At 48.3% G+C, this 55,757-nt stretch carries 58 protein-coding genes, 10 tRNA genes, 1 rRNA gene and 1 riboswitch (1 of these 70 running past the window's edge); of the genes, 39 read left to right on the top strand and 30 right to left on the bottom strand.

The features are described 5' to 3' along the window. The 3 genes from AYO36_RS13040 to AYO36_RS13030 all read right to left on the bottom strand — a co-directional run. A protein-coding gene (locus AYO36_RS13040; protein ID WP_064300673.1) for a metallophosphoesterase family protein crosses the window boundary here: on the bottom strand, positions 1-262 show its 5' portion. It extends 332 nt beyond the left edge of the window; 262 of the gene's 594 nt are visible here — the first part of the coding sequence; its start codon is at positions 260-262; its stop codon lies off the left edge, out of view. 76 nt (positions 263-338) lie between these two features. Further along, positions 339-752, bottom strand: coding sequence for a carboxymuconolactone decarboxylase family protein (locus AYO36_RS13035; protein ID WP_023469674.1), 414 nt, complete (start codon positions 750-752; stop codon positions 339-341). Positions 753-843: 91 nt separating this feature from the next. Continuing rightward, positions 844-1,722 (bottom strand): LysR family transcriptional regulator, encoded by an 879-nt coding sequence (locus tag AYO36_RS13030; RefSeq protein WP_064300672.1) that lies wholly within the window; start codon positions 1,720-1,722, stop codon positions 844-846. Positions 1,723-1,843: 121 nt separating this feature from the next. Between AYO36_RS13030 and AYO36_RS13025 the strand changes: the two genes are divergently transcribed. After that, positions 1,844-2,629: a 3-hydroxybutyrate dehydrogenase gene (locus AYO36_RS13025; protein ID WP_029342884.1), complete on the top strand. Its 786-nt coding sequence runs from the start codon at positions 1,844-1,846 to the stop codon at positions 2,627-2,629. 107 nt (positions 2,630-2,736) lie between these two features. Here AYO36_RS13025 and AYO36_RS13020 read toward each other — a convergent pair whose 3' ends face one another. Then, on the bottom strand, positions 2,737-3,231 hold the full coding sequence (locus AYO36_RS13020; protein ID WP_023469671.1) for a YajQ family cyclic di-GMP-binding protein: 495 nt from the start codon (positions 3,229-3,231) through the stop codon (positions 2,737-2,739). Between the two features lie 111 nt (positions 3,232-3,342). Here AYO36_RS13020 and pulA point away from each other — a divergent pair, with 111 nt between their 5' ends. Both pulA and AYO36_RS13010 read left to right on the top strand, forming a co-directional pair. After that, positions 3,343-5,349 carry a type I pullulanase gene (gene pulA, locus AYO36_RS13015; RefSeq protein ID WP_231884718.1) on the top strand — a complete coding sequence of 669 codons (2,007 nt, stop codon included), beginning with the start codon at positions 3,343-3,345 and terminating at the stop codon, positions 5,347-5,349. 180 nt (positions 5,350-5,529) lie between these two features. After that, positions 5,530-6,012, top strand: coding sequence for a site-2 protease family protein (locus AYO36_RS13010; protein ID WP_058265683.1), 483 nt, complete (start codon positions 5,530-5,532; stop codon positions 6,010-6,012). Between the two features lie 46 nt (positions 6,013-6,058). Here AYO36_RS13010 and AYO36_RS16590 read toward each other — a convergent pair whose 3' ends face one another. Further along, complete coding sequence (locus AYO36_RS16590) at positions 6,059-6,232, bottom strand: YycC family protein (protein WP_023469668.1); 174 nt, start codon at positions 6,230-6,232, stop codon at positions 6,059-6,061. 115 nt (positions 6,233-6,347) lie between these two features. Between AYO36_RS16590 and AYO36_RS13005 the strand changes: the two genes are divergently transcribed. From AYO36_RS13005 to AYO36_RS12995, 3 genes are all read left to right on the top strand, one after another. Next, positions 6,348-7,142 carry a hypothetical protein gene (locus AYO36_RS13005; RefSeq protein ID WP_082627447.1) on the top strand — a complete coding sequence of 265 codons (795 nt, stop codon included), beginning with the start codon at positions 6,348-6,350 and terminating at the stop codon, positions 7,140-7,142. A 69-nt stretch (positions 7,143-7,211) separates the two neighbouring features. Next, positions 7,212-9,302 (top strand): MMPL family transporter, encoded by a 2,091-nt coding sequence (locus AYO36_RS13000; protein WP_064300671.1) that lies wholly within the window; start codon positions 7,212-7,214, stop codon positions 9,300-9,302. A gap of 92 nt (positions 9,303-9,394) precedes the next feature. Further along, positions 9,395-10,510: an NADH-dependent flavin oxidoreductase gene (locus AYO36_RS12995; RefSeq protein ID WP_023469665.1), complete on the top strand. Its 1,116-nt coding sequence runs from the start codon at positions 9,395-9,397 to the stop codon at positions 10,508-10,510. 411 nt (positions 10,511-10,921) lie between these two features. Here the strand turns inward: AYO36_RS12995 and AYO36_RS12990 are convergent, their stop codons facing one another. From AYO36_RS12990 to AYO36_RS12955, 8 genes are all read right to left on the bottom strand, one after another. Further along, entirely contained in the window at positions 10,922-11,488 is a 567-nt protein-coding gene (locus tag AYO36_RS12990) for a 3'-5' exonuclease (RefSeq protein ID WP_053452136.1), read from the bottom strand. A 108-nt stretch (positions 11,489-11,596) separates the two neighbouring features. After that, entirely contained in the window at positions 11,597-12,985 is a 1,389-nt protein-coding gene (locus AYO36_RS12985) for an MATE family efflux transporter (RefSeq protein WP_064300670.1), read from the bottom strand. Positions 12,986-13,135: 150 nt separating this feature from the next. Beyond that, positions 13,136-14,209, bottom strand: a complete 1,074-nt coding sequence (locus AYO36_RS12980; RefSeq protein WP_064300669.1) for a site-2 protease family protein — start codon at positions 14,207-14,209, stop codon at positions 13,136-13,138. 67 nt (positions 14,210-14,276) lie between these two features. Next, positions 14,277-15,548: a sensor histidine kinase gene (locus AYO36_RS12975; protein ID WP_064300668.1), complete on the bottom strand. Its 1,272-nt coding sequence runs from the start codon at positions 15,546-15,548 to the stop codon at positions 14,277-14,279. Continuing rightward, positions 15,545-16,228, bottom strand: a complete 684-nt coding sequence (locus tag AYO36_RS12970; protein ID WP_064300667.1) for a response regulator transcription factor — start codon at positions 16,226-16,228, stop codon at positions 15,545-15,547. Before AYO36_RS12970 ends, AYO36_RS12975 begins: the two co-directional genes overlap by 4 nt. A gap of 19 nt (positions 16,229-16,247) precedes the next feature. Continuing rightward, positions 16,248-17,132 (bottom strand): hypothetical protein, encoded by an 885-nt coding sequence (locus tag AYO36_RS12965; protein ID WP_064300666.1) that lies wholly within the window; start codon positions 17,130-17,132, stop codon positions 16,248-16,250. A 97-nt stretch (positions 17,133-17,229) separates the two neighbouring features. Beyond that, complete coding sequence (locus AYO36_RS12960; RefSeq protein ID WP_035395634.1) at positions 17,230-17,781, bottom strand: maltose acetyltransferase domain-containing protein; 552 nt, start codon at positions 17,779-17,781, stop codon at positions 17,230-17,232. 339 nt (positions 17,782-18,120) lie between these two features. Then, on the bottom strand, positions 18,121-19,005 hold the full coding sequence (locus AYO36_RS12955) for an SDR family oxidoreductase (protein ID WP_064300665.1): 885 nt from the start codon (positions 19,003-19,005) through the stop codon (positions 18,121-18,123). A 131-nt stretch (positions 19,006-19,136) separates the two neighbouring features. Here AYO36_RS12955 and AYO36_RS12950 point away from each other — a divergent pair, with 131 nt between their 5' ends. Continuing rightward, positions 19,137-19,619, top strand: coding sequence for a VOC family protein (locus tag AYO36_RS12950; protein ID WP_064300664.1), 483 nt, complete (start codon positions 19,137-19,139; stop codon positions 19,617-19,619). 135 nt (positions 19,620-19,754) lie between these two features. On the opposite strand, the gene AYO36_RS12945 is transcribed toward AYO36_RS12950, so the two are convergent. Beyond that, complete coding sequence (locus AYO36_RS12945; protein WP_064300663.1) at positions 19,755-21,104, bottom strand: FAD-dependent oxidoreductase; 1,350 nt, start codon at positions 21,102-21,104, stop codon at positions 19,755-19,757. A 410-nt stretch (positions 21,105-21,514) separates the two neighbouring features. On the opposite strand from AYO36_RS12945, the gene AYO36_RS12940 reads away from it, so the two are divergent. Both AYO36_RS12940 and AYO36_RS12935 read left to right on the top strand, forming a co-directional pair. Then, the gene (locus tag AYO36_RS12940) at positions 21,515-22,132 is read left to right on the top strand and encodes a YitT family protein (protein ID WP_064300662.1); all 618 of its coding nucleotides are present in this window, start codon (positions 21,515-21,517) and stop codon (positions 22,130-22,132) included. 98 nt (positions 22,133-22,230) lie between these two features. Further along, entirely contained in the window at positions 22,231-22,797 is a 567-nt protein-coding gene (locus tag AYO36_RS12935; protein ID WP_064300661.1) for a GNAT family N-acetyltransferase, read from the top strand. 72 nt (positions 22,798-22,869) lie between these two features. Here the strand turns inward: AYO36_RS12935 and AYO36_RS12930 are convergent, their stop codons facing one another. From AYO36_RS12930 to AYO36_RS12890, 9 genes are all read right to left on the bottom strand, one after another. Continuing rightward, positions 22,870-24,246 carry a hypothetical protein gene (locus AYO36_RS12930; RefSeq protein WP_064300660.1) on the bottom strand — a complete coding sequence of 459 codons (1,377 nt, stop codon included), beginning with the start codon at positions 24,244-24,246 and terminating at the stop codon, positions 22,870-22,872. After that, on the bottom strand, positions 24,243-25,160 hold the full coding sequence (locus AYO36_RS12925) for an FTR1 family iron permease (protein WP_029342865.1): 918 nt from the start codon (positions 25,158-25,160) through the stop codon (positions 24,243-24,245). The genes AYO36_RS12930 and AYO36_RS12925 overlap by 4 nt, the downstream gene beginning before the upstream one ends. A 12-nt stretch (positions 25,161-25,172) precedes the next feature. Next, positions 25,173-25,907, bottom strand: a complete 735-nt coding sequence (locus tag AYO36_RS12920) for a hypothetical protein (RefSeq protein ID WP_231884717.1) — start codon at positions 25,905-25,907, stop codon at positions 25,173-25,175. Then, on the bottom strand, positions 25,904-26,632 hold the full coding sequence (locus AYO36_RS12915) for a glycosyltransferase family 2 protein (protein ID WP_050678465.1): 729 nt from the start codon (positions 26,630-26,632) through the stop codon (positions 25,904-25,906). The genes AYO36_RS12920 and AYO36_RS12915 overlap by 4 nt, the downstream gene beginning before the upstream one ends. Continuing rightward, on the bottom strand, positions 26,629-28,065 hold the full coding sequence (locus AYO36_RS12910; RefSeq protein WP_064300659.1) for an alkaline phosphatase family protein: 1,437 nt from the start codon (positions 28,063-28,065) through the stop codon (positions 26,629-26,631). The genes AYO36_RS12915 and AYO36_RS12910 overlap by 4 nt, the downstream gene beginning before the upstream one ends. Next, positions 28,062-28,916 (bottom strand): lysylphosphatidylglycerol synthase transmembrane domain-containing protein, encoded by an 855-nt coding sequence (locus tag AYO36_RS12905; RefSeq protein WP_064300658.1) that lies wholly within the window; start codon positions 28,914-28,916, stop codon positions 28,062-28,064. The genes AYO36_RS12910 and AYO36_RS12905 overlap by 4 nt, the downstream gene beginning before the upstream one ends. Then, positions 28,898-29,809: an NAD-dependent epimerase/dehydratase family protein gene (locus AYO36_RS12900; protein ID WP_064300657.1), complete on the bottom strand. Its 912-nt coding sequence runs from the start codon at positions 29,807-29,809 to the stop codon at positions 28,898-28,900. The genes AYO36_RS12905 and AYO36_RS12900 overlap by 19 nt, the downstream gene beginning before the upstream one ends. A 26-nt stretch (positions 29,810-29,835) precedes the next feature. Next, positions 29,836-31,020 carry a hypothetical protein gene (locus tag AYO36_RS12895; protein ID WP_064300656.1) on the bottom strand — a complete coding sequence of 395 codons (1,185 nt, stop codon included), beginning with the start codon at positions 31,018-31,020 and terminating at the stop codon, positions 29,836-29,838. Between the two features lie 156 nt (positions 31,021-31,176). Next, positions 31,177-31,704, bottom strand: a complete 528-nt coding sequence (locus AYO36_RS12890) for a type III secretion system chaperone family protein (protein ID WP_023469644.1) — start codon at positions 31,702-31,704, stop codon at positions 31,177-31,179. A gap of 200 nt (positions 31,705-31,904) precedes the next feature. On the opposite strand from AYO36_RS12890, the gene AYO36_RS12885 reads away from it, so the two are divergent. The 3 genes from AYO36_RS12885 (at position 31,905) to AYO36_RS12875 (ending at position 36,534) form a co-directional block, all read left to right on the top strand. Then, positions 31,905-34,358 (top strand): CoA-disulfide reductase, encoded by a 2,454-nt coding sequence (locus tag AYO36_RS12885; protein WP_064300655.1) that lies wholly within the window; start codon positions 31,905-31,907, stop codon positions 34,356-34,358. Between the two features lie 182 nt (positions 34,359-34,540). Further along, positions 34,541-35,986 carry an alanine/glycine:cation symporter family protein gene (locus AYO36_RS12880; protein ID WP_064300654.1) on the top strand — a complete coding sequence of 482 codons (1,446 nt, stop codon included), beginning with the start codon at positions 34,541-34,543 and terminating at the stop codon, positions 35,984-35,986. 86 nt (positions 35,987-36,072) lie between these two features. After that, positions 36,073-36,534 carry a hypothetical protein gene (locus tag AYO36_RS12875; RefSeq protein ID WP_029342856.1) on the top strand — a complete coding sequence of 154 codons (462 nt, stop codon included), beginning with the start codon at positions 36,073-36,075 and terminating at the stop codon, positions 36,532-36,534. Between the two features lie 342 nt (positions 36,535-36,876). Here AYO36_RS12875 and AYO36_RS12870 read toward each other — a convergent pair whose 3' ends face one another. Next, positions 36,877-37,689: an aldo/keto reductase gene (locus AYO36_RS12870; protein WP_064300653.1), complete on the bottom strand. Its 813-nt coding sequence runs from the start codon at positions 37,687-37,689 to the stop codon at positions 36,877-36,879. 157 nt (positions 37,690-37,846) lie between these two features. On the opposite strand from AYO36_RS12870, the gene AYO36_RS12865 reads away from it, so the two are divergent. Next, positions 37,847-38,050, top strand: a complete 204-nt coding sequence (locus tag AYO36_RS12865) for a hypothetical protein (RefSeq protein ID WP_064300652.1) — start codon at positions 37,847-37,849, stop codon at positions 38,048-38,050. 43 nt (positions 38,051-38,093) lie between these two features. On the opposite strand, the gene AYO36_RS12860 is transcribed toward AYO36_RS12865, so the two are convergent. Continuing rightward, positions 38,094-39,404, bottom strand: a complete 1,311-nt coding sequence (locus AYO36_RS12860) for a Na+/H+ antiporter NhaC family protein (RefSeq protein ID WP_064300651.1) — start codon at positions 39,402-39,404, stop codon at positions 38,094-38,096. Between the two features lie 81 nt (positions 39,405-39,485). Next, positions 39,486-39,590: riboswitch (SAM riboswitch) on the bottom strand. Positions 39,591-39,659: 69 nt separating this feature from the next. Further along, positions 39,660-40,673, bottom strand: coding sequence for a metal ABC transporter solute-binding protein, Zn/Mn family (locus AYO36_RS12855; protein WP_064300650.1), 1,014 nt, complete (start codon positions 40,671-40,673; stop codon positions 39,660-39,662). Positions 40,674-40,842: 169 nt separating this feature from the next. On the opposite strand from AYO36_RS12855, the gene AYO36_RS12850 reads away from it, so the two are divergent. Together AYO36_RS12850 and AYO36_RS12845 are read left to right on the top strand one after the other, a co-directional pair. Continuing rightward, entirely contained in the window at positions 40,843-41,832 is a 990-nt protein-coding gene (locus AYO36_RS12850; protein ID WP_064300649.1) for an alpha/beta hydrolase, read from the top strand. Between the two features lie 17 nt (positions 41,833-41,849). Next, positions 41,850-42,440 (top strand): histidine phosphatase family protein, encoded by a 591-nt coding sequence (locus AYO36_RS12845; protein ID WP_064300648.1) that lies wholly within the window; start codon positions 41,850-41,852, stop codon positions 42,438-42,440. Here the strand turns inward: AYO36_RS12845 and AYO36_RS12840 are convergent. Continuing rightward, positions 42,437-42,928 carry a YwpF family protein gene (locus tag AYO36_RS12840; RefSeq protein ID WP_050678476.1) on the bottom strand — a complete coding sequence of 164 codons (492 nt, stop codon included), beginning with the start codon at positions 42,926-42,928 and terminating at the stop codon, positions 42,437-42,439. The genes AYO36_RS12845 and AYO36_RS12840 overlap by 4 nt on opposite strands. A 142-nt stretch (positions 42,929-43,070) precedes the next feature. Here AYO36_RS12840 and AYO36_RS12835 point away from each other — a divergent pair, with 142 nt between their 5' ends. Further along, positions 43,071-43,397, top strand: coding sequence for a hypothetical protein (locus AYO36_RS12835; RefSeq protein WP_029342848.1), 327 nt, complete (start codon positions 43,071-43,073; stop codon positions 43,395-43,397). A gap of 50 nt (positions 43,398-43,447) precedes the next feature. Here AYO36_RS12835 and AYO36_RS12830 read toward each other — a convergent pair whose 3' ends face one another. Continuing rightward, positions 43,448-44,899: a nicotinate phosphoribosyltransferase gene (locus AYO36_RS12830; RefSeq protein ID WP_029342847.1), complete on the bottom strand. Its 1,452-nt coding sequence runs from the start codon at positions 44,897-44,899 to the stop codon at positions 43,448-43,450. A 17-nt stretch (positions 44,900-44,916) separates the two neighbouring features. Beyond that, on the bottom strand, positions 44,917-45,450 hold the full coding sequence (locus AYO36_RS12825; protein ID WP_064300647.1) for a cysteine hydrolase family protein: 534 nt from the start codon (positions 45,448-45,450) through the stop codon (positions 44,917-44,919). Positions 45,451-45,613: 163 nt separating this feature from the next. Between AYO36_RS12825 and AYO36_RS12820 the strand changes: the two genes are divergently transcribed. The 3 genes from AYO36_RS12820 to AYO36_RS12810 are packed head-to-tail and all read left to right on the top strand — an operon-like array spanning position 45,614 to position 46,662. Then, on the top strand, positions 45,614-45,889 hold the full coding sequence (locus AYO36_RS12820) for a 4a-hydroxytetrahydrobiopterin dehydratase (protein ID WP_023469630.1): 276 nt from the start codon (positions 45,614-45,616) through the stop codon (positions 45,887-45,889). Then, complete coding sequence (locus tag AYO36_RS12815) at positions 45,879-46,379, top strand: hypothetical protein (protein ID WP_023469629.1); 501 nt, start codon at positions 45,879-45,881, stop codon at positions 46,377-46,379. The genes AYO36_RS12820 and AYO36_RS12815 overlap by 11 nt, the downstream gene beginning before the upstream one ends. A gap of 19 nt (positions 46,380-46,398) precedes the next feature. Next, positions 46,399-46,662 carry a hypothetical protein gene (locus AYO36_RS12810; RefSeq protein ID WP_023469628.1) on the top strand — a complete coding sequence of 88 codons (264 nt, stop codon included), beginning with the start codon at positions 46,399-46,401 and terminating at the stop codon, positions 46,660-46,662. A gap of 432 nt (positions 46,663-47,094) precedes the next feature. Here AYO36_RS12810 and AYO36_RS12805 read toward each other — a convergent pair whose 3' ends face one another. Next, positions 47,095-47,835, bottom strand: coding sequence for a rhomboid family intramembrane serine protease (locus tag AYO36_RS12805; RefSeq protein ID WP_064300646.1), 741 nt, complete (start codon positions 47,833-47,835; stop codon positions 47,095-47,097). Positions 47,836-47,903: 68 nt separating this feature from the next. On the opposite strand from AYO36_RS12805, the gene acpS reads away from it, so the two are divergent. The 20 genes from acpS to AYO36_RS12705 all read left to right on the top strand — a co-directional run. After that, positions 47,904-48,284, top strand: a complete 381-nt coding sequence (gene acpS / locus AYO36_RS12800; RefSeq protein WP_050679019.1) for a holo-ACP synthase — start codon at positions 47,904-47,906, stop codon at positions 48,282-48,284. After that, positions 48,262-49,335, top strand: coding sequence for an alanine racemase (alr, locus tag AYO36_RS12795; protein ID WP_050679020.1), 1,074 nt, complete (start codon positions 48,262-48,264; stop codon positions 49,333-49,335). The genes acpS and alr overlap by 23 nt, the downstream gene beginning before the upstream one ends. 139 nt (positions 49,336-49,474) lie before the next feature. Further along, the gene (locus tag AYO36_RS12790; RefSeq protein ID WP_023469624.1) at positions 49,475-49,699 is read left to right on the top strand and encodes a hypothetical protein; all 225 of its coding nucleotides are present in this window, start codon (positions 49,475-49,477) and stop codon (positions 49,697-49,699) included. Positions 49,700-49,702: 3 nt separating this feature from the next. After that, a complete protein-coding gene (locus AYO36_RS12785; protein ID WP_023469623.1) occupies positions 49,703-50,053 on the top strand; it encodes a type II toxin-antitoxin system PemK/MazF family toxin in 351 nt (116 codons plus the stop codon). Positions 50,054-50,247: 194 nt separating this feature from the next. Then, positions 50,248-50,574 carry an STAS domain-containing protein gene (locus tag AYO36_RS12780; protein WP_023469622.1) on the top strand — a complete coding sequence of 109 codons (327 nt, stop codon included), beginning with the start codon at positions 50,248-50,250 and terminating at the stop codon, positions 50,572-50,574. Continuing rightward, a complete protein-coding gene (gene rsbW / locus AYO36_RS12775) occupies positions 50,571-51,053 on the top strand; it encodes an anti-sigma B factor RsbW (protein ID WP_023469621.1) in 483 nt (160 codons plus the stop codon). The genes AYO36_RS12780 and rsbW overlap by 4 nt, the downstream gene beginning before the upstream one ends. After that, complete coding sequence (sigB, locus tag AYO36_RS12770) at positions 51,019-51,816, top strand: RNA polymerase sigma factor SigB (RefSeq protein ID WP_023469620.1); 798 nt, start codon at positions 51,019-51,021, stop codon at positions 51,814-51,816. The genes rsbW and sigB overlap by 35 nt, the downstream gene beginning before the upstream one ends. Before the next feature lie 63 nt (positions 51,817-51,879). Beyond that, the gene (locus AYO36_RS12765; RefSeq protein ID WP_064300645.1) at positions 51,880-54,000 is read left to right on the top strand and encodes a Tex family protein; all 2,121 of its coding nucleotides are present in this window, start codon (positions 51,880-51,882) and stop codon (positions 53,998-54,000) included. After that, a complete protein-coding gene (locus AYO36_RS12760; protein WP_064300644.1) occupies positions 53,997-54,437 on the top strand; it encodes a SprT family protein in 441 nt (146 codons plus the stop codon). The genes AYO36_RS12765 and AYO36_RS12760 overlap by 4 nt, the downstream gene beginning before the upstream one ends. Before the next feature lie 149 nt (positions 54,438-54,586). Then, a tRNA-Asn gene (locus AYO36_RS12755) sits at positions 54,587-54,661 on the top strand. A gap of 7 nt (positions 54,662-54,668) precedes the next feature. After that, positions 54,669-54,760, top strand: a tRNA-Ser gene (locus AYO36_RS12750). 49 nt (positions 54,761-54,809) lie between these two features. After that, positions 54,810-54,884, top strand: a tRNA-Glu gene (locus AYO36_RS12745). 3 nt (positions 54,885-54,887) lie between these two features. Further along, positions 54,888-54,963: transfer RNA gene (locus tag AYO36_RS12740), tRNA-Val, on the top strand. 36 nt (positions 54,964-54,999) lie between these two features. Continuing rightward, a tRNA-Asp gene (locus AYO36_RS12735) sits at positions 55,000-55,075 on the top strand. A 4-nt stretch (positions 55,076-55,079) separates the two neighbouring features. Then, positions 55,080-55,151: transfer RNA gene (locus AYO36_RS12730), tRNA-Gln, on the top strand. 7 nt (positions 55,152-55,158) lie between these two features. Continuing rightward, positions 55,159-55,234 (top strand) — tRNA-Lys (locus AYO36_RS12725). Between the two features lie 17 nt (positions 55,235-55,251). Next, positions 55,252-55,338, top strand: a tRNA-Leu gene (locus AYO36_RS12720). 4 nt (positions 55,339-55,342) lie between these two features. After that, positions 55,343-55,419, top strand: a tRNA-Arg gene (locus AYO36_RS12715). Between the two features lie 18 nt (positions 55,420-55,437). Further along, a tRNA-Ile gene (locus AYO36_RS12710) sits at positions 55,438-55,514 on the top strand. 134 nt (positions 55,515-55,648) lie between these two features. Further along, positions 55,649-55,757: ribosomal RNA gene (locus AYO36_RS12705) — 16S ribosomal RNA — on the top strand; the annotation flags it as partial.

Raw genomic sequence — 55,757 nt, 5'->3', positions numbered from 1 at the left:
GAACGAGCGACAGGATACGTTCTTCTTGATTACCAAGTAACGTCTTAAAATCAATCAGCTTTAAAAAATCATCATCGAGCGTCACGACGAGGGAGAGCGATTCAAAGGAATAGCGCTTCGCTCGCTTTTTACCGACATGGCATTCATGAATATCACCGAGACAAAACAAATGCGCATCGGGAGCGAGCCGCCGTATGTCAGCTAGGACAGTCGCTGTGTCGGCTAATGAGCTGTGAAGATCCGCAAAAAGGGCATAACGCATGATCGACCACTCCTTTGTTAAGGAGATACCCGAAAATGCGTCATGCCCATCTTTTTTCAATTAAGTCGTGCCTATCTTATTCTGTTTCGACTGTGACGCCACGTTCTGCGAAGACGACTTTTGCGACTTCGAGTGCGTTCAAGACACGTGGGAATCCAGTGTAAGGAACAAGATGCATGATAGCTTCGACGATTTCGTTTCCTGTTAAACCAGCTGTCAATCCAGTATTGATGTGGAGAGCAAGCTGTGGTTCTGTACCTTGTGTGACGAGAGAAGCAATCGTAACGATTGCGCGGTCACGGTTGACGAGACCATCGCGGCTGTAAACTTCACCGTATGCGAAATCCGTGATCCACTCACCGACTGCTGGAGCGATATCTTTCAGGGATTCAGAGATTTTGTCATGCGTAGATTGTGCAGCGTTTGCGTCTGTGAATTCGCTGAGTTTTTTAACGCCTGTTTCGTGACGTGATTCAAAATGAGTTGCCATGGTAAAGGACTTCCTTTCTTTTTTAACGATGTTCTTATCGTAAAGGAAGAAATACCATGCTACAAATACATGGTTTTTATGAAAGGTATGCTTATTTGGAATACATGTCGCTAACGAATTGAATCCATTTCCGCGTCACGTACGATTGATAGCGACCGGTCGGGACGGCGATTCCTAAGTGCCACGGAACACGTGTTTCAAGCGGAATCGTTTTGACGCCACGAATCGAAAAGCGATCCGCGATCGAACGCGGCAGGACGGTCACGGCATTTCCTTCTGCAACCAGTAAACATAAGAAGTCCCATTGCGAGCTCACCCGCGACACGTTAGGCGTAAACCCGGCATCTTGGCAGGCGTTCAAGACGACATCGTGGAGTGAGAATGTTTCATTGAACAAGACGAACGGCATGTCGGCGACTTCTTCTAATGCAATCATCGACCGATCAGCGAGTGGATGATCATTTGGTAAGAACAAATGGAGTTCTTCTTCAATGAAGGGGTGCGTCGTTAAATGCTCATCCGAAGGCAGCACCGTTGCGATCAAATCGACTTCACCGGCGACGACCGCTTTTTCTAACGCATGTCCACCGGCTTCGATTAATTCGATTTGAATCATCGGATACATCTCTTCGAAATGACGTAGTAGACCCGGGAAAAACAGCGAACCGATCAGTGGGGGCACACCGAGCCGAATCGTTCCCTTCGTCAGATGCATGACATCATAGAGGTGGGAAGGCAGGTCAGATAACTGCCGCAGAATCTTTTCACCTTCAATCAATAAGGTCTCACCGGCATCCGTCAGGACGATTTGTCGTTTGCTCCGATCGAACAATTCCATCTCAAGTTCTTCTTCTAAGTGACGGACCATTTTACTGAGTGTCGGTTGCGTGACGTGGAGATGTTCAGCGGCACGAGTGAAGCTTTTGAAGCGTGCCACTTCCGTAAAGTATTCCAGTTGGCGGAAATCCATCAGTATTCTCCTATTCTTTTGAGTTATAGATGTCATAACAAGTATTCATTTTTATTATTCTTTCAATCAGCGTACAGTAAAGAGACCGAACACGTAAAGATAAAGAAAGAAGGAATCCATCATGATGAAACAACTCGAAGGAAAAGTTGCATTAATTACAGGAGCAGCAAGCGGAATCGGTCTTGAGATCGCTGAAGAATTCGCCCAAGAAGGTGCGAAGGTCGTCATCGTCGATCTTCAGGAAGAAGCTGCAAAACGCTCTGCTGAAACACTTCGTGAAAAAGGCTTCGATGCGTTTGCCGTCGCAGGTGACGTGACGAATGAAGAGGCAATCAAATCAAGTATCGAACAGACTGTCGCACACTACGGAACGATCGATATCGTCATCAACAATGCGGGTATGCAACACGTCTCACCAATCGAAGAGTTCTCGACTGAGAAATTCGACTTGCTTCAAAGCATCATGCTTCGTGCACCATTCCTTTATACGAAATATGTCTTCCCGATCATGAAAAAACAAGGCTCTGGACGAATCTTGAACATGTCATCGATCAACGGATTGATTGGTTTTGCAGGGAAAGCTGCTTATAACAGTGCGAAACACGGCGTCATCGGTTTAACGAAAGTCGCAGCATTAGAAGGCGCGACTTCAGGTATCACGGTCAACGCGATTTGCCCAGGATATGTCGATACACCACTCGTCCAAAACCAATTGTCTTCGCTCGCTGAAACACGTAATGTACCACTCGAACGTGTATTAGAAGAAGTCATCTATCCACTTGTCCCGCAACAACGGTTACTCCAAGTCAAAGAAATCGCGGATTACGCTATTTTCCTTGCAAGTGACAAAGCAGCAGGTGTCACGGGTCAAGCTGTCGTTCTCGATGGTGGTTACACAGCGCAATAAGCAACACTATAAATGAAGGGAGGTGCTTCTTGGATGATCCAGAAAGCACCTCCCTTTTTTGTTTGATGGACTGAACAAGAACGTTCAGCCGATTTGACGCGAGTAGATTAACGGAAGTTAATGAATTGAACGTCGACCGATAACGGAAGCTCACGAACGATTTGCATGACTTGTTGCAAGTCGTCACGTGATTTACCTGTAACGCGAATTTGATCATCTTGGATCTGTGTCTTCACTTTTAATTTCGATTCCTTGACGGCATTGTTGATCTTTTTCGCATCATCACGATCAATCCCGCTCTTCAGGATGACGCGTTGGCGAACCGTATTGCCAGCAGCCTGTTCGACTTTTTCGTACTGCAGGTTTTTGGTCGGAACTTCGCGCTTGATCAATTTTGCTGTTAAGACATCTTTGACTTGATCGAGTTTGAAATCGTCATCTGAGATTAGAATCAAATCCTCTTTTTCGAGCTTCATGTCGCTCTTTGAACCTTTGAAGTCGAAGCGGTTCGTGATTTCCTTCAGTGCGATCTGGACGGCGTTCTTGACTTCCTCGATGTTGATTTGTGACACGATATCAAATGAATTATCTTTTGCTGCCATGTTAATCTCCCCTTTCATTCCACTCTCTATTTTAGAGAGGAATACCGGAAGCGTCCACTGCTTTGAAATTTTGTTATAATAAAAACCATGAAATGAAAGGGGTGCTTAGCTTTGAAACAAACAGCAGACATGTTGACGCTCACACCGCAAGAACTGGATGAGCGATTTGCCTATAGTGGAAATGATTTAGGAGCGACCTTCTCAGAGACAGCGATTCGCGTGCGCTTGTGGGCGCCGACGGCAGAACGTGTCGTGATTCGTCTCTACAAGACACTACGCGCACGAAAAGTCGAAGAGGTCGAGATGGTGGCAGGCGAACGGGGAACGTACGTCGTTGAACTCGATCGAGCGGCATATGAAGGTTATTTCTATACGTTTCAAGCGAGCATCAACGGACAAAAGGTCGAGGCGGTCGATCCGTATGCGAAAGCCGTCGGAACGAATGGAAAACGCGGTGCGTTGATTGACCCGACAAGTGTGACACCAGAACGATGGATCGAAGAACGCCCACTGTTCCATTCTTCGCAAGATGCAGTTGTGTATGAATTACATGTACGCGATGCAACGAGTCATCCGGCTAGTGGTGTCGTCGCACGTGGTACGTTCACTGGATTGACGGAAGCAGGGACTCGGACACCAAATGGCGGATTGACGGGACTTGATTATTTAGCGGATCTCGGTGTGACACATGTCCAGTTACTGCCAATCTATGATTTTGGCTCAGTCAATGAGACAGCGCCGAACGACCCGGATAACTATAACTGGGGATATGATCCGGTGAACTACTTTGCGCCGGAAGGGTCGTACTCATCGAATCCGGATGATCCACGAACGCGGATCCTTGAATTAAAGCAATTGGTACAAGCGTTACATGACCGCGGGATCCGTGTCATCATGGACGTCGTCTTCAATCATACGTATGATGCAGCAACGGTTCCGCTCGGTCAATTCGTTCCTGGATACTTCTATCGTCAAGAGGCGGATGGTAGCTTGTCGAACGGTAGTTTCTGTGGAAATGATACGGCATCTGAACGTTTGATGATGCGGAAGTTCATTCTTGATTGTGTGACGTACTGGGCGAAAGAGTACCATCTGGATGGTTTCCGATTCGATTTGATGGGACTGCATGATGTCGAGACGATGAATCAGGTGCGCCATGCACTTGACCGGATCGATCCGTCGATTCTAATCATTGGTGAAGGCTGGGATCTCGATACGCCACTCGATCCAGAAGAAAAAGCGAACTATTTCAACGCACCGAAGATGCCAGGAATCGCTCATTTCAATAACGGTTTACGGGACGGGGTCAAAGGCGACGTCCAAACGCCGGAAGACCGCGGTTTCATCAGTGGCGCGTTTGACCGGACGAGTGAAGTCAAACGGGGAATCGCCGGCAACGTCTCTTCGCAAGGATTTGCCGATGAACCAAATCAAGTCGTCTCGTACGTCGAAGCGCACGATGATTTGACGATTTGGGATAAATTAACGGTGTCTCGCCCTGAGGATACGGAAGAGATTCGTCGGAAACGGCAAATGCTCGCGAATGCCATCATCTTGACGGGACAAGGGATTCCGTTCCTCCATGCCGGACAAGAGTTCTTCCGGACGAAGGACGGAATTCGTGACAGCTTCAATGCGGGTGAGGTCGTCAATCGTCTTGACTATGAACGGGCGGAAACAGAGCGTCCGGCAGTCGAGTACGTCAAAGGATTGATTGCCCTCCGTCGTCAGTATCCGATGTTCCGTCTCGCAAACGCAGCGATGATCAAAAAACATCTGCGCTTCCTTGAAGAAGGGGAAGGTGTCATTGCCTTTGAACTGAAGAGAACCTATGAAGGATACGTCGAACGGCAGCGTGTCTATCATAATGCGACGGAAGAGGATATCACGATTGAATTGCCAAACGGTGAATTCGAGGTGTTAGTGGAGTCGGGTGCCGTTAAGTTGCACGCACCACGACTGCATGAAGAGAAACAGTTGGTCGTCCAAGCATTGACGACGACGGTCATCGCCGAACGAAAAGCGGATTACAAGAAATATGCGGTAGCAGGCGGTGCAGCACTGACGATCATCGGATTGTTGTACGCAGCGAACAAACGTCGTAAGAAAACCGATTAAATCAAAAAGGACGAAGCGCTATAAGGCTTCGTCCTTTTTTGCGTGGATGACAGTCCGATGTCAGTCTGTCATGCAATTGACTTGCGAAAATCATCGAAACATTGTTTGAAGATACATCTTTCGGGAAAAATTATATGTAGTATTTAAGATATTGTTTTGAAGTGAGAGGGTGTACGGTGTATGTTCGGTTTCGGTGATTTATGGAAATTCTTTTTATCGTTCTTTTTGCTGCTGCCTATCGTGACATTGATTCATGAGATGGGTCATTACTTTTTCGCTCGATTATTCGGTGGAAACATGGAAATCAATATTGGTTCAGGCAAATCATTGCTTCGTGTTGGTCCGATTCGACTGAATCGTGTTTATTTTTGGGATGGATGGTGTCAGTATGAGGCACTACGTCATGAAACGAAGTTTGCTAATATCATGGTCTATGCTGGTGGATCGATCGCGAACTTGGTGAGTATCTTAGTCGTAAATGGTCTTATTTATGCCGGCGTGTTCGAGGCGTCGATTTTTACGTACCAATTTGCGTATTTCTCGTTTTATTTCGTCTTTTTCTCCCTCTTCCCGATCGATCACCCGAATGGTTATCCGAGTGACGGAAAAGCGATCATCAATGTCTTCCGTTATGGTAAATCAGACTATCATCCACAATCTTAAACGAAGATTAAAGCCTCCTTCCGTCATTGGAATAGAGGCTTTTTACTCAAGATTCCGATTCGCTAGACGAATCAGATTCTGTTTTCGCTTGTTCCTGCTCGAGTTCGACGAGCTTTTGAATCAAGATATGGCGCGGCATATGCATCAGTTGTTCAAGTGGTACGTTCAGACGTTTTGCGAGTTCGACAGCCGTCTCTGCTGATAATTGTAAAGGTTTCATCGTGTTCGTCCTCCTTTTTCCATGAAGTTAGTATAACAGGAGGTGCAAGCCGAGCGCATCAATAGTAGCGAGAAACTGAGAAGGTTGATACCGTATGAAGTAGGAAGTGATGCATATGTATAAACCTGCTGCAGAGCTGTTACTCCATGAATCCGTCTCACTGTTTGATCGAATCGGGGAGGATTTGCTTCTTTTTCGAGATCGCCACGGATTTATGAAATGTGATGCGGATTTAAGACCACTATGGGAAACAGCATGTGCGTATGTTCCATTCTCCTGGTACATTGAGCCAGGCGGTGGACGATTGTTCATCGTATTTGAAGAGTCAGCTTATTTTGGTTTACTAGATTTAGAGCAAGGGCATTTAGATTATATCAAGCGACCCGTTGCTTTTTCCGAAGCATGGTTCAGTAATTTATTCTTGTGGCAAGATGATGAGATCTTCCTGTACACGGCAGAAACAGACGTTGTCTGTGTGAACGTTCAAACAGGGGACTGGCGGTACTCAAATTATGAAGAGGCGCCACTGTTCGGACGCTTAGTGGAGCGAGGATATGATACACGTTTGACGTTCGAACGATTCATCGCACCTACGACGATCATTTCTTATGATGATCTAAAAGAACGGTATGTGATTTGGGACGCTGCGACGAATCAGGAATCGATCATTCCTTTTTCAGATTACGCGGAGTACTCGCTCGTTGATCACCGGCACCAATTGTTTTCGATCACCGATTCATCTCGTTTTTACTTGTATGAGAAGAGTCAGCTGAAATATAAGTTCGAGGGATGTCATTCCTCCGTTTTACTCAAAAGTGTGTTACTCGATGAAGAGGCGCGACGTCTTGCGATCGTATCGACATCGGCGACATTCGGCAACACATGGGTTCAAATTTTTCAAAAGACGTAATGAAACATCCTTTTCGCTTTTCAGCAAGAAGGATGTTTTTTGTACGTTTATACAGAAAGGGGACGCATCATGCAACGGCTTGGTCATCTGATGAGTACGTATTTTCGAGGAGTGTTGATTGTTTGGGCAATCCTGCTCGTCGTGCTTGGATATTTCGCTTATCAACTACCCGATCGGCTAGAAGGAAACGGATTTACGCGTGACGGTGATTTTCAACGCGTCGAGACAGTACTCGATCAAGACTTCGGTCAGGATCCGCATACGATCATCGTACTATTTGAAAATCAAGTGAATCTACAACAAACGATGGTGGAACATGTCGAGCGCTTCCGTGATATCAAAGGTGTCGGGAACGTCACTGGTCCTGTTGAAAATCCGCGAGCGATTCGGGACGATAAGGGATACGTGACGGTCGGGGTACCGACACTTGATGCGAAATGGGCAGCTGCGGTCACACGTCAACTGGATGAAACCGAAACGATTCGACTAACGGGTGAACCAGTCGTCGTCGATGATTTGAATACAGCGTCGAAAAATGATCTCATCCGGGCTGAGTTGATTGGAATTCCAGCAGCGTTGATCGTCTTGCTACTCGTTTTCGGTACTCCGGTTGCCGCCATCCTACCGTTGATCATGGGACTCGTTACTTTTGTCTTTGGTGCCGGTGTTCTTTATTTCGTCGCCGGGCAACAAGAGTTATCAATCTTCGTCTTGAATGCGGTCGCGATGATTTCGCTGGCGCTCGGAATTGATTTTTCGCTGTTATACGTCAATCGATTTCGCGAAGAACGGCAGGACGGACAAGATATTCGGAAGGCGGCGATCCGTTCGGTCGAGACGGCAGGGCGTTCGATTTTATTTTCCGGAATCTGTGTATTCGTCGGACTTGCCGGGCTATTGCTGATTGATGTGGATGTCTTCCGCGCTGTTGCGATCGGGACGCTCGTTTCGGTCCTCGGGGCAGTCGTCAGTGCATTAACGTTACTACCGGCACTATTGATCGTTTTCGGGAAGGTGTTAGAGAAAGGACGACTCTTCCGGCAGCGAGCAGGTCGTAGTGAAGATCGTTGGCGTCGCCTCGCTCGTTTCGTCATGAAGCGCCCGGTCGCAGTCACGATTTTGTCCTTATTGCTGTTGTTACCTTGTTTATTGCCGTTACGTGATTTGACGTTGAACATTCCGCAAGCGACCGCTTTACCGGAATCGTATCCGTCGCGTCTCGCCTTTGAGTCGTGGGAAAAAACATTCGGAAACGATGGAACGGACGCCGTCCTCATCTTATCTGCTGATGCTTCCTCAGAGGTGGGACGAGAAAAAATCGAAGACGTGACGATTCGACTCGAGTCGGATCCCGATGTACGCTCCGTCGTATCCGCCGCAACGATTGCCGAACAGCAACAAGTACCGCTCGAGCAGTTAGTCGCTGTTCCCGCCGGGCGCGAAGCTTTGACGGCATTTCTATCAGAGAACGACCAAGCACGGATTGATGTTAACTTAAAAGGAGATCCCGGGGATGCTGCTTCGCAAGACTGGGTGCGAAAGATGCAAGCGGACGGTTATCTTGTCGGGGGACCGGCAGCCTTCAATCAGGAAATTTATGATGCCATTGAATCGAAACTCCCACTAGCAGTCGGTGTCGTCGTTTTGGCGACATTCATCATCCTGCTGATTGCGTTCCGGTCCATCTTGATCCCAATCAAGGCGATTCTGATGAATTTGCTCAGTCTAGGGGCAACATTCGGGTTACTCGTCATCTTGTTCGAGTCCGGCGCAGTTCTTCCGCAGGAGACGATCGGCATTTTGACACCGGTCTTCATCTTCTCACTCGTCTTTGGTTTATCGATGGATTATGAAGTGTTCCTCGTCTCGCGAATGGAAGAATATTATGACGAGACGGGCGATAACGATTACGCGACCGAGATGGGGCTTGCGAAGACGAGTAAAATCATTACGTCTGCTGCCTTGATCATGATCGTCGTCACAGGGGCGTTTGCCTTCACGGGCGTCAGTCCAATTAAACAACTTGGCGTCGGTATCGCGCTTGCGATATTTATTGATGCTACGATCGTCCGGATGTTACTCGTCCCCGCACTGATGAAACTATTTGGTCACTGGAACTGGTGGTGGCCGGGTGGTCGTCGTAAAGCGATCCGCAAGTGACACATCACGTAAGCACATCAGTAGCTATTCAGAGGAAGACGAGCGTATACTGTCGATATTCAATTCAAGAAATTAGAGGAGGCACTTCACTCATGGCAACTCAAGCAATGTTTGAACCATTTACATTACCAAACGGTGTGACGCTGAAAAACCGCGTCTTGATGGCACCGATGACGAACTATGCGGCACAAGAGAACGGCGAAGTATCGGATGCGGAACTCGCGTACTATGCAGAACGTTCAGGTGGCGTCAGTGCGGTCATTACAGCATGTGCGAACGTCACAGCAGACGGTCAAGGATTCCCGAATGAGTTCGGTGCGCATCGTGACGATCTCGTTCCAAGTCTGAAGCGACTCGCAAAAACGATTCAAGATAAAGGCGCAAAAGCGATCTTACAAATCTTCCACGCTGGTCGTATGGCACCACCAGAACTCGTCGGTGGGCAAACAGTCAGTGCAAGTGCTGTCGCACCCGTACGTGAAGGGGCAATGACACCTCGTGCGCTAGAGGCGGAAGAAGTTGAAGCAATCATTGAAGCATTCGGTCAGGCGACACGTCGTGCGATGGAAGCTGGATTTGACGGTGTTGAGATTCATGGCGCGAACACGTACTTGATCCAACAATTCTTCTCACCACACTCAAACCGTCGTGAAGATAAATGGGGCGGCAGTTTAGAAAAACGTCTCGCCTTCCCATTAGCAGTCGTAGATGCAGTCGAAGCCGTCGCGAAACAGGATCCTTCGTTCATCGTCGGATACCGTTTCTCTCCAGAAGAGATCGAAAATCCAGGAATCACACTTGATGATACGATGCGCCTCGTCGATGAGCTGGCGAAAAAAGACCTCGATTACTTGCACGTTTCCGTGATGGACTTCTTCGCAGGTTCAATTCGTGACGAAAATGCAACGACATCACCAATCACGCTCGTCCAAGAACGTGTTGGCGAACAAGTACCTGTCATCGGTGTCGGATCGCTTCACACAGCGGACGAAGTTGAACAAGGTTTGGCTGTCGTTCCAATGATCGCCCTCGGTCGTGAACTGATCATGGAACCGAAATGGGTTGAGAAAGTCGAAGCGGGTGACCTTGCGTCAATCCGGACAGAACTTGATCCAGAAGCACAAGCAGAACTCGTCGTTCCAGATGCATTATGGGCAGGCATCACAAGTCGTCCAGGCTGGTTCCCGATCAAACAAACAAGCAAATAATAGAACCTCATCAAAAAGCACTCTAGATTTCGTGTCTAGAGTGCTTTGAGACTGAAGGTAAAGTGCAATTTTTCTCTAACGAGAAGGATTGCGCTTTTTTGTTCGTCTCGCATCGTTTTCCTGGGACAAGCATCGCGCCGCTTCGCTTCGCTGCAGGGTCGCTCTTGCTTGTTTTCCCTAGGAAGCGATGTCGAGTGAACAAAACGCTTCTCTGATCCTTCTTCCGGATATAAAAAATGACGCGTTACACGTCACTCCTACAGGGAAAAGCGCATTATGTGCTGTCAGAGACAAACGGGCTTGTATCTCGCCTGAGGAAAGGGCGTGAAAAGACGCGTCATTTTTTGGAGTCAGCCCTGTTGTCTACAATCTGAAAGCACTCTAGATTTTGTGTCTAGAGTGCTTTTTTGTTTAATAGGCAACCTGTCCCATCCGAACGCCACAAAACGTATGCAAGGTGACCGGATCCTGTAGATTCGTTCGTTCCAACATATCGTTTAAGAGCAAGGCACAGACGTAGGCATCCTCTTTCGCATCATGGTGCTGGAAAGAGACGTTGAGGAATTCTGCCATCGTATTCAATCGATGGTTCGGCAACCACGGATACAGTTTGCGGGATAATTTGACCGTGCAACCGTACGTGAAAGCGGGCATCTGGTACATATCATATTTTTGAATCGCTTTTTGGAGCGCCCCCATATCAAATGATGCATTATGGGCGACGACCAGTTGAGCACCTGCGATTAAATCGTATAAGCCATGTGCTTCCATCGCTTCAGGTAACGTCGGTGCATCGAAGACATCACTCGGACGAATTCCATGAACCCGGATGTTTCCGGCATCGAAGTTCTCTTCTGGATTGATTAAGACCTGTTTACTCTCCGTGACGCGACCGTTAGAGAGAACGGACCAACCAAACGCACAAATGCTTCGGCTATTCCGATTTGCCGTTTCAAAGTCAATCGCTAATGTATACATGCAGCAGACTCCTTTCTGTCATTCACTAGTAACAGAATACATGTTCGTATTATAGAAGTCCATTAAAAAAGACCATCTGCAAGGCAGACGATCTTAGATCCATTCCAGTCACTTCGCGGTGGCGACTTTTTGTTCCTCTGCGACGTACTCCTCCGGTTTAAATAATAGAACGCGATCTTTATAGGCGAAGACGAGGGCCGTCAAGACAGCCATCGCATCAGCGATCGGGAAAGCGAACCAGACACCATTGACACCGAAGAACAGGGGCAAGATCAGAACGAGTGGAATCGTGTATAACGTTTGGCGTGACAAGGACAAGAATAAGGCGACTTTTGCTTTGGCGAGCGATTGATACATCCCGTTGACAATCATTTGAATCCCATAGACGAACGATAGAGCGAATAAGATGCGCATCGCACTCGAGCCTTCCTGCAGCAGTGCTGCTTCTTCCGTGAACAAGCCGACCCAGAAACGAGGGAACAATTGAATCAGTAACCACAAGCTGATCGATAACGATAAGCCATAACGGATTGCGAGCTTAATGGCAAGCGACATCCGGCTAAATTGCCGGGAACCGAAATTATACCCGACGATCGGTTGCATCCCTTGCACGATCCCCATGATCGGCATACCGACGAGCGCCATGAACTTATTGATGACCGCAAACGTCGCTAGTTCCGTCGTACCACCGTACCGGACGAGCATGTGGTTGACGGTGATGAACAAAATCGATTGGGAGACTTGCATGATGAACGACGATGATCCGATTTGCATCATCCGAAACGTTAAACGGAAATCGGGTTTGAAAGCATTCCGATCGAGTGTTAACCCCGTTTGCCGACGTTTCGTAAAGAAGAATCGGAAAACAAGTGCAGCACCGACGATTTGCGCAACGACTGTCCCGAGTGCAGCACCTTGGATGCCCCAATCAAGACCAAAGATGAACAGAGGTGTCAGGACGATGTTGATGGCAACCGTCGTCAGCATGACGCGCATCTGATAGTTCGCGCGTCCTTCTGCGCGTAACATGGCACTCGACGCCATCGTCAACATGAAGAAAGGAGATCCGATCAAGAGGACGCGTAAGAAATCGATGCTATACGGCATGATTTCATCTGTCGCTCCAAAGAGACGAAGTAACGGTTCGACGAAGATGAAAGCACTGATGATGGCGAGCATACTGATGAAGAAAACTGCTATCAAGACGTTCGCATAAGCACGACTGGCACCATCCGTCTGTTTTTGACCAAGCCGTTGTGACGCAATCGCAGCCCCCCCGATCCCAATCGAGTTGGCGATTGCCATCAACACGAGCTGGACGGGGAAAGCGATTCCGACAGCGGCGACGGCAGCCGTACCGATACCTTGAGCGACGAAAATCGTATCGACGATATTGTAGAGTGCCGTGACGAGCATCCCGACCATCGCCGGTAAAGAGAGACTAAGTAAGAGCTGATTGACAGGTGCTTCACCCAGGCGGGCAGTATTTTTATTCATGGAAGGAGAGCCTCCTTTTTTAGACAAGTGGTAAGTAGGGTTTTACTCAGAGTAGTCGCTTCTTTGATGAGATGCAAGAAATCACTCTAGTCAATGTGTTTGCTCCATGAAAAAAGGATGCGCTATGAAGCGCATCCGATGGAACTAGATTCAAGATGGTGTAGGGAGATAACCTTTCGAGTACTCGAAAGCAATGAATAAAATGGCACCGAGCGCCAAGTAAGCAAGGAGCGTGATCGTTTGTTGTTTTTTCGGCATCTGGTGATACTGGACGGACTCTTCAGCGAGTCGGAGCGGCTCGATTCGCTGATCGATTCGTCGCAACAACGCATCGTAGTCGTTCGCAGCATCATATTGATACCGTAACAGATCGTCCGCTTCCTGACGTGCCTCTTCCGGACTCGCTTGTCGCAAATCTTGTAAATCGAGACGAAGTGACCAAGCAATCGGGTCGTACGTACTTTCGACCGTTTGTTCTTCCTCCACTTCCGGTGCAAGAGCGACTTCCGCGTTTGCACGTTCTTGTTCCGCCTTTGCGAGTAAGACACGTTCGCGTGCAGCACGGTATAACATCAAGGTCGATCGGTTCGCTTCATATTGTTTTGCGAACTTATACCGTTTCCAGACAGCACTACCGCCGAAGAAAGCGATCAAGAGCAAAATCAAGCTGAAGTTCGTGAGGCCGTAAGCAATCAAGGCAGCAAGACCTGCAACCCAAACGATGATCGGAAGTCCCGCAAGAATCCGTCCGCCGTCAAGCGGACTGACGGGAAGTAGGTTGAAGAGATTCAATAGAGCTCCGAGATGGAAGATGACGAGCCAAAAGTCATTTCCGGTCACAGCGTATCCAATCGCAAGCGGAATCAGGGACACGAGACCCGCGAGTGGTCCACCGTACGCAAGAATCGCTTCTTGTTTTGGTGTCCGGAACGTATCTTTGATCCCGATGACGGCTCCCATGAACGGTACGAAAATCGCAGGACCCGTTTTAAAACCGAGTCGTTTCGCAGCGAGTAGATGTCCCATCTCATGAATGAATAGGAGATAGAGCAATCCGACTCCGAACCAGACACCGAATACTTGAGCGTAAAAGAGAAGCGAAACTCCGAACGAAATCAGAGTGCCTCCAAACTTAGAAAATTTCAATAAGGCAAGGATGACCTTTCCTTTCGTTAAGAGAAAGGCACCGGCAACAGCAAGTCCACCCCAACGTTTTTTAGCCATCGTGAAATTCCTTCTTTCATCATGTGACGTTCTTCCTTAAGTGTACGACACAAATGTAGAAAAAGTTTCATTTAGACTGCTCGGGAATCAGATAGAAACAACTGCCATCTGGCTGACGCGCTTCACTACCGACCTGAAAATGGTGTGTCGTCGCAAGTGCAGCGGCAATCGACAATCCGAGTCCACTTCCTGAACGATCGCGTGCTGCATCAAGTCGGTAAAATCGGTCAAATAACCGTGCACGTTCTTCGTTCGTTAGAGATGTCCCGCGGTCAAGGACAGCAAGTCGCTCCTTGCGCAGATGTAATTCAGGAGAAGTGGCATATTTCAGGGCGTTATCGATATAAATCGTCAAGATGCGTAGCACCGCTTCGCGATTCGCCCGGATCGTTCCAGAGGCATCAACAGGGATGATTGTCCCTGTCGCGTGATACATCCGATCGGCGAGTTCGCTCCCAAGCTCGGCTAAATCGATCTCTTCAACAGATGTTTCTTCATACCCGAGACGAGACAGTTCGAGCATGGGCTCGATCAAGGTCGTCCGCATCGCGTGCGTCTCCTGCAAGATGTGTTCAATCGATTCATCGAGGACGTCCGGCTTCGTTTTCCCCCATCGTTTCAACAATTGTGTATAGCCTTCGATGACGGTCAATGGTGTCTTCATCTCATGCGAGACATCAGCGACGAATTGCCGTTGTTGTTCCATTGTCTGATCGACACGCCCAATCATCTGATTGAAGACATGACCGAGGCGACCGATTTCATCATCGCGTTCGGTCTGCACAGTCTCAAGCGTTCCAGAAGACGAGATCCGTTGCATCGTATCATTCAGTTGCCTGAGCGGGCGAAGCGTCTGATACGCAATCCAGAAGCTACTGATGAACGCGATGACGATTCCGACGACCAACACGATGGTGAAGGTCAAGATGAGTGTCGAGACCGTATCATCGACGCTTTCATCTTCGAATAAATAGGCTTGATCCTGATAGACGATACCGAACCAATCGCCAGACTTGAAAGGTTCGTTCGAGCGCGGGATACCGGGGAGGTCACTTGCTCGTACGTCTCCGTTAACGGTAGAAGAGTCGTCATCCTCTTCATCGTTTGAAATGACCCATCGTCCATCTTCGTTCGATAAGACGACGGAATCCTCATGAAGCGTCAGTAATGCCCGGACCGATGAATCATCCTCCATCAATTCCTCTGCCTGTTCAAGCTGCGTATAACGGGATTCAATCAAATGATTGCGGACGACGAAGGTCACGACGATGAACGAAAGTAACAATAAGAGTGTCGTGAAGGCGGTGACGGATAAAGCGAGTTTCGTTCGAAGCTTCATGGCGTCGCCTCCCGTAGCACATACCCCACTCCACGAACGGTCTGAATCAAAGCAGGAGGGTGGGCATCGACTTTTTTCCGAAGATAACGAATGTAGACGTCGACGATATTCGTCTCGCCGAAGTAATCGTACCCCCAGACGCGATTTAGGATTTGTTCGCGTGTCAGGACATGTTCCTTGTTTTCGAGTAAATACGTCAGGAGTTCGAACTCACGTGGTGTCAAATCGAGTCGCAATTCATCGCGAAATGCTTCGTGTCGATCAAGGTCGAGTACAAGATCAGCGAACTGTAACGTGCGCGATGCGTTATTCGTTGAAGTCGGAGTGCGTAGTAACGCCCGGATCCGGGCAAGGAGTTCCTCCATCTCGAACGGTTTCGTCACATAATCATTCGCACCAAGATCGAGTCCTGCGACTTTATCGTAAACTTCTCCACGTGCCGTTAGCATAATGACGGGGACATGGATGCCTTTTCCGCGGAGCCTGCGCAACACCTCGAAGCCGCTCAGCTCCGGCATCATCACGTCGAGTAAGACGAGATCAACCGAATGCTCAGCGGCAGCGAGACCATCTTTTCCGTTAGAGGCGACACGTGTCGCGTACCCGGCATATTGGAGTTCGAGTTCAAGGAGGCGTGCGATTTTCGCATCGTCCTCAACGATTAAGATGGTGGTTGGCATAAACATCCTCCTTTAATGATCATTCATCGATTTCTGTTACTTCGTCTGACGCGTTCAACTCAAGTTTGACGGAACCACCGACTCGGACGTCATCATCTTGTTCCATGTTTGATGCACGAGAGTATGACTTTTGTGCACCGTTTTGTTCGATGATGATCTCTTGATTCGTTATTTTAGCGAGCGTGCCGCGGACTTCTTGCTCCCGTGCATCGTCACGGTCTTCGTCACGTGTAGCATTACGATCCTCGTCGTCGTCTTCCCGATCAAGCTCACGGACTTGACTGTCTGCATTCAATTCGATTTTTACGATATCCCCAGATTTCGCAGCATCACGATCCGCACGATCCGCAATCGCGTAGACCGTCTCTTGTCCATCTTGTTCGAGTGTCAATTCACTTTGTGATAGGGCACGAAGGATGCCGTATCGTTCATTCGTATCATCTGATGAATCATCTGAGCGATTGCCATCGTCCTCTCGGTCATTCCGATCATCTTGATCTTCTCGCTCAAGTTCCGTGATTTGCTGATTTGCATTCAGATCGATTTTGACCCAATCGCCTTCTTGTACGGCTTCGCGTTCGACTGACGAAGCAAAGTCATACGTCTGAGCGTCACCATTGACGTCGATCGTCATCGAACGATCCGATAGTTTTTGTAATGTGCCTTCGAGTTCCTGATCGTCACGCATCGAAGCAGGAAGCTTTTGTTCGACTTGGCGCGAAGCAGCTTCGACTTTTTGCTCTGCCTGCTGTGAAGTGGTGACCGTCGAGTTGACGAGAGAGTGTCCTGGACCTGTGAAGAGGAGAAACGCGCCGGCTCCTGTTAAGACTGTACCCGTTACGGCAAGTGTAGCGATTCCTTTTTTGAAGCGTTTATTCCCTTTATCTGTTCGTTTTGCAGTCATGATGATGTCCTCCTTTAGTAGTGGCTGTTGTTCTTATACATAGAATAACCAGACCACGTGAAAGGAAGCTGAGGAACAGATTAGAATTTGATGAGAATTAGATCGTCTTGATGACTCGGGCTGGATTTCCACCGACGACGCTGTTTGCCGGTACATCCTTGACGACAACACTACCTGAGGCGATGACAGCATTATCTCCGATCGTCACACCGGGATTGATGACCGCGCGCCCACCAATCCACACGTTATTCCCGATGACGACCGGTTTTCCAAATTCATAACCGCTGTTGCGCTCGACAGGATCGAGTGGATGGGTCGCAGTATAGATATGTACTCCTGGAGCAAGCATGCAGTTATCACCAATCGTAATCGGACAAATATCGAGCAAGACACAGTCATAATTGGCATAAAAGCGAGCCCCTAATGTGATGTTATAGCCATAATCACATTTAAAGGTCGGTTCAATGTAAAAGTCGGCTTGCTCCGTCTGGAATAATTGTTGAAGAAGTGCCTTCCGTTTAGTCCCATCATGGACACTCAATTGATTGAACTCATAACAGAGCGATTGTGCTCGGATGCGGTCAGCCACGAGTTCCGGATCTTGTGCTAAGTAGAGTTCCCCTTGAATCATCTTTTCTTTTTCAGTCATCTGATTCACTCCTTCATCGTTAATACTTTCATTAGACTAAATGGTACCCGGTGATGCAACTGATATCCCGTTAAGATATACGTAAATGGGGCTGACTCAAAAAAGAGTGACTTGTCTTTTCACGCCCTTTCCTCAGGCGAGACACAACAGCTTTCCTGCTTTCTTCAGCAGGAAAGCGGGTCTTGTTTGTCTCTGACAGCGCAAAAATGCGCTTTTTCCTGTAGGAGTCGCGTGTAACGAGCACTTCTTTTTTTACGAGAAAAGGGTGGCAGATTATCATTCTGCCACCCTGGTCTTTGTAGAAACTGACTTTTGAGTCATTCCCGTCAAATGCAATTCTTATGCTAATTCGATTCCGCCTGTGACACCATAGATTTGCGCCGTGACATAGCTTGCAGCGTCTGAAGCGAGGAAGACATACACATCCGACAGTTCGACCGGTTGACCACTTCGTTTCAGTGGTGTTTCCTGCCCGAACTCTGGAATGTTCTCGCTTGGCTGACCACCCGAGATTTGAAGCGGTGTCCAAATCGGACCAGGTGCGACGGAGTTGACACGGATTCCTTTTGGTGCGACTTGTTTAGCGAGTCCGCGCGTGAACCCGTTGATGGCAAACTTCGTCGATGCATAATCCAAGAGGTTCGCGCTTGGGTTGTATCCTTGAACGGATGTCGTCGTGATGATCGAAGCCCCTTCTTTTAAGAGTGGCAAGGCTGCTTTGACGACCCAGAAGAGGGAGAAGACATTGATTTCGTATGTCTTACGTAATTGCTCCGTTGACAGGTCGAGAATATCTTCGACAGCTTGTTGTTTACCTGCGACAAGCGCCAAAATGTCGAGTCCATCGAGCGATTCGTGTGCTTCTTTGACGAGTTGTCCACAGAACGCTTCATCACTTAAATCACCAGGTAAAAGATATGCTTTTTGTCCCGCTGCTTCAACGAGTGCTTTAACCTCTTCCGCATCCTGTTGTTCTTCCGGTAAGTAGTTGAGCACGATGTCAGCTCCTTCACGAGCGTAAGCGATGGCTGCTGCTCGGCCGATGCCGGAGTCGCCACCCGTAATCAGTGCTTTTTTGCCGATCAATTTGCCAGAGCCTTTGTAACTCTCTTCTCCACAATCGGGAACAGGTTCCATTTTTGCTTGAACCGCTGGTGCGTCCTGATATTGTTTTGGGAAATCGTCATTGAAGTATTGGGTTAACGGATTTTTCGATGCAGCCATGTAAACATTCCTCCTGAAAGTTGGTTTTGGTATAGGGTGTATGTTCCCTCAACAGGTCGGATTAAACGTTTCTGATGATAGTAAATTTGGAAATTGATGGTTTACACTAGAAAAAGAGGAGTGTGAAGAAGATGATTACTGGATTGTATGAAGCTCATTTACCGGTCAAAGAACTCGAACGATCAATTGCTTTTTACGAAAAATTAGGACTTGCATGTGCATTCCAAAATGAACGCGTCGCTTTCTTTTGGATCGAGCATGGCAAGAGTTGGTTAGGTTTATGGAGAGCTGGTCAAGCCGAGTTACCGTATCATCCATCGATTCGACATGTGGCGTTTCGGATGGAGCAAGAAAATATCGATAAAGCACAGGACTGGTTAAAGGAGAGAGGGATTGAAGTCCGATCCGCCTTTGGTGTAGCGGCAGCCGATCAACCGCTTGTTCTCGATAACCATCCACATGCGCACGCGGCGATCTACTTCGAGGATCCAGATGGCAATTCGCTCGAATTGATTGCACCGTTACGCTTTGACATGGAGACGGTGAACGGCACGATGCCGTATCAAGACTGGCAGCATCTATTTGAGACTGAATCGGAGAAAAAGACGATATAACTGGTGTTTTCATTAAAACGATTCGAGACGAACAAAAAAGTGCAATCCTTCTCGTTAGAGAAAAATTGCACGTTGTCTTCAGTCTAAAACAAACAACGATGATTCGTTGCTTGTTTGATTTATCGTGTAATGCGCTTAGACACGAGCGGATTGACGTTCATTCATCGCTTGCAGAGCTGCTTGGTTCAGCAAGTTCCACGGTTTGTTGTAGTGCGGTTGGAAGAAGAAGTCGACGAAAGCGAGCTCTTCAAGTGTCATATCATTTTGAATCGCGACTGACAGTGTGTTCATCGCCTGTGTCAAATCCACTTTTGAGATGATTTGTGCACCGACGACACGATGGGTTGCTGTCTCGAAGACGAGCTTCAATTGGACGTCTTCTGCTGTTGGCATGAACTCTGGGCGATACGCATCTGTGACCGTCGTGCTGCTCACTTCAAGTCCGAACAAGGGTGCCGCTTCTTCTGTCAAACCAGTCGACGCGATGTTCAAATCATATAGGCGAAGACCTGATGTGCCTTGTGTTCCTTGGTAACGAATCTTTGGTGCGCGTAAGTTTTTACCGATTAATGTTCCCATCCGGACAGCATTCGTTGCGAGTGGAATATAGGCATGTGTCCGAGCTGGATTGTAATAGACGGCACAGCTGTCACCAGCAGCAAAGATGTTTGGGTTGCTTGTCCGCATATAATCGTCAACGATGATAGCACCGTTCGGTAGCATGTCGACCTGTCCTTTTAAGAGTTCCGTACTTGGGCGGAAACCGACACAGAGAATGACGAGATCCGTTTCAAACGTTCCTTTGTCTGTGACGACGTGTGTCACGGCGCCGTTTTCCCCTTTGAAGCTTTGGACGGTTTGTCCGAGTTCGAGGCGAATACCACGGTCTGTCAATTTACGTTCGATGACGTCAGTGAACGAGCGGTCGAGGTATTTGTTGAGAATGCGATCCGCGCTATCGATGAACGTGACGTCTTTTCCGTATGCTTCAAACGCTTCGACGAGTTCAGCACCGATATACCCTGCACCAACGACTGTGATCCGCTCTGCATCTGTTGCTTTTTCAATGATTGTTTGAGCGTGGTGATAGTTTTTACAGAGCTCGATCTGATTCAATTCGATGCCGGGAAGCATCGGAATGATTGGCCATGATCCAGTCGTCATGATGAGTTTATCGTACGTATCGTGAACGACTTCACCAGTCATGAGGTTTTTCGCAACGATCGTTTGGCGTTCACTATCGATTTCAAGTACATCATGTTTCAGACGCATCTCAGCGCCGAGTTCAGCGAGTTCACTTGGTGATGAGTAGAAAAGCGATTCCGCATGTTTGACGACACCACCGACGTGAAGCGCGATTCCACAAGAGAGAAACGATACATTGTCATTCCGCTCATAAACGGTGATCTCGACGTCTTGTTGTGAAGCGAGTTCTTTGACTGCTGCTGTTCCTGCGTGTGTACATCCGATGACTGCTACTTTCATGGGTAAAGTCTCCTTTGTGTTTTGTTTGTGATAAATATCACATTCATTTGATATACTTAGTGTAATCCTTCACAAGGTTGTTTTCAAGTGGTTTGTTCAATGTTGAGCATAATCTTGTCTAAATTGTGAATGAGTGAGCAAAAGTGTTTGGATTATGTGAAGAATGCGTAAAACTGTTTTAGTTACTGAAATTCGGGTTATAATGAAGATAGATTTTTAATGAAGGGGTGGAAACCGATGGATACCGAGAGGACCAATCATCTATTCAGCTTACCTGATTTTTAGCAGTACCGGTCATAACGAACAGACGGTAATGGCTTATAAAAATCAGGGAGAGCGAAAATAGATGAATACCCAAACGGGACGTATAAAACCTCTCCCACGATGTAAACGGGAGAGGACAATAAAACATGAAACGAATCGCAACCATCTTAACCGGGACGCTGATCATGGCGTTCGGTTACTACACATTGAATGAACAGTTCGGATTAGCAGAAGGCGGCTTTATCGGATTATCGTTGCTCGGTCGATACTTTTTTGATATCAATCCTTCGATCTCAATGATCGTGCTCGATATTCCATTTTTCATCGGTGCCTTGTACTTCAAAGGGAAACGTTTCGTCAGCGAAGCGTTACTCTCAGCAGGTGCGTTATCAGTCTTTTATGAGATGTGGCACCGACTCGATTTGTTCCACTTTCCAGAACAGGCTTGGCCAGCGACGCTCATCGCAGCGATCGCTAGCGGAATCGTGACCGGATATGGTCTCGGACTTGTTTTGAAAAGTGGAGCGGCAACAGGTGGAGACGATTTGCTATCGATGGGACTCAGCAAACTGACAGGTCTATCGATCGGGACGATCTTGTTCGGACTCGATGCCATCGTGTTAGTCATCTCACTCGTCTATCTGCCGCTCAGCTTAACGTTATATACGTTACTGGCTGTAGCGATCGCTGGACGTGTCGTTGCTGTCATGACACGGGAGCCTGTCATCGTACCGGCACCTGTCGTACAAAAAGTCACGCAGTGAGACAGATGAATGTCTAACAAAATCATGTATCGGATTCGACATCGTCGAGTCCGATTTTTCAGGTTCATGGATTAGAAAAACGAAAGGAGAAGGATGAGATGATTCGACAAGCACATGCTTCTGAAGCGCAACAGATTGCCCCGTTGATTGAGCAGGCGATTCATGAGATTGCTGAGACACTGACGGGAACGACAAAGCGGGAGGAAGTTTTAGAGCGACTCGCGTACTTCGTCGCTGAAACAGGAAATCGACTGAGCCATGAGAACATCCTCGTGAAAATCATCGAGGGTGAAGTAGCAGGTATCGTCATTGCATATGCCGGGACGGATGCGAAACGACTCGACGAACCGATCAAAGCACAACTGAAACGTTGGACGGGTCAAGATATCCAGATCGATGTCGAGACGGAAGGACCGGTCTATTACTTGGATACTTTATCGGTTGACGCGCGTCATGGTGGAAAAGGAATTGGAACAGAACTATTGCAGGCAGCAGCGGAAGAAGGGGAAAAACGAGGACTACAAGCGTTCACCTTAAACGCTGATCAAACGAACGCCGGGGCACAGCGACTGTATCGTCGTCTCGGCTTCGAACCAGTCCGGACGATTGAAATCAGCGGCGGTACCTTTGATTATATGGAACGTCGTTACGATACGCAGCAATGAAAAAAACCATGTCGATTTCCACGGTGTCATTCGGGAATCGACATGGTTTTTCGTATACATGTAGTCGTGCCGTCAAGGCGTTAGTTGATACAGCATCGCTTGTGCGTCTTCCGGTTCGTATCGGGTATCACTCGTGAAGCGAACGATTTGTTTGACGTTTGGTCGCACGCCTTGAGCGTGGAGGCGCTCGAGCAATCGACCAGTCACGTAACTCTGGTCGGATTTTGGTTCTGCGTTCCATTTACTGATCGATCCGATCGGAACGATCGCGGCATCCGGTCGTTCGGACTGGAATTGGCGAGCTTCCTCGTCGGTAAAGACTGTCGCGCCGATTGGAAGAGTCGCTACGTAACGAGCCAGTTCAATCGTCGCCGGAGGACGCGTGGCTTGTTCGTTCAACGCGAGGCTACCGATCATCAATTGAACGACTAAAAATGGTAGATACATCCGTAACGGAAGCTGACGAATCAACCAGATGAGTAGCAACAGGACAAGCGGTAAGACGTGACGGGGTTTATCGATGTTTTGTCCGAGCCAGACCCAGACGAAATAGAGTCCAGCCGTCGCTCTCCAAGCGACATCGACCGTCCAACGTTTTCGTAAAAACAGCATCAGTCCTGACACTAGTCCGATCCACGTGCCATAGCCGATTCCATGCCAGAAGAGTTGCTGAAACGTCTGGGCAAATCGTTGAACGATGGAAGCATCATCGGTCTGAGCAGAACCACCCCAATCGGAAAAATGACCGCTGACGAAGCGGAGTGATAATTGAAGAAACGAATAGGGTCCACCGACAGAAAAAGCGACCGGGAGCAACCAAGCAAGCTGTGCCAGAACAAGAAGGGCGCACTCGGATAAGAGTTGCCAGTAATCCTTTCGTACCTGCCACAGCAGGAAAAGCAACATGAAACCAAATGGCGCGTAGGATAGGCGAGTCGCCATCAGTAAACCGAACAGAAGATACGGAAGCCAGCGACGAATCTGATGCCGTGCGCGTTCGATGCTCCAGCCGTACCAGACGAGTAGTCCGAGGGCGAGCCCATCCGACATCCCTGTCGCAGCGAACGTCACGAGTGAGGCAGTGGAGAGAACGGTAAAGGCAGCGATCAGCCGAGCCGTATCATAGGCATGACGGCGAAAGAGCGAGTAAAGTGGCAAGAGCGCACTTGCCAGTCCTAGTGTAGAGACGAGTCCGAGCGCTTTGACAGGTATCATCAGCGGCAGAAACAGGTTGGCAAATAAGATGAAAAAGGGATAACCCGGAAAGTGCGGACGTAAATCAGCCAGATCATAATCGGTCACAGCTAACGTGAAGTTCGCAATATCGTAGCTCGCGATGAAGGGACTGACGTAACTGATCCGTAAACCAATCCAGCCACCGATGAATAGCAACGTGATCCAAAAAAGCGATCGTCCACGCGGACGTGAACGATCGCTTCGGACGGTCAAGAAACCTCCTGTAAGGACTTTGATGACTTCGATGGTTTGTTTTGACGGAGCAACATCCAACCGGCAAAGGCGAAGTAGCCCCACCAAGCGACGACTTGTTCGAGCGAGGGGTTATGACTGTATCCGAACATCGCACCCATGAACGTTCCGATCTGTCCACTGATCAATGTTGAATTTCCTGTATCACGCAAGTATTGCACCTGATCGATGTAGTGCTCCGGCATGAAGCCAACGATGTTATATACAGCAGCTGGTGTGCCGTCAGCATTCATCAAGAGACTACCGAGCAAACCAAGATCTTGGAAGCGTCCAATCGTTTGGACGAGCATGCCGGCTGCGATGAATAGAATGAGTACGCCCGTTACTTGGAAGAAGCGTTTGACGGGAATCTTCATTGAACCGGAAACGAATAAGTATCCGAAGATCAAGGCGAGTAACAGACCGGAAACCGCACCGTAACTCGTCAGTACTTTTTCGATTTCCCCACCTGAGATGGCAGCGAAGAAGAAGACGGTCTCAATTCCTTCTCGAACGATGACGAGGAAGGAGTGGATGATCATCGTGATGGCACTACCCGTCGAGACGGCAGCGGCGACCTTCGCTTGCGAGGCTTTTTGATTCTCTTTCGCTTCCTTTCCCATCCAGAGGACCATGTGTGTCAAGAGCAAGACGGAGACCATCATGATGCCGAGACGGAGATACGTATCGCTTCCGAAGCTCGCAAAACTCGTAAAGACGACTTGGAACAGGAACGCGACACCAAGGCTAGCGAGAAGTGCCAACCCGACACCTGCGTAGACCCACTTTTTATATTGTGGAGCGTTCAATCGATCGAGATAACCTAAGATCAACCCAACGATGAGAACAGCCTCGAGACACTCCCGAAGCGTAATCAAAAACGCTTGAAAATCCATCTGTCTTCCTCCTTATGAGCGGCGTTTCTTCTTCCATTGACCAATGACGACGATGACGATGAGGACGATGACGAGTCCGAGCGCAATCAATTTCCAAATCGCGTCCGTTCCGAACGTCTGACCGAGGAAGGAGTCTTCTTCCGTGAAGACTCCTGTTTTTTCTTCACCCGGCAGGACGAAAAGGGGAGTCAACGTATCTTCGATCATCGTAATGTTTTCTTTGAAGGATTCTTCGTCACTCGCTTTTTTCCCGACCCCAAACAGACCAGGGTTTCCGAGTGCCTTTAATGATTCATCAAATGCAGTATACACGTCATCGGATGTTTGTGCATCCTTGCTTTCCTTGACGTAAGGTGCAAGCACATCGTATGTCCCGCGGGCTTTCGCGAGTAAGAGTTTCGCTTGACCGAAGTCCTCGAACTGCTCTTCAGCAAAGTGCAGGCGACGTTCGATATTTTGACGGAGAGCGACGCGGTACGCTTGTTTAGCAGCCTCGGCATCTTCTTGTTCAAGCGCCGTATCGATCTTCGCTTTCGCTTCAGGGAAATACAGTTTGAATTCTTTATCATAGGCGGCAAGCGTCTCTTTCGCAAGCGCGTAATCCTTGGCATTAAGTTGTTCTTCAAATTGTTTATACGCTTCCGCAAAAGCTTCCTTTCCTGGGTCTCCGTAACTATAAGCGGAAACCGTGGAAGTGCTCACGAACAGTGAGAGCAGGAGGAGCGGTAGCAAAAGAAGGCGTTTCATCCGAGGTGCTCCTTTCGTTCCATGCGTTCTTCAACGCTAAGCTGTGTGATCGGTCGTCGCCACTCCCGATAAATCGCTGGGAGGACACGTTGGACATAATTAAGACGGATAAAAGACTTTCCTGCTTCCCGGACCCGATAACGGATCGGGACTTCGTGAAGGCGGAAGCCTTTTCGGACGAGATTAAGGGTCAATACTTGTGCATAGTTATAATCGTGAATGATCTCAGCATGGTGACACGCTGCGCGTGAAAAAGCACGCATCCCGCTTTGACCATCATGGATTTTACGTTTCAATAAAAGGCATTGCAACCACGTGAAGACATGATTGCCGATATAGCGATAGAGCCGCATCCCGTCGACGGTACCGAGGAAGCGGGAACCGAATACGTAGTCGGCCTGATCGTGTAAGATCGGTCGGACGATATCTGGAATTTGATCGGCCGGATATTCGTTATCGGCATCAATCATGACAGCAACATCAGCGCCGAGCTCGTAGGACTGTCGGAGTCCTTCTCGGACTGCAGCGCCGAGTCCTTGATTCTGCTCGAACCGATAGACATGTGCGCCGTGTTGACGCGCGATCGTACTCGTCGCATCCACTGAGCCGTCATCGATGACGAGAGTCTCGACTGGAATGCCGTCAATCATGTCCGGGATTCGTTTTAAGACAAGCGGAAGCGATACTTCCTCATTGTGAGCCGGTAAAAAGACGATGATCTTCATTTAGACTTCGCCTCCTTGAACGCTTCTGTCAATAGCACACCACGGCTATCATGCGGGATGTCTGCCCCTAGGACTTTTGTGATCGTTGGTCCGAGTGACAGGATATGGCGGTGCGTATCCACTTTCAGACCAGCATGAACGTTCTTACCATACATCCAGAACGGAACGAACCGTTCGCCTTCATCCAAGTGACCGTGTCCACCGATTCCGTCCGCTTGACCGTGATCCGCCATGACGATGAGTGTCGCATCCTCGAGTTTACCGAGACGATCGAGCTCCTCACAAAATTCAGCGAGTAATGCATCCGCTTCCTCGATTTTTTCGACGTACTCGGAATAGAGAGTGCCTCGACTGTGTCCTGTTTGATCCGTTCCGATCAACTGAATCGCGAGCAGATCCGGATCCTCTTCATGGACGATTTGTTTGGCACGTTCTACGATATTTCGATCCGCGACATCGTTATGCATGACTGCCGTGACGGTCCGTACGTCGGTTGAACCGAACGCATCGACGAGGTGGGCGATACCAAGAATCTTACCGGATTTATCGACGGCACGGAGACGATCGAAGACGGTATCCGTTTTAACGCCAGTCGTATTCCAGACCATGTTCGAATGAATGCCGTGATCTTCTGGGCGAGCACCGGTGAACATCGAACTGAAGCAGACGACGGTCCGGGCAGGGTAGACAGTCTCCATATTCGTATATTCCGTTCCTTCCTGACGCAATCGTTCGAGGAACGGCGTGTTTGCTGCCATGTAGCGATCTTTACGCATTCCGTCGACAATCAGGACATAGACTTTTTCTGAAGTCGGAAGATCGGCATCTACCGTCATTGCCTCGGGCAACTTCGGTTTCCAGTCGAACAGGTAGTGATGCAGGATCCATGCAAAGACGAATAGACCAATTGGGAACCAGACGAATGTCATGTCGAGTGTCGACGCGTCACTTGCCGTCCACCAGTACATGAGCAACAAAGCAACCTTAGGCAGTTGCTCCTGCGCATTACCACTTGTCGAATCACTATTCTTCAGGACGAGTTTCCAAAAACGCGTAAAGTTCGTCCAGCGCGTTCCGATCCGGAGATGATAATAGATCGTTCCCCAGAAAAAAATCGTGAAGAAGAAATAAAGACCTGCGCCATAGACGAACAAAGGTAAATAATCTGCATTCGTCCCGTGAAGGAACAGCCAAACGATGACCGGGATCCAAAGGTAATTTCGTAAAAATAACGGAAAATCATAACGCCACAGCAAGATGAATAAAGGAAGCGTCACGATGAAACCAAGACCAGCTTCTGCGAGTGGCATCTGCGTCCATAAGGCGTACGTCAAGAAGACGCCGACTGTAAAAATCGGTGTGAAGGGTTTTCCTTCATTGAGTAAGTTCCAGGCGCGTGCTGCGACTTTTTCAAAGCGAGAAGCACTTTTCATCGTCTTCCTCCTTTCCAATCAGTGTATTTGAGCTGACGAACCAACAACCGAAGCGTAGCCGGATGCCGAATGAAAACATACAGCGGGATAAGAAAAGCAAAGGCATATTTAAAGAAGTGCGTCATCAAGGCAACGTCGTACGCATGAGCAACACCGGCTTGGCGTAACACTGTACCCATCGCGAGTTCATACGTACCGAGGCCACCCGGCGTGAACTGAATCACACCGGAAAGGACACCGGCACTCATCGCAATCAACGTCGTCGGGAAGGACACATCGATACCTGCTCCGTGCAAGAGGAGGAAGACGGCGAGTGCCTCGACGGTCCAAGCGATCGTTCCGAACAGGACAAGCGATGGGAGATGCGGGACATGTCGACGTAATACGAGCAATAACGCGGTCGCAAGGAGCGCGACGAGCAAGACGATCGGGTGAAACAACCAACCGATCAAAATGAAGGTACACAGAACGATCAAATCAATACTTCGTTGTAAGACGAAGATCGCGCTCGTCTGCTTCCAGGGACTTCCGACAGCTCTCGCCGTCACGAGTCGGATCATCTCGCCCAGTTTGACCGGTGAGAGGTGATTGATCGTCAGTCCGAGATACAGGCTCGACAGGTATACAGCAGTCGGTGCACGTTTTGAGTCGGCGCGGCGCCAGGCGACCGCGCGTAAATAAAAGGCGATCGCATACGTCAAGGTCGCAAGGATCGTCCAGGGACTCTTGAATAAAGCTTCAATGTACCGATACGAGACCGGTAACTCCAAGAAAAAACGGAGCAGTAAAAAGATGACAAGCCCGGTAAGCGTCAGATACAGAAACGTTCGAATCAGCGGTTTTGATGCCACGCGATCACCTGCTCCAGTCCAACATCGATCTCGATTGACGGTTGGTAACCGAAGGCTTCCTGTGCTGCCGTCGTATCACTCCATGTCATCGTCACGTCTCCGCGTCGTGCAGTTTGAGTCTTCACAGGCACATCAAACCGTTGACCGATCCGTTCAGCTAGCGTGCGGACGGAGACCGGCTGATTCGCACCGAGGTTATACGTCCCGACTGCACGAGTCAGCAACGCCTGTTCCATTCCACGGGTGATGTCATCGATATACGTGAAGTCACGGATTGGATCACCGAAGACGGTGAGTGTCTCTCCGCGTAATGCCTGTTCGATGAATCGAAACAGCGCCATATCAGGACGACCTGATGGACCATAGACCGTAAAGAAGCGAAACAGCGTCACATTTACATCATATAAATGCGCATAAGCATGACAAAAGCTTTCAGCGCTATACTTCGCTGCCGCGTAAGGACTGGCGACATGTCCCGTTGCCTGTTCCTCTTTGAGCGGACCCGTCTGCTCCCCGTAAACGGAAGACGAAGACGCGAAAAAGACATGCGGCATGCCATGTCTTTTTGCGGCTTCTAACAAGGTCACCGTCATATCGATGTCCTCACGAATATAGTGATGCGGTTCTTCGAGCGAATGCGGAACACCTGGAAGAGCTGCGAGATGGAAGACGGCGTCAAACGATGTCTTCATCCAGGCGTCGAGATCGTGATGAACGTCACCCGTCGTAACGGTAACGCCGGCACGTCTTAGTTCATCTGCTCGTTCTTCTTTTAACTGGACATCATAGTAGTCCGTGAAAGCATCAAGGACATGGACGGTATGGTGTTGCTGGAGCCGGAGGGCGAGGGCGGCGCCAATGAAGCCGGCACCTCCTGTGATTCCGATATTCATCTTATCCCTCCATTTCCATTTCCTTCTTAGTTAAGTGGTTCGAGTGCGTCTGTGATCCGTTCACCTGTCGTTTCAGCCTTGACGTCGCCTTTTTCGACGAGTGCGAACCATTCGTTTGCGTCTTGTGCGACTTGTGCTGCTTTGTCCTTGCCAAGACGATTCTCAAGCGTCGGTTTCATCGCAACGACGAACATGTTCGCTTCCATTGCTTCTGCACGTGCTGTATCGACGTCTTTCTTCTCGATCGCTTCTTGTGCCTCGTCATGATACCCGTCGACTTTCTCCGTCAATGCTTTTGCGAACAATCCTTCGATTTCTTTGTAAGAGACGTCAGCTGGTTTGGTTTTTGAGAAATCATAGCGCTCTTTCAGCGTTTTGACAGCTTCCTCGTCTCCACCTGCTAACGATTCTTCGATCGCAAGGAGGAAACCGTATCCTTCTGCTTGCTCCATTTGTAATTCTTTTTCGTCCGTACCGGCTTTGACACCATCCTCGATTTTTTGTGCGTAGCCGAGTGCAGCTAAATAGAAGGAACGATAAATCGATTTATCCGTCACTTGTTTCGCAACATTGAAGTCACCGAGTTCTTTCGCGTCGATGGCTTCTTGCTGCGCTGAAAGACCTGATGTGATCGCTTGAGCGATGGCGTCTTCGTTTTTAAAGCCGTAGCTCGCGTCACGTTTTTCAGCTGTCGGAATGAAGACGGTCTTCGCCATCGCTTCCACGTCCTTGAGTGCTTCCGTTGCAGCTTCCGGTTTACCAGCTACGAGTGCTTCTTCAGCTTTTGCTTGTGTTGCTTTTTGTAATTTATAGAAATACGATTGTAGACCTTTATCCACGAGTTGACGAGCGATGTTCTCATCGAGATCCTTCGCTTCCACACCTGCTAAAGCAGACTGGATGACTTGTTCGATTTCTGGTGCTGTCGTCTCGACACCACCTTTGAGTTTCGATTCATAACTTGTCGTGACCATCTTCCAATCGATCGCTTGTCCTTCTTTTGCTTTGTCGAGTTCTGTTTTGATTGAGCTGAAGATTGTCAATTCATCTGTCAGTGTCGTTGCAGCGATCCCCGCATCTGCTGATTTAGTTTCGGTCGACTGTTCCGTTTTCTCTTTTTTCGGTGCAGTCGTATCCGTTTCATTCGAACCGCAGGCAGCCAAGATACCGGCTACCATGAAGATCGAAGCTACTTTTAAACGTTTTTTCATAATCGTGATTCCCCCAGAAGAATTAATAAGACGTTTTCCGTCATGTAGTCGTTTTCACAAATCTAACTATAGCGAGAATAATTCTCATTGTCAATTGAACTTTAAAGAAAAAAACGGCTTCGGAGCAGGGCTCCAAAGCCGTTTTAAAATGAGAAATTAGAACTGTTCGTACAGTTTTGTCAAATACGTGTAGACTTCGTCTGATGCTTGGAACATCATGACAGAATGTCCGAAGATGGCAGCTGGGTTGAAGCCATGATCGAGATCGATCGTTGATGCGATCGTGACATCACGGTCGCTGTCGAGAACGACGCGGAAGTATTTGAACTCTTGGTTAAAGTCGTTGATGGCGTTAAGAATCGGGAGATCCTCGACACCGTCTGGTACGTGTGTCACCGTACGAGCGAACAATTCGACATCAGTCGTCGTTTTACTGAAGACGATCATCATCATCGGTTCTGCTCCAGCAGGTGTTTTTTCTTGTGTCATGAAGAAGACGTGTGTCTCATTCTCACGTGCTTCCATTGGAATGCCTTTTTCAACGAGGAAAGCTTGGAATGCTTCCAAGTGTTGTTGCTGTTGTGGCGCGATTCCTTGTTCGTTTGTTTCGGGTTGACGATCTTGGTGAATCGGTGTCACTTTATTGTTCTCGTTTGATTCGTTCGAGTTACGTTCCTGGTCCATTGCAAAATCCCCCTTTATATACTATAAATTCAGTTTCAAGCATTTCAGAAGGAATTGCAACTAATGTCCGTTAAGATAGGAAGAAAATACAAAAGAGTAGAGATATGTCATGTTTGTGAATCTGCGAGCAACTGACTTGAAAATACATACCTAACAGGGTATATTAAGTGGCAGATAGAAAATCGAGGAGGAATCATCAGATGAAAACGATCATCGTAGGCGGCGTCGCTGGTGGCGCTACGGCAGCAGCACGACTGCGTCGGATTGACGAAACGGCAGAAATCATTTTGCTTGAACGGGGAAAAGAGATTTCGTTCGCGAATTGTGGACTGCCGTACTATATCGGAGATGTCATCAAAGATCGTAATAAATTACTCGTCCAAACGCCAGAAGGCATGCATGCACGGTTTAATTTAGATGTCCGCAATTTGTCGGAAGCGATTCGGATTAACCGTGAAGCGAAGACGGTCACGATCCGCAATGTTGAAACGGGTGAAGAATACGATGAATCGTACGATCATCTGATTCTTTCTCCAGGTGCAAAACCGATTCGTCCAAACATTCCAGGACTTGAAGAAGCAACGAACGTCTTTACGTTACGGAACATCCCAGATACGGACCGGATGCGGGAATACGTCGATACGACGCGTCCAGAGCAAGCAGTCGTCATCGGTGGAGGATTCATTGGTCTTGAAATGGCGGAAAACCTCGTCGAACGTGGGGCGCACGTCACCCTCGTCGAGATGGCGGATCAAGTCATGGCTCCGGTCGACCCGGAAATGGCCGCAATCGTTCATGAACATCTGCGTGCGAAAGGCGTCGAGTTGATTCTAGAAGATGGCGTCGCTCGTTTTGAAGAGGCAGGTCGCCGCGTCGTCCTGACAAGTGGACGCGTAATCGAAACAGAGATGAACATCCTATCGATTGGTGTTGCACCGGAGAGCACGCTCGCAGCAGATGCTGGTTTAACACTTGGCATCAAACAGACGATTCAAGTCGATGACCAACTACGGACATCCGATCCATCCATCTTCGCGATTGGTGACGCGATCGAAGTCAAAGACTATATCACGAAGGAAGCGACACATGTTCCACTCGCGTGGCCGGCAAACCGTCAAGGACGCCTCGTTGCTGACATCATCGCCGGACGTGACGTCCGGTACAGCGGTACGCTCGGAACAGCGGTCGCAAAAGTCTTCGACTTGACGGTCGCTTCGACCGGTAACAACGAAAAACGGTTACGTCAGCTCGGTCTACGTTACGAAGCCGTGCATCTCCACCCGGGATCGCATGCGGGGTACTACCCAGGGGCGAGTCCGATTTCGATGAAGCTACTGTTTGATCCAATCGAAGGAACGATCTACGGAGCGCAGGCAATCGGCATGACAGGTGTCGAGAAACGAATCGATGTCCTCGCGACAGCGATTAAAGGTGGATTGACAGTGCTTGATCTACCAGATCTTGAACTATCATATGCACCGCCATATAGTTCAGCGAAGGATCCGGTCAACATGGCAGGATATATTGCGTCGAACATCGTGCTTGGTGACAGTGCGAACGTTCATTGGCACGAAATCGATGCGATTGTCGCCAATGGCGGCTTATTACTCGATGTCCGTGAACCATCGGAAAACGAGTTAGGCGCGATTCCGGGATCGGTCAATATCTCGTTACCGACGTTACGTGAGAAGTTGGATGATCTGCCGAAGGATCAAACGATCTATGTGACATGCCAAGTCGGATTACGTGGATATGTTGCAAGTCAACTGTTGCAACAACACGGTTATGATGTGAAAAACTTAAGCGGCGGATACAAAACATGGTCGGTCGTGCATCGTGATCAAGAAGCACGAAGCCAAGCGAAGGAGGAGACTGCTGTGACGGTAACGAAACGTGAGCCAAAAACGAAGGCTGCACCAGAACAAGTAGCACTGCTCGATACGTGCGGTTTACAGTGCCCAGGTCCAATCTTAGAGCTGAAAACAAAAATCGATCAGATGACGGACGGCGAGCAAATTTTCGTCAAGGCGTCAGATCCAGGATTCTTGCCAGACGTTCAAGCATGGGCGAAAAAACTAGGTCACACGGTCCATTCAGCGGAAATGAATCAAGGGGTCGTCGAGGTCTTGCTTGAAAAAGGGCAAGGGGAGACACCAGCTGCAGCGCCGGTTCAAGTCAATCCGGCAGATGATGCGACGATGGTCGTCTTCAGTGGTGATCTTGATAAAGCACTTGCTTCTTTCGTCATTGCGCAAGGTGCACAAGCGATGGGAAAACAAGTGACGATGTTCTTTACGTTCTGGGGCTTGAACATCATTCGAAAACCAGACGCACCGGCAGTTGAGAAAGCAGGAATCGAACGGATGATGGGCATGATGATGCCGAAACATGCCGGGGAGCTGCCGCTCTCGAACATGAACATGGCAGGCGCCGGTCAAAAAATGATGAAAAAAGTCATGAAGGACAAACAAGTCGATGCACTCGAGACGATGATGGCAAAAGCACAAGCTGCTGGTGTCCGAATGATCGCCTGCACGATGTCGATGGATATCATGGGCATCAAGAAAGAGGAATTACTGGATGATATCGATTATGGTGGCGTCGCCAGTTACCTTGGTGCAACGGATGGTGCCAATCTGAATCTGTTCATCTAATCTAAAAACCTGTTTAAATGAACGTGTCAAACCTGACATCTGATGTGAGGTTTGACACGTTTTTTGTCGTCTGAGGTATAGATGAGTTTGATTTTTCAAAAAAAATTGCGTATGATAATTCACATGTGAAAAAAGTTTACATCTAAAAAGAGAAACTATGTGGTGGAAGTGGAGGGAATCGGATGGAGAAGCAGGTAATGGATGTAGTCAGTAGAATCAGTGATATGTTATGGACAAACGTACTGATCATCTTACTCATCGGATTAGGCATTTATTTTACATTCCGGATGCGGTTCGTTCAATTCCGGATGATACCGGAGATGTTACGCTTACTGTTCCAAGGAACGGATAAAGGGAAAGACGGCGTGTCGCCATTCCAAGCATTCGCGATTAGTACGGCAGCACGTGTCGGTACTGGTAATATCGCGGGTGTCGCGACAGCGATCGCACTCGGTGGACCAGGAGCGGTCTTCTGGATGTGGTTGATCGCCTTGATCGGTTCGGCATCGGCATTCGTCGAGAGTACACTCGCGCAGATCTACAAGGTACGGGACGATAAGGCATGGCGTGGGGGCCCTGCCTATTATATGGAGAAAGCACTCGGTCAACGTTGGTTAGGGATTTTATTTAGTATCTTGATTACGATCTCATTCGGATTTGTCTTCAATTCCGTTCAATCGAATACGATCTCGCTTTCACTTCAAAATCAATACGGCTTTGATAAGACATGGATTACGGTCGGACTAGTCGTGCTGACGGCACTCGTCATCTTTGGTGGCGTCCGTAGTATCGCAACCGTCGCGTCGTTCCTCGTACCAATCATGGCCGGTGGTTATATTCTGATCGCACTCTACATCATGGCGACGAATCTTGAAGTACTGCCAAGTATTTTTAAATTGATCTTCCAAGAAGGTCTATTCGAATTCAAGACACTCGCAGGTGGTGCAGTAGGTGCAGCACTTTTGAACGGGATTCGTCGTGGTTTGTTCTCGAACGAAGCCGGTATGGGTTCAGCGCCGAACGCGGCGGCAACAGCGGAAGTCTCTCACCCGGTCAAACAAGGGTTGATTCAATCGTTTGCGGTCTTCGTTGATACGTTGATGGTCTGTTCGGCGACAGCGATGATCGTTCTCGTCAGTGGAGTGGCAACAAAGGATGCTAGTGGTCAACCGGTAGCTGGGATCGACTTAGCGCAAGGTGCGCTCGCATCACAAGTGGGATCACTCGCGACAGGATTCATGGTCGTCGCGATTTTCCTCTTTGCTTTTAGTTCTGTCGTCGGAAACTACTACTACGGTGAATCGAATATCAACTTCATCCGTGAAAATAAACAAGTCTTGATGGCGTATCGTGTACTCGTTCTCGTCATGATCGTCTTCGGTTCACTCGTTGAATCGGCGAACCTCGTGTGGGCGTTGGCAGATATCTTCATGGGACTGATGGCGATCGTTAACTTGTATGCGATCTTCCGTCTCTCGAAAATCGCGAAACTAGCGCTCGAAGATTATGTCGGGCAACGAAAAGCTGGAAAAGAGCCACGATTCTATGCGGACTCGATTCCGAACTTGCCGGGGAAAGATGCGCTTGAAGCATGGCAAGAATCAGAAAAAGACGAAAAAGCAATTTAAGGAAAAGGGAGTCAGAGAAATCTGGCTCTTTTTTTGTATAGAACGAATTTAAAAAGGGAATACAGAGTACAGAAGGGAGGGGGAGAATGGAAAACGTACATTTCGTCCGCGTCACGGATGCGGTCTGGGAGTCGTTCGGAAACGATCCCCACATCATCATGGATTGGATTTTATTCATTCATGAGACACAACCCGATCATGAACAATTGTTCGCCCTCGAACAGACGAACGCCATCTATCATTTGATGAATCAAATCGATATCTATATTGATCAAGACACACATTACAACCTGGGACGAGCGATCGTTGGCGAAGAGTTGATCGTCAATGAGGAGAAAGCGGCGATTGTCGGTATTCTGCCCTTGCCACTCCTCATCATCTCGGCTGAGGTGATGCGGAATTTTGATCAACGGGCACTCGCTTCGATTCATGATGAAGCCGGAACACCGGGCGAATTCGAGGATATCTGGGAACAGTTCGCCGATTTACGTGCCTATTTTCAAAAGGCAGAAGAAGCGGAAGATACGATTTTAATTTATTATGTCTGAACAGCTTAAAGCATAAAAAAGAGACCCGCTTCCGAGTCGTAGACTGGAAACGGGTCTCTCGTCGTTCAGATGAACCAAGAGGCTGACTCAAAAAAGAATGCCGCGTCTTTTCACGCCCTTTCCTCAGACGAGACACAAGCCAATTTTCCTGCTTTATTCAAGCAGGAAAACGGGTCTTGTTTGTCTTACAGCGCAAAGAAGATGCGCTTTTTCCTGTAGGAGTTGCGTGAAACGCGTCATTCTTTTTGTTACGAGATAGGGTGGCAGATCATCGTTCTGCCACCCTTCTCTTTGTGGAAACGGAGTTTTGAGTCAGCCTCATCTTTTATGTGAATCGCCAGATTAAAAATCGATTTTGTCCGGATCCGGTCCGAGGCGGACATCCGTTGCGATACGATCAATTTTCTCAAGATCATCAGCATCGAGTTGGAAATCAAAGACGTCGAAGTTTTCCGCAATGCGTTCTGGTGTAACGGATTTTGGAAGAGCGACGATGCCGTTGTCGAGATGCCAACGTAAGACGACTTGTGAAGGTGTCTTGCCGTGTTTCTCTGCGATTTCCTTGAAATCGTTGATTTCGAGGAATTTCCCTTGCATGAGTGGGCTCCATGCTTCGACTTGAATGTTGTGATCTTGCAAGTATTCGTGCAGTTCGTGTTGCGGTAATTGTGGATGCAACTCGACTTGGTTGATCATTGGTGCCATCAAGCCCTCTTCTGCCAATGTATCGAGGTGATGTTCTTTGAAGTTCGAGACACCGATCGCTTTGATCTTGCCTGCTTCATACAGTTCAACCATTGCTTTCCACGCTTCGATATAGCCTTCGACCGGCCAGTGGATAAGATAGAGGTCAAGATAATCTGTTTCGAGACGTTCGAGCGATTCTGCGAATGCTTCCTTCGTCCGACCGGCACGAATATCATCGTTCCAGACTTTTGACGTTAAGAAGAGATCCTCACGTTTCACGCCGCTTTCCTTGATTCCTTTTGCGACACCGCGCTCGTTTTTGTAGACAGCAGCCGTATCGATATGACGATAGCCGACACGTAATGCTTCAGCGACAGCAGCAGGTGCTTCTGTCTCTTCATCTACTTGCCAGACACCGAATCCGATTTGGGGAATCGTAATACCGTTTGAAAGTTTTGCGTATTGCATGTGTTACTCCTCCTCATAAAACGTAGTTTAGATTTGCTCGTTTAGTTTAGCATGAACGAACGAAGACGTCCGTTTCCATGCTCATGGAGGAATGAAATAAGGTAAAATAGAAAAGAATCGTGAGATTTAATCGTGTGTTAAAAGAGGGGGAGAAAAGATGGCTCAAAAGAATAAACAGCTATCCAAATGTACTTGGCTTAGCATTGGCGCCTTGTTAGTAACGCAGGCAGTGGGTCTGTTTCTTAGTGCGCGAAAGTCAGGACGTAATCCATGGGTGTGGGGAGGCGCTGGACTCGTTCAGTTCCCGCTTCCGGCAATCGCTTACTTAATCTTAGAACGACAAGCGAAGCAGAATAAATAATAAAACAGGTCCAATCGTCGACGCGATTGGACCTGTTTTATGGTTACGAAGAAATTTTTTCTTGCTTCGTCGCTGTCTTCTTCATGCGTGGTAAGCCGAAGAAGATGGCAATTGATCCACAGACGAAGAGGAGGAACGGATAGAACAGATACGGAATCAGTTCCGGTGAAGCCGTTTTCGTCAATTCTGCTGCGATCAAAAGTTGTGCCCCGTACGGAATGATGCCTTGAATACCACAAGAGAAGATATCAAGGATACTCGCCGATTTTTTTCGATCGACTTCATACGTATCGGCGATTTCAGCTGCCAGTGGTCCAGCGACGAGAATCGAAATCGTATTGTTTGCTGTCGCGAGATTCGTTGCACTGACGAGTGCCGCCATACTGAATTCGGCACCACGACGCTGTGAAATCTTGCGTGTCAGCGTCTCTTTTAAGAAGGCGATTCCACCGTTGAACGTAATCAAGCTGACGAGACCACCCATGAGGAGCGTCAAGATGGAGATCTCCGCCATGCCCAACATGCCTTCAGACATCGAGAGGACGAATCCACTCAAGCCGAAGCTACCATCAATCATACCGATGATGCCGGTGAGTAGCGTACCACCAATTAAGACAAGGATGACATTGACGCCGAAGATCGCAAGAACGATGACAGCGAGATATGGAATCAACTTGTAGAATTCAAAGGCTTTTGCTTCGACGACGTCACCAGAACCGGAAACGAATGCGAGCAGGATGACCGTCAAAATAGCAGCCGGTAGGACGATCATGAAGTTCGTCCGGAATTTATCGCGCATGTTCGTTTTTTGGGTTCGGACGGCAGCAATCGTCGTATCCGAGATGAACGACAAGTTATCGCCAAACATCGATCCACCAACGACAGCAGCCGCTGCGATCGCAACGTTGATGCCTGTCGCTTCATGAATACCGAAGGCGATCGGTGCGAGTGCAGCAATCGTTCCGGTAGATGTCCCCATCGCCATCGAGATGAAGGCAGCGATGATGAACAGACCACTCATGAGGAGCGATGGAGGTAGAAACGTCAAAGCGGCATTAACGGTCGCATCGATGGCACCGATTGCTTCTGCTGTTCCAGAAAACGTACCGGCTAGTAAGAAGATGAAGACCATGATCATGATATCGGGATTTCCGGCACCCGTTGCAATTCGTTCAACCGTTTGATTGATCGATCCTTTCGTCGTGATTGCAGCAAAAATCAAAGCGATCAGTGCGGCGATAAGGATCGGAAATTTGTAAAAGTCGTCATAGAAGATCCCGGCTCCGATGAAGAGGACCAGGAATACGACGAGAGGAAGCAGTGCCCATTTGTTAGGCGTGATCGTTTCATTCATTGTTGACACCTCGTTTCTCAAAGATACAAAAAAAGACCCCTTCGCAAGAAAGAAGGAGGTCTTTATGAAATAAAGACGCTCTTCTTATCTCTCAAGCTTTCGCTTGCTGGATTTGGCACAGTACGAATCAAATCGTCCGCTGCCGAAACATCATTGGGCCAGTCCCTCCGTTTCTCGCGATAAAAAGAAGTCATTCAATTGTTGTAAAACACGTTTCTTACCGTACCGCATTGAGTAACGCGTGTCAACTGTACTTTACTGAAGTGCCTTTTTCAATGTTTGGACGTTTTCTTCCATCAACTTGAAATAAGAACTGTTTTGTTGCGCTTTCGTGACCGACTCTAGATTATGAATCGTCACGGATTCAGCTCCGATTTCTTTTTGGATGACACGTGCGACCTTTGGTGAGACCGTCTCTTCGAACGCGACGTATTTCAAATCATGCATCCGTGCTTCTTTCACTAAAGCGGCCAGTTGCTTTTGTGACGGTTCATCGGAAGGAGAAATTCCCGCGATCGGTAGTTGTGTGAAACCATATCGTTCTGCGAGGTAACCATAAGCGGCATGCGTAACGAGAAGTTCTTTTTTCGATCCATCAGCGACGGCTTGTTTAAATTGTTCGTCCAATTCATCAGCTTGCTGATCGAACGCTTTTAAGTTTTTCTCGAATGTTGCTTTGTCTTTTGGTACTTCTTTTGATAAAGCAGTTGTAATCGAGCGTGCCATTGCTTTTGCGTTGACAGGATCGAGCCAGACGTGTGGATCGTATTTTCCATGGTCATGACCCTCTTCTTCATGCGCATGTTCATCCGTTGCATGATCATCGTGCCCTTCTTCTTCGTGGGCATGTTCGTCTTCTGTATGCCCTTCTTCTTCATGTGCATGAAGTGTAGCATCCGATTCTAGCAAGTTGATGTCCTTACTCGTCTCGACGAAGCGGACATCCGTGCCTTTTAGACTCTCCTGGATTTTTTTCGAATACGGCTCGAGCGTCGTACCGGTTAAGAGGAACAAGTCGCCCTTGGCAATCTCAGTGAGTTGTTTTGACGTTGGCTCGTAAGAGTGGGGGTCTGCTCCAGGTGGGACGATCATCTTGACGTCGACTTGATCCCCACCGATTTCACGGGCAATAGCAGCCGTCGCGAACGTTGATGCATAGACTTCTGTCTGGGTTTTATCTGAAGTCGATGAATCGGTATTTGAACCGCAAGCAGCGAGGACACTTGCACTCGCGAAGGCGACCGTTAAAGCAGGAATGATTTTTTTCATTATATGATACCTCCATTATTAAAACGTAACTATTACGATTTGGACTTTCTCACTATAGCGGAACGCCGATGAGGCGTCAAGTACGAATACCGAGACGTTCGACTTCTTTTAAAACGGGGTAGAAGGATAATAAAGTGAAGAAACTGGCACGTCTTTTGGAGGTGATCAAGTGAAACGTGAAACTGCATGGCTAATGGGGGGAGCTGCGTTATTGACGACGGCAGCAGCGGGAGCGAGTATCTGGAACAATTATGGTGCATTGCTTCGATGGACCGAACCCGCCTTGCCACTCACAGAAAAACAACTTGCACCGCGGACGCTCACCTACAAACAGGTGGGAAACCGCATCTTACAGCTCGATCTCTATTATCCACCGGGAGAAGGACCGTTTCCAGTTGCCATCTATGCACACGGTGGTGCATTCGTTCGTGGAGAACGCGATGACATGTTCTGCTTTAGTCCAATCGTCGACCGTCTGCTTGAACTCGGAGTTGCCGTCTGTAGTATTGAGTATCGTTTGTTCGAAGAGGGCAGTTATTTTCCGGATAACCTCGAAGATGTACGGGATGCGTTATGTTTTTTGAATAAGGAAGCAGAGGGTCTTCGCATTCTAAGAGGACGGATGATGGTATGGGGAGACTCAGCCGGAGCCGCACTCATGCTGACGACGGCACTTGCCCCATCTGCTTTCGTTGGTGAGCGTGATGAGCGCCACATGCCATTGATCAGTGGTGTGATCGCTTTATATCCACCGACGAACTTTTTGTTGTTTAATTTCATTCAGACTTGGATTGCCCACATTAAGTTCTACAAGGGGGGACGAGAAGAATGGCGCAAGCTGATGACGCACGTCTCACCTGTCACACATTTATCGTCGGATGCCCCGCCCATCATGCTCTTGCATGGGAAAAAAGATCCGATTGTTCCGTTTTCTCAAGCCTTGCATTTCGTTGAGAAGGGAGCGGATGTCGGAGCCGATGTTCGTTTGTTTTCCTTCCCAAATGGCACCCACTCACTTGCCAGTTTCGCTCAGACGGAAAATCCGTTAAAGATTGAGCGATTGCTTGAACGAATTGAACGTTTCACCTGTCAGGTGCTACTGTTGGCACCGCGACAACTTCCGAATGGAAAACATGATACAATCAGTCATATTTCTTAAATGAGGGAGACAGAGACATGACTGAAATTTGTTTAGTGCGGCATGGTCAGACGGATTGGAACTTAAACGAACGGATTCAAGGAAGAGAAGATATTCCGTTAAATGCAACAGGAAGAAGACAAGCGGAACTCAGCGCCGCTTATCTATCGAATGAAGAGTGGGATGTCTTGTTAGCAAGTCCCTTGTCGCGTGCCGTTGAGACAGCGGAAATCATCGGTCGTGCTGTTGGTTTAACGATCACAGCGACAGACGAGCGACTTGTCGAACGCGAATTCGGAGCCGCTTCCGGTGAACCGGTCGCAGCGATTTACGAAGCCGTTCAAGCGAACGATACGACACTTGTACCAGGTCTTGAAACGGAACAAGCCATCCAGGACCGCGTGTTCGAGGCGCTACAGGAAGTGACACGCATGTATGAGGGGAAACGAATTCTAATCGTCTGTCACTCGCATACGATCAAGGCAGCCTTATCATCGATTGATGAGACGTTCAGTTACCGGACACCTTTGAAAAACGCGTGTGCGAATTATATCCAGCATACGGATCACTATACGATTGACCGAATCAACGTAGCGGATCACATCACGGATGAGGTCGAAAAACCTTAAGAAACGGGTGCGTTCGGATGCTCTGTCAAATATTGCTTGAATGTTTCTTTAGCGATGCTTGTGATATGGGCGCCACGTTTCGAACGACGATCCTTATACTCTTGAACGAGTTCTTCGCCAGCGAATCCATCTTCGACGACTTCGCGTAAAATCGATTCAGATAAATCATTTTTCATCATGACCATCTTACCCGTGAAGACATACGAGACGTTTTCGCTTAAGACAGTCCGTTCGAGAGGCGTGACGATCATCGCGGCAGGGTCATTATCAGGTCGTGAGATCGTGATTTCAATCAAAGCACGTAAATGTTTTGTGAACAATTCATCGACGATCGGCTGATCCGTTGGAGGAACGACGATTTCTGCAACCCACTGTGCCGTCTGTTCGGTACTGACCGTCAATCCGTCCTGAATGGCGACGGGAATCGTCGTATCACGTCCTGACTCATCCATTAAAATGCGTAATGTGCATAACTTAAAGGTTTTCATGAAAAAATGCCCTCCCTTGATCGCTTACGATTTTCCTACAGTATACCGTGAGGAATGTAAGACGGGAAACTTTTCCTGACGAAATTCGTATGAACTATGTTTAAATAAGACTAGATACTACTAAACAGGAGGATCGTTCATTATGCCGCAAGTACTCATTGGAATATTAGGAATCCTGGGTATCGTTCTACTTGCCCACCATATCATCATGTATTGGCATGCTGAACCGACAGACCGCCCGACGCTTGCATATCGCATTGCGCTCCTGATTGCCTGTTTGCTACTCATTAGTGGAAGTGATCATTTAATCAGTATTTTCTACGCGGATTCCTTAGCTGAATTCGGTCAACGCATCACGTATATCGTCTTCATCGGAGGTGCACTTGGCTTCGCATGGTACTTTCGTAAGAAGATGGAACAAGCGCCAACAGAAATGACACCTGTCGGAAACGAAGCAGGATTAACATGAGAAAAAGCGCCGTTCATCCCGATGGAGGAAGAACGGCGCTTTTTGGCGTCTTATTTTAACCCACTTGCCAGTCGAGTATCCCGAATCATGTCGAGTTTGAGCTTCCAGAGACGATCGCTGAATGTGACAGCATAAATCTCTGGCAACCGCAGCCGTTTGTACTCTTCCCACAGACGACCGATCTGTGTTTCGTGGAAGTGGCGACTTTCTTCAATCGTTGGGACCGTATAGACCAGTTCTCCATCTTTGAAGATTGGTTCAAGTAACCGCTCGACCTTGAACTGTTCGATGCGATTTCGGAACGATGGGTCCCGGACGTCGATGAGATCGACAGCTTCAAGTGTCGACGGATCTTCGTCCATCAACGTCACGTAATCGCCTTTGAACTTATCCGTCACCGGATCAATGATGCGATAGACTTCTTTGATGTGAGGTGTCGTCGTCTTGGCTTTTGACGAGGATACTTTGATGACGGGTGCGAGCTCGCCATCTACTTCACGCGCGACCAGTTTATAAACCATCCCAAGAGCCGGTTGTTCGTAAGCTGTAATACCACGTGTTCCGACGAGGAATGTATTGGCTTGGGCACCTTGGATGCGTAAGTCCTGAATGACGTACTCATCGAGGTCCCCTGACAAGACGATGTCGACTTCCGGGAAGCCAGCTTCGTCAAGCATGTTACGGGCACGTTTTGACAAGTAAGATAAGTCGCCAGAATCGATCCGGATGCCACGCAGTTTATGCCCTTTGGCTTGGAGCTCCTTCGCAACCGTGATCGCATTCGGAAGACCACTCTTGAGCGTATCGTACGTATCGACGAGTAATGTCGCCTGATCCGGATAATGAGAAGCGAATGTCCGGAATGCCGTCAATTCGTCATCGTGGAATTGAATGTCAGCATGTTCCATCGTTCCACCACACGGAATGCCGAAGTCGCGTCCTGCTGAAGCAAGGCTTGTGACGTCAAAACCAGCCAGGTACGAAGCACGCGTTCCGAAGTAAGCGGCATCGATGCCTTGCGCGCGACGGGCACCAGCTTCGAGGAACTTCGCACGGGGAGCCGATTGACGAATACGTGCGTACTTCGTCGCGATGAGCGATTCGTGGTTCGCGATGTTCAGAATCGCGGTCTGTAAGAGCTTCGCTTCAAAGATGCGTGCCTCGATCCGAATCAATGGTTCGTTCGGGAAGACGATTTCGCCTTCTTTGACACTTGAGATCGAGCCATTGAACTTGAACTGACGCAGTTCATCCTTGAACTCATCCGGGAAGCCAATCATCTCTTGCAAGTACGTGATATCTTCTTCCGTGAAACGGAGTGTTTGAATATACTCGATGATATTTTCGAGACCTGCAAAGACGACATAGCCTCCTGCGAACGGATTCGAACGGTAGTAAACATCAAAGACGGCACGTTCATTATGACGTCCTTCTTTCCAATAGATATACATCCACCGTGGTAAGTACAGATCGGTATGGAGTGCAAGATTACGTTGTAACATGACGGACAGATCCCTTCTTATTCGCCGACGACTTCTGCGCCGATCGATTGTTTAAAATGTGTAAGCGCCCACTCGTGACCAGTCGCGTTAAAGCTTGCGACCGCATCGGCATGGACGACGATACGATACCCGAGATTGTAGGCATCGACAGCTGTATGAAGGACACAAATATCCGTACAGACACCGACGAGGTGGACTTCGCGGATACCGCGTTCACGCAAGCGTAAATCGAGGTCCGTCCCGGCGAACGCACTATAACGCGTCTTGTCGATGACGTGATCGGCGACCCGTGCCATGGCTGCGACTTTCCCGAACAGATCACGTCCATGTGTTCCGCGGATATTATGTGGTGGGAAGAGGACGGTTTCCGGGTGGAATGTATCGCCTTCTTCGTGAATATCGTTGGCGATGACGACGTAGTCTTCCGTTGAAAACTCCTCCATCAACGTAGCAATTCGATCTTCAATCGCTTGTCCTGGTTTTCCACAAGTCAGCTTTCCTTCGTCAGCAACGAAATCGATCGTGTAATCAATGACAATCAGAGCGCGCATATGCGTAAGCCCCTTTCCGATTTTGAATTAGTGTTCTCTTTCACATTGTACTCTATCTCACACAGAAGGCAAAAGGAAGAAATCGGATACAAACAGGTATAGAGAAGTAAAAGAATGGGGTATAAGGTATAGGACGAAAATGATAGTAGAGGAGGAGAAAGGGATGGCTAGGTTGAATGAGTATGAAGTGGAAGAGCGTCTTGAGCGGTTGCAGGATTGGAGTGTCGTGGATGATGAAATCGTCCGGACTTATACACTTGCATCGTTTCCTGCGGCACTGGATTTCGTACAGGAAGTCGGAAGTATCGCTGAAAACTTGAATCATCATCCACGGATCGTGATCGACTATAAAAACGTCACACTTGCAGCGACGACTCATGATGAAAACGGATTGACGGAAAAAGACTTTCAACTTGCGGAGGCCTGTGATGCCATCTAAACTTTCGATTACATTCGGTAGCGGTTCGTTCGTTGAACAAATTCGTTCCCGTGATGCTCATATTCGTGTCGCTAGCGGAAGCGGCGATGCTATCCTCTGGATGGAAACAGACTCGAAATCGCCTTTTCAAAGTGGCAATACCTATACGTTGCTTGAATCACGTGGCAATTTTTCGGACGAAGGCAGTCTCTTCTACTGGTCGATTCCGGCAGATCAAAATAGCGGGGATCTATTCGTACATCAAGTGATGTCGAATCCGAAAGTCATCGGAGCAGAATATGGTGGCTTCCAGGCATTTCGGATTGGACGTGTCGAGAAGGGAACGGATCTTGCCTTATTGATTCAGTTCCAAGAGACAGGGGACGGAGCTCGTTATGCAAAATCAGTTGAACGTCTTACGGTAGACCAGTATGCTGAAGAGGCAGGGAAGTCGTTCGCGCCTTCTCCCGTCATGAAACGGTATCAAATCGTACCACCAACAAATGAGTGAGATGCAGGGGGACTAACAGATGAAGAAGAACTATTTTGTCGTAGCAACACTCGGTGGCGCACTTGTCGGCGCTACTTTATCACTACTGCATAAAGATACGCGCCAAGCGCAGTTTGCAGCAGTGAAACGGACATTCAGCGGCGCAGGAACACAATTGTCTGCCGTCAAACAAGATCCAAAAGGGCGCTTTGAGGAATTAAAAGCACTCTATACGGACAATCAGGAGACGATCCATAACCTGATTGACGACGTGAAGGACTTAGCAGAAGTACTTCGCAAATAAGCAAAAAAAGACTCACGCGTGTAGCGGAGTCCTTTGAGACTGAAGACAAAGTGTAATTTTTCTCTAACGAGAAGGATTACGCTTTTTTGTTCGTCTCGCATCGTTTTCCTGGGACAAGCATCGCGCCGCTTCAGGGTCGCTCTTGCTTGTTTTTCCCTAGGAAGCGATGTCGAGAGAACAAAATACTTCTCTAATCCTTCTTCCAAGTATCAAAAGAATGACGCGTCATACGCCACTCCTACATGAAAAAGCGCGATTTTGCGCTGTCAGAGACAAACAAGACCCGTTTTCCTGCTCGAATGGAGCGGGAAAACTGGCTTGTGTCTCGCCTGAGGAAAGGGCGTGAAAAGATGCGTCATTTTTTGAGTCAGCCCTTTTATCTACAATCTGCAAGAACTCGAGTGTGTAGCGGAGTTCTTTTTGTATGCTGGTTTACAAGTAGCGGAAGAATAATCCGAGTACGGCAAACGCGATGATGATATAGAAGAAGATCCGACCGAGTTGACCAGAACCGCTTACGAAGACAGGTCCACCGCTCGAACGACGACCGGTTTGAAACGGACGTGTGAATGGAACGGCGCGATTACCAAAGACGAATCCAAAGAGGAATCCGAGGACGAAACCGTACAAATGACCAAAGACAGCAACGTTCGATCCGAGCAACGTAAAGACTGCCGTGACCGCAGTGAAGATATACACAAGACGTGTATCATCTGCTAGGATGACCGTCCGCTTGAATCGACTCAAGTAGACATAAAAACCAAGCAAACCAAGAATGGCACCCGATGCTCCAGCTTGACCATAAAATGGTTCATTGATTTTCGTGAAGTACGTCAAGATGTTCGCCAGCGTACCAACGAGCAAGTAAAAGGCTGCAAATCGACCGTGACCAATCATCCGCTCAAGCGGTGGAGCGAAGATGACGAGAGCAAACGTATTGAACGCAATGTGCCAAAAATCGTAATGCAAGAACGTTGCTGTGACGACACGCCACCATTCACCTTGTTCAATTAAGAGATTGATGGATGCCCCTGCATTTAGAGGAGAGAATGTCAGATTAAGGAGTGGGCCCAACTGTTCGATGACAAACAGTGCAACTTGGATTAAAATGAACAACGAAACGACCGGATAAGAACGTGTGAACGTTTGTAGGTTTTCCGTTCGACTAAACATGACAACACCTCGCTTCATCTTCATTCTATATGAAGATGGCGAAGAATAGAACTGTGGAGGCGTCTCAGATGATTTATGGAATTGGAATCGATTTGGTCGAACTGAATCGAATCGAGCAAACGCTCGAGCGACAGCCACGTTTTGCTGGGAGAATCTTAACCCAGGCAGAGCAGGAACGATTTCAATCGCTCTCGGGACATCGTCGCATCGAGTATCTCGCTGGACGTTTCGCCGCAAAGGAAGCGTTCGTCAAAGCATTCGGAACCGGCGTCGGAAAAGAAGTCTCTTGGCAAGACGTTGAAGTCTTAAACGATGAGACAGGGCGACCGATCATGAGTGGACCATTCGATGGCGTCATCCACGTCTCGATCACACATTCTGAGCATTATGCATCTGCGCAAGTCTTATTAGAGAAGAGGGAATGGGATGTACCGACCAACTTGGATTGAAATCGATCGGGAAGCGATCGCACATAATATACGCGAAATCAAAACACGGATGGGCGAGCAACAGGTGATGGCGGTCGTCAAAGCGGACGGCTATGGTCACGGGGCAGTGACAGTCGCTGAGATCGCTCTTGAGAACGGAGCCGACTTACTCGCTGTCGCACTCCTTGAAGAAGCGATCGAGTTACGCGAAGCGGGCATCCAAGCACCGATCCTGATGCTTGAAGCCTTACTACCAGAACATGCACCAGTCGCTTCGAATTATGATGTCGCCGTTCCTGTCTTTTCAGCCGATTGGCTTCAGGAAGCGAAACGTCATTTGACGGAAATCGATCATCTCCGCTTGCATATCAAGATCGATACGGGAATGGGACGACTCGGACTACAACATGTCGATGAGTTGAAGCGAATTCTTGCTGAGTGCGATGATGATCTCGTCGAGCTCGAAGGCATCTATACGCATTTCGCGACCGCTGACGAGTTGAACAGTCAGTTATTCGAGCGCCAGCTCAAGACATTTTTATCGTATGTCGCACTAGTACCGGATATCCGTTACGTCCACTGTGCCAATTCGGCGGCAGCGATTCGTTTAGCAGGTCAAGCGCCGTTTAACGTCGTACGAGTCGGTATCGCGTTATATGGGGCGATGCCGTCGGATGAGATGGCAGGACATTACGAATTCTTAAAGCCAGCGTTTTCACTGAAAAGTCGTCTGATGCAGGTCAAACAAGTCGAACCGGGTCAAACGATTAGTTACGGAGCGACCTATACAGCGCCGACGGATGAATGGATCGGTACCGTTCCGATCGGTTACGCGGATGGCTGGTCACGCAAGTTCCAAGGCTATTCGTTGATCGTAGACGGTCTACCGTGCGAAATCGTCGGTCGTGTCTGCATGGATCGGCTCATGATTCGTTTACCGCGGGAATATCCGATTGGAACGGAAGTCATCCTGATTGGAGAAGGGGCACCGATCGAGGAAGCAGCCCATTGGCTCGGAACGATCAACTATGAAGTTCTCTGTCAATTCTCTAAGCGTGTTCCGCGTCAATGATTCGTACAAGACATCAATAAGATGGCAAAAATATGTTATTTGTTTGAATTTTGATTGTATTTTCTGAATTCGACTGATATATTGAAGTAGAAAGTGAGTCGTTCGTTAAGGTTTCAGTGAATCTGGAGGTGCCATTATCTTGGTCCAACAACGGGAAATGCAGTTTGTTGAGCGAAATGTAGCGAAGGAGACGATTGGGATGAAGTCGAACCATACGACCGAAGAACGCAAGCGTCAGCTACGTGAGGAATTGAAGCGTGGTTACGAAGAAATGGCAGCAATCAATTTATCGATCGTTGGCGAAATGTTCCAGATTGAAACGGAGGCGGAGTTCTCACTCCTACGTCAAGTAAGCGGGGTGTAAGCTTTGATAGTCAAACGTGGCGACGTGTTTTATGCAAATTTGTCACCTGTGGTCGGATCGGAACAAGGGGGAGTTCGTCCCGTGCTTGTTCTACAAAATGATATTGGTAACCGATTCAGCCCGACAGTCATCGTGGCTGCGATCACGGCACAGATCGACAAAGCCAAACTACCGACCCATGTGGAAGTATATCGAGAGCGACACGGATTAGAACGTGATTCGGTCATCTTACTTGAGCAAATCCGGACAATTGATAAACGCCGTCTAACGGATAAAGTCACACATCTAGATCCAGACACGATGATGAAGGTAAATAGTGCCGTCGCAATCAGCTTAGGCTTGGTTGATTTTTAGGCACTTACATAGAAGCGCAACACAAGAAGAGTCGATACTAGCGTATGCGACTTTTTTTGACCTCTTTTTTTATAAAATAGGTTTTAAAGTTTTCACTTCGGGGAAACATACCCAAGTGACCTTTTTATAAAGGGATGAGGTAGGATGAATAGCAAGACCACATAGACAGATTTTCCTTGAGGAGGAACTTGAAGATGGATTTAACAATTAAAACAGAGCAGCTTGACGGTCAGACGCATCTTTATATCGCAGGTGAGATTGATACGTATACAGCACCAAAGCTTCGCCAAGAACTAGTCCCGGCAGTTGAAACAAACGATGTCGTCGTCCATTTGGACGAAGTACACTACATGGATTCGACAGGTCTCGGCGTGTTCGTCGGAGCGCTCAAAGCAGCGAAAAAGAACGGTACATCGTTCACGCTCGTCGGCGTTTCTGAACGCATCCGTCGTCTATTCGAAATCACAGGTCTTTCAAGCATCATTACAATTGATAGTGGTGTAAGAGGTGGAACGCAATGAAGAACGAACAACTAAACATGACATTACCGGCAAAACCGGAATATGTAGCCATTGCTCGTTTGACGGTTTCAGGCGTCGCGAACCGGATGGGATATACGTATGATGACATCGAAGATATCAAGATCGCTGTCTCGGAAGCATGCGCGAACGCTGTTCAACATGCGTACGAAGGAAAAGAAGATGGTAGCATCGCCTTGACATGTAACGTCTATCCAGATGATCGTCTTGAGATTGTCGTCAAGGATAACGGCATTACGTTCGATAAAGATGAGGTCAAACGCCAAAGTGAACCGATTACGGATGCACACGATCTCGATTCCTTGCATGAAGGAGGACTCGGCATCTTGATGATCGAAGCGTTGATGGATCAAGTAACGATCGAGAAAGCGAACGGCGTCACTGTCCATATGACAAAATATATGAATAGAGATGAGGTGGGTCAAAGTGCCAGCAAAGTCTCAACAACGCCATCACAGTGATGATGAAGTACTTCGACTGATTGATTTGTATCAGCAGGACGACCAAGATGAGGAAGTGCATGCGGCATTACTCGAGCGTTATTCAGACTTGGTAGAAGCTTTGGCCCGGAAGTTCTCGCGTGGTCGACCGATTCATGACGATCTCGTTCAGGTCGGTATGATTGGGTTGCTCGCAGCGCTTCGCCGCTTCGATAAAGAATTCGGTCGCAGTTTTGAGTCGTTTGCTGTTCCGACGATCATCGGTGAAATCAAACGTTTCATCCGCGATAAGACATGGAGCGTTCACGTTCCACGTCGCATCAAGGAACTCGGACCGAAAATCAAGAAAGCAGTGGAAGAATTGACGACGGAGTTGCAACGCTCTCCGCGCATTGATGAAATTGCTGCGCGTCTTGAAGTATCGGAAGAGGAAGTCCTCGAAACACTTGAGATGGGTAAAAGCTATCAAGCATTATCCGTCGATAGTTCGATTGAGGCAGATCAGGAAGGTAGTACTGTTACGTTACTCGACCTCGTCGGGAATCAAGAAAACGGCTACGACTCCGTCGATCAGCGTCTGATTCTTGAAAAGGCATTTGCTGTCTTAACGGACCGCGAACGTTCGATTCTCGAATGTGCCTACTACCGCAATATGAGTCAAAAAGAAACGGGCGAATTACTCGGCATTTCACAAATGCACGTTTCCCGTCTCCAACGACGTGCTTTGCAGAAGTTACGTGAAGCGATCAAAGTTGAACCAAATGAAGTATTCTCAAAAGACTGACCTCGTGTCAGTCTTTTTTCTTTTCCATGCGTTCTTCGGTATAATGAATGAGAGGTGAAGCAGATGGAAAAGAGAATCGCAAGTGAATTGAATGTACGTCCTGCGCAAGTGAAGGCAGTCTTACAATTGACGGAAGAAGGCGGTACGATTCCGTTCATCGCCCGCTACCGGAAAGAACAGACAGGTGAACTCGATGAGGTCGCGATCAAAGCGATTCTCGATCGACATAAACAATTAACGCAACTTGAAAGCAGACGGAGCGACGTCCTTGAAAAGATTGAGGAACAAGGTGGACTGACGCCGGAACTTCGTCGAACACTTGAAGAAGCGACGACGTTACAGCAAGTCGAAGATATCTATTTACCATTTCGACCAAAACGTCGGACGAAAGCGGAAATCGCACGGGAAGCAGGGCTTGCACCACTTGCCGACTGGTTCCGCGACAAGTCTGCTTATGATGAAGCGACATTCCATCGCTTGAGCAATGGGCTGGATTCGGAAGAAGCGCTGACTGGGGCACAATCGATCATTGCCGAGGAGTGGGGCGAACAAGCGACGGTGCGTGAGTTCATTCGTAAGCAAATGCGCCGTTCAGCAGAAATCGTCACGAAACAGAAAAAGGATGCAGTCGATGAAAAAGGCGTCTTTGCACAGTATTATGCCTACAGTGAGCGGATCCAACAGATCGTTCCGCACCGGATTCTTGCGATTAACCGTGCGGAAGCATTGAAAATCGTTTCTGTGAAAGTCGTGTTAGAGGAACAACAGGTTTTACCGACATTGCTTCGTTCCTACGCACAACTGGCGCCAAAGAAACGTGATATCGTCGAAGCAGCGATCACGACGGGCTATAAAAAATCCGTCTTTCCTGCCATCGAACGAGAAATTCGAAATGAACTGACGGAAAAGGCAGAGCTCCAAGCAATCGACGTCTTTGGTAAGAACCTCCGCCAACTCTACATGCAGCCACCGATGAAAGGGAAAGTCATGTTGGGACTGGATCCGGCTTACCGGACAGGATGTAAGTGGGCAGTCATCGATCCGACAGGTGAAATGAAAGAAGTCGGCGTCATCTACGTGACGATGTCAGAACAAAAAGCGAAAGAAGCACGTCAAACTCTTTCGCAGCTCGTCGATACATACGGGATCGAATTGATTGCGATCGGCAATGGTACAGCTTCGCGGGAAACAGAAGCATTCGTTGCGGACTGGATGCAGGGGCAAAAAGATATCGCCTTTACGATCGTCGACGAGGCAGGGGCAAGTATTTATTCCGCTTCAGAGATTGCCCGGACAGAGTTCCCAGAGCTTCAGGTTGAACAACGATCCGCGATTTCGATTGCGCGTCGCCTGCAGGATCCACTGGCTGAACTTGTCAAAGTCGACCCGCAGTCTGTCGGAGTCGGTCAATATCAACATGATGTCTCGCAAACAAAACTGAAGGAGACGCTTGATTTTGTCGTCGAGACGGTCGTCAACCAAGTCGGAGTTGATGTTAATACAGCGTCAGAACCGCTTTTGAGTTATGTCGCAGGAATCACGAAGGCGACGGCGAAAAAAATCGTCGAACGCCGCTCGGAACTTGGGACGTTCAAGACGCGTCAGGAATTATTGAAAGTTCCTCGTCTTGGTGCAAAGGCATATGAACAGGCAGCAGGATTCCTACGAATTCTAGAAGGTACGCATCCGCTCGACCGGACGCCGATTCATCCGGAACAGTACAAAACAGTCGAGAAGTTATTTAAGACACTCGGCTTAACGCTGGATCAAGTTGGAACGGATGCGGTGCGGGAACAATTGTCTACATTGTCATTACCGGAGATGGCACAGACGCTCGAGATCGGAGAGCCGACATTACGTGACATCATCGAAGCGTTACAACGTCCGGGTCGTGACCCTCGGGAAGCGCTCGATAAACCGTTGCTCCGCCACGATGTTCTATCGATGGATATGATCCAAGTCGGGATGGAGTTCCAAGGAACGGTCCGAAATGTTCTTGATTTTGGTGCGTTCGTTGATATCGGAGTGAAAGAGAATGGTTTAATTCATATCTCGAAGCTCAGTCGTAAACGTGTCAAGCATCCACTTGATGTCGTCGCTGTCGGGGATATCGTGACAGTATGGGTGACGAATGTTGAACCAGAGCGGGGACGGATTGGTTTGACACTGGTTCCGCCGAAATGACGAATGAACAATTACAACGATACGTCGAGCAACTTTCGCTCGACGTATTTTCCTTACCGTTTCGACATAAAGCTTATTTTAATCCACGGCTGAAGACGACAGGTGGTCGCTATTTCTTAGGCGATCATCATTTAGACTTCAATAAACGATATATCGATGACATGAAAGTCTTCCGCGGAATCGTGATTCATGAACTGTGTCACTATCATTTACATCTAGCAGGAATGGGACACCGTCATCAAGATCAAGACTTCAAGGAATGGTTAGAGCGCTATGGTGGGCTTCGATACAGTCCCAGAAGACAAGAAGACGAAAAAAAATCCTATCTTTATGAATGTGAGAAATGCAGCACATTATATAGAAGGAAAAGACGCATGAATACGGAAAGATATCGATGTGGTCGATGTCGTGGAAAGATTTTTTACAAAAGTAGTTGACGTTCATTTCGGAGCATGATAAATTATAGAAGTCGTCAAAACGACAGCAACTAAACAACTTATCGTCGCTAAAAACTTTTTTAAAAAAGCATTGACGGAAAGAAAAAAAGTTGCTACTATATAAAAGTGTTCCGAACAGAACGTAACGTTCCGCAATAGCTCAGCGGTAGAGCAACCGGCTGTTAACCGGTAGGTCGTAGGTTCAAATCCTACTTGCGGAGCCATTCTTTTGGAGATGTACCCAAGTGGCTATAAGGGGCGCCCCTGCTAAGGGTGTAGGCCGGGAAACTGGTGCGAGGGTTCGAATCCCTCCATCTCCGCCAGACCTCTTATGTGAAAATGTTTCTTGAGAATAATTATTAATTACGATATGGCCCGTTGGTCAAGCGGTTAAGACACCGCCCTTTCACGGCGGTAACACGGGTTCGAATCCCGTACGGGTCACCATATGGAGGATTAGCTCAGCTGGGAGAGCACCTGCCTTACAAGCAGGGGGTCGGCGGTTCGATCCCGTCATCCTCCACCATTTCTTTTTAAAGAGTTGTTTACAACTTCAAATTGCGGTCCTGTGGTGTAGCGGTTAACATGCCTGCCTGTCACGCAGGAGATCGCGGGTTCGAATCCCGTCAGGACCGCCATTTTTGGGCTGTAGCCAAGTGGTAAGGCACTGGATTTTGATTCCAGCACGCGAAGGTTCGATCCCTTCCAGCCCAGTTTTTATGTGTCATTAGCTCAGTTGGTAGAGCATCTGACTTTTAATCAGAGGGTCGCAGGTTCGAATCCTGCATGACACACCATTTTTAATTTCATATTTGCGGTCGTGGCGGAATCGGTAGACGCGCTAGGTTGAGGGCCTAGTGGTGGCAACATCGTGGAGGTTCAAGTCCTCTCGACCGCACCATATCGCACCCTTAGCTCAGCTGGATAGAGTACTTGACTACGAATCAAGGGGTCGGGAGTTCGAATCTCTCAGGGTGCACCATATTTTGTTTGCTTTGACGGGCCTATAGCTCAGCTGGTTAGAGCGCACGCCTGATAAGCGTGAGGTCGGTGGTTCGAGTCCACTTAGGCCCACCATTTTCAAAACAAACAATGACGAACTTTGAAAACTGAACGATGAGGCAAAAATCGTATTCTACGGAATACAAAAACGAATGAAGCGCAAGCTTCGTCAATCGTGACTTCGGTCACACAACGAGCAAGTCAAACACTTCATGGAGAGTTTGATCCTGGCTCAGGACGAACGCTGGCGGCGTGCCTAATACATGCAAGTCGAGCGCAGGAAACTGACGGAACTCTTCGGAGGGAAGGCAGTGGAAT

This window comes from Exiguobacterium sp. KKBO11 (assembly GCF_001644945.1).
Lineage (GTDB): Bacteria > Bacillota > Bacilli > Exiguobacteriales > Exiguobacteriaceae > Exiguobacterium_A > Exiguobacterium_A abrahamii.
The sequence above is the reverse complement of the archived record's forward strand: the minus strand, read 5'-3'. Positions and strand labels throughout refer to the sequence as shown.

Coding starts and splice junctions, on each gene's coding strand:
- AYO36_RS12870 (WP_064300653.1), bottom strand. CDS start 37,689: ATGCAATACGCAAAACTTTCAAACGGTATTACGATTCCCCAAATCGGA.
- AYO36_RS12890 (WP_023469644.1), bottom strand. CDS start 31,704: ATGGACCAGGAACGTAACTCGAACGAATCAAACGAGAACAATAAAGTG.
- AYO36_RS12925 (WP_029342865.1), bottom strand. CDS start 25,160: ATGGATTTTCAAGCGTTTTTGATTACGCTTCGGGAGTGTCTCGAGGCT.
- AYO36_RS13020 (WP_023469671.1), bottom strand. CDS start 3,231: ATGGCAGCAAAAGATAATTCATTTGATATCGTGTCACAAATCAACATC.
- AYO36_RS13035 (WP_023469674.1), bottom strand. CDS start 752: ATGGCAACTCATTTTGAATCACGTCACGAAACAGGCGTTAAAAAACTC.
- AYO36_RS12900 (WP_064300657.1), bottom strand. CDS start 29,809: ATGAATATCGGAATCACAGGAGGTGCCGGCTTCATTGGCGCCGCCCTC.
- AYO36_RS13000 (WP_064300671.1), top strand. CDS start 7,212: ATGCAACGGCTTGGTCATCTGATGAGTACGTATTTTCGAGGAGTGTTG.
- AYO36_RS12935 (WP_064300661.1), top strand. CDS start 22,231: ATGATTCGACAAGCACATGCTTCTGAAGCGCAACAGATTGCCCCGTTG.
- AYO36_RS12975 (WP_064300668.1), bottom strand. CDS start 15,548: ATGAAGCTTCGAACGAAACTCGCTTTATCCGTCACCGCCTTCACGACA.
- AYO36_RS12860 (WP_064300651.1), bottom strand. CDS start 39,404: ATGAATGAAACGATCACGCCTAACAAATGGGCACTGCTTCCTCTCGTC.
- AYO36_RS12830 (WP_029342847.1), bottom strand. CDS start 44,899: ATGTTACAACGTAATCTTGCACTCCATACCGATCTGTACTTACCACGG.
- AYO36_RS12910 (WP_064300659.1), bottom strand. CDS start 28,065: ATGAAAAGTGCTTCTCGCTTTGAAAAAGTCGCAGCACGCGCCTGGAAC.
- AYO36_RS12885 (WP_064300655.1), top strand. CDS start 31,905: ATGAAAACGATCATCGTAGGCGGCGTCGCTGGTGGCGCTACGGCAGCA.
- AYO36_RS12940 (WP_064300662.1), top strand. CDS start 21,515: ATGAAACGAATCGCAACCATCTTAACCGGGACGCTGATCATGGCGTTC.
- acpS (WP_050679019.1), top strand. CDS start 47,904: ATGATTTATGGAATTGGAATCGATTTGGTCGAACTGAATCGAATCGAG.
- rsbW (WP_023469621.1), top strand. CDS start 50,571: ATGAAGAACGAACAACTAAACATGACATTACCGGCAAAACCGGAATAT.
- AYO36_RS12995 (WP_023469665.1), top strand. CDS start 9,395: ATGGCAACTCAAGCAATGTTTGAACCATTTACATTACCAAACGGTGTG.
- AYO36_RS13030 (WP_064300672.1), bottom strand. CDS start 1,722: ATGGATTTCCGCCAACTGGAATACTTTACGGAAGTGGCACGCTTCAAA.
- AYO36_RS12835 (WP_029342848.1), top strand. CDS start 43,071: ATGCCGCAAGTACTCATTGGAATATTAGGAATCCTGGGTATCGTTCTA.
- AYO36_RS12915 (WP_050678465.1), bottom strand. CDS start 26,632: ATGAAGATCATCGTCTTTTTACCGGCTCACAATGAGGAAGTATCGCTT.
- AYO36_RS12815 (WP_023469629.1), top strand. CDS start 45,879: ATGCCATCTAAACTTTCGATTACATTCGGTAGCGGTTCGTTCGTTGAA.
- AYO36_RS12820 (WP_023469630.1), top strand. CDS start 45,614: ATGGCTAGGTTGAATGAGTATGAAGTGGAAGAGCGTCTTGAGCGGTTG.
- AYO36_RS13010 (WP_058265683.1), top strand. CDS start 5,530: ATGTTCGGTTTCGGTGATTTATGGAAATTCTTTTTATCGTTCTTTTTG.
- AYO36_RS12955 (WP_064300665.1), bottom strand. CDS start 19,005: ATGGCTGCATCGAAAAATCCGTTAACCCAATACTTCAATGACGATTTC.
- AYO36_RS12825 (WP_064300647.1), bottom strand. CDS start 45,450: ATGCGCGCTCTGATTGTCATTGATTACACGATCGATTTCGTTGCTGAC.
- AYO36_RS13005 (WP_082627447.1), top strand. CDS start 6,348: ATGTATAAACCTGCTGCAGAGCTGTTACTCCATGAATCCGTCTCACTG.
- AYO36_RS12810 (WP_023469628.1), top strand. CDS start 46,399: ATGAAGAAGAACTATTTTGTCGTAGCAACACTCGGTGGCGCACTTGTC.
- AYO36_RS12845 (WP_064300648.1), top strand. CDS start 41,850: ATGACTGAAATTTGTTTAGTGCGGCATGGTCAGACGGATTGGAACTTA.
- alr (WP_050679020.1), top strand. CDS start 48,262: ATGTACCGACCAACTTGGATTGAAATCGATCGGGAAGCGATCGCACAT.
- AYO36_RS12895 (WP_064300656.1), bottom strand. CDS start 31,020: ATGAAAAAACGTTTAAAAGTAGCTTCGATCTTCATGGTAGCCGGTATC.
- AYO36_RS12985 (WP_064300670.1), bottom strand. CDS start 12,985: ATGAATAAAAATACTGCCCGCCTGGGTGAAGCACCTGTCAATCAGCTC.
- AYO36_RS16590 (WP_023469668.1), bottom strand. CDS start 6,232: ATGAAACCTTTACAATTATCAGCAGAGACGGCTGTCGAACTCGCAAAA.
- AYO36_RS12945 (WP_064300663.1), bottom strand. CDS start 21,104: ATGAAAGTAGCAGTCATCGGATGTACACACGCAGGAACAGCAGCAGTC.
- AYO36_RS12960 (WP_035395634.1), bottom strand. CDS start 17,781: ATGACTGAAAAAGAAAAGATGATTCAAGGGGAACTCTACTTAGCACAA.
- AYO36_RS12760 (WP_064300644.1), top strand. CDS start 53,997: ATGACGAATGAACAATTACAACGATACGTCGAGCAACTTTCGCTCGAC.
- AYO36_RS12805 (WP_064300646.1), bottom strand. CDS start 47,835: ATGTTTAGTCGAACGGAAAACCTACAAACGTTCACACGTTCTTATCCG.
- AYO36_RS12920 (WP_231884717.1), bottom strand. CDS start 25,907: ATGAAACGCCTTCTTTTGCTACCGCTCCTCCTGCTCTCACTGTTCGTG.
- AYO36_RS12965 (WP_064300666.1), bottom strand. CDS start 17,132: ATGACTGCAAAACGAACAGATAAAGGGAATAAACGCTTCAAAAAAGGA.
- AYO36_RS12765 (WP_064300645.1), top strand. CDS start 51,880: ATGGAAAAGAGAATCGCAAGTGAATTGAATGTACGTCCTGCGCAAGTG.
- AYO36_RS12840 (WP_050678476.1), bottom strand. CDS start 42,928: ATGAAAACCTTTAAGTTATGCACATTACGCATTTTAATGGATGAGTCA.
- AYO36_RS12970 (WP_064300667.1), bottom strand. CDS start 16,228: ATGCCAACCACCATCTTAATCGTTGAGGACGATGCGAAAATCGCACGC.
- AYO36_RS13025 (WP_029342884.1), top strand. CDS start 1,844: ATGATGAAACAACTCGAAGGAAAAGTTGCATTAATTACAGGAGCAGCA.
- AYO36_RS12780 (WP_023469622.1), top strand. CDS start 50,248: ATGGATTTAACAATTAAAACAGAGCAGCTTGACGGTCAGACGCATCTT.
- AYO36_RS12875 (WP_029342856.1), top strand. CDS start 36,073: ATGGAAAACGTACATTTCGTCCGCGTCACGGATGCGGTCTGGGAGTCG.
- AYO36_RS12855 (WP_064300650.1), bottom strand. CDS start 40,673: ATGAAAAAAATCATTCCTGCTTTAACGGTCGCCTTCGCGAGTGCAAGT.
- AYO36_RS12990 (WP_053452136.1), bottom strand. CDS start 11,488: ATGTATACATTAGCGATTGACTTTGAAACGGCAAATCGGAATAGCCGA.
- AYO36_RS12865 (WP_064300652.1), top strand. CDS start 37,847: ATGGCTCAAAAGAATAAACAGCTATCCAAATGTACTTGGCTTAGCATT.
- AYO36_RS12980 (WP_064300669.1), bottom strand. CDS start 14,209: ATGGCTAAAAAACGTTGGGGTGGACTTGCTGTTGCCGGTGCCTTTCTC.
- AYO36_RS12880 (WP_064300654.1), top strand. CDS start 34,541: ATGGAGAAGCAGGTAATGGATGTAGTCAGTAGAATCAGTGATATGTTA.
- AYO36_RS12950 (WP_064300664.1), top strand. CDS start 19,137: ATGATTACTGGATTGTATGAAGCTCATTTACCGGTCAAAGAACTCGAA.